Source organism: Aeromonas sp. 102P (genome assembly GCF_051920345.1).
In the GTDB taxonomy this organism is placed as follows: domain Bacteria; phylum Pseudomonadota; class Gammaproteobacteria; order Enterobacterales; family Aeromonadaceae; genus Aeromonas; species Aeromonas veronii.
The window spans coordinates 431,402-482,500 of record NZ_JBQBCZ010000001.1 but is presented as its reverse complement, the minus strand read 5'-3'; the positions used below and the strand labels follow the sequence as shown (position 1 = coordinate 482,500).

44 protein-coding genes, 2 rRNA genes and 3 pseudogenes (2 of these 49 only partly in view) are annotated in these 51,099 nt (G+C 54.4%); 33 read left to right on the top strand and 16 right to left on the bottom strand.

Annotation, left to right across the window (positions count from 1 at the left end; genetic code table 11):
• The 3 genes from ACTG1K_RS02355 to tcdA all read left to right on the top strand — a co-directional run.
• Window positions 1-1,266, top strand: a 23S ribosomal RNA gene (locus tag ACTG1K_RS02355); it begins 1,623 nt to the left of the window's first position.
• A 120-nt stretch (window positions 1,267-1,386) separates the two neighbouring features.
• A 5S ribosomal RNA gene (gene rrf / locus ACTG1K_RS02350) occupies window positions 1,387-1,501 on the top strand.
• Between the two features lie 193 nt (window positions 1,502-1,694).
• Entirely contained in the window at window positions 1,695-2,531 is an 837-nt protein-coding gene (gene tcdA, locus ACTG1K_RS02345) for a tRNA cyclic N6-threonylcarbamoyladenosine(37) synthase TcdA (RefSeq protein ID WP_043821393.1), read from the top strand.
• 21 nt (window positions 2,532-2,552) lie between these two features.
• Here the strand turns inward: tcdA and ACTG1K_RS02340 are convergent, their stop codons facing one another.
• Both ACTG1K_RS02340 and ACTG1K_RS02335 read right to left on the bottom strand, forming a co-directional pair.
• Entirely contained in the window at window positions 2,553-2,987 is a 435-nt protein-coding gene (locus tag ACTG1K_RS02340) for a SufE family protein (protein WP_041209816.1), read from the bottom strand.
• Window positions 2,988-3,000: 13 nt separating this feature from the next.
• Window positions 3,001-4,221, bottom strand: a complete 1,221-nt coding sequence (locus ACTG1K_RS02335; protein WP_440004767.1) for an aminotransferase class V-fold PLP-dependent enzyme — start codon at window positions 4,219-4,221, stop codon at window positions 3,001-3,003.
• A 181-nt stretch (window positions 4,222-4,402) separates the two neighbouring features.
• On the opposite strand from ACTG1K_RS02335, the gene rep reads away from it, so the two are divergent.
• Entirely contained in the window at window positions 4,403-6,415 is a 2,013-nt protein-coding gene (gene rep / locus ACTG1K_RS02330; RefSeq protein WP_202003547.1) for a DNA helicase Rep, read from the top strand.
• Between the two features lie 2 nt (window positions 6,416-6,417).
• Here rep and ACTG1K_RS02325 read toward each other — a convergent pair whose 3' ends face one another.
• The 5 genes from ACTG1K_RS02325 to ACTG1K_RS02305 all read right to left on the bottom strand — a co-directional run bounded on the left by ACTG1K_RS02325 (window position 6,418) and on the right by ACTG1K_RS02305 (window position 12,465).
• The gene (locus tag ACTG1K_RS02325; RefSeq protein WP_043821401.1) at window positions 6,418-8,694 is read right to left on the bottom strand and encodes a putative bifunctional diguanylate cyclase/phosphodiesterase; all 2,277 of its coding nucleotides are present in this window, start codon (window positions 8,692-8,694) and stop codon (window positions 6,418-6,420) included.
• 84 nt (window positions 8,695-8,778) lie between these two features.
• Entirely contained in the window at window positions 8,779-9,234 is a 456-nt protein-coding gene (locus tag ACTG1K_RS02320; RefSeq protein ID WP_041234042.1) for a c-type cytochrome, read from the bottom strand.
• Window positions 9,235-9,431: 197 nt separating this feature from the next.
• Complete coding sequence (gene tdh, locus ACTG1K_RS02315; RefSeq protein ID WP_005340852.1) at window positions 9,432-10,460, bottom strand: L-threonine 3-dehydrogenase; 1,029 nt, start codon at window positions 10,458-10,460, stop codon at window positions 9,432-9,434.
• 54 nt (window positions 10,461-10,514) lie between these two features.
• Window positions 10,515-11,705: a glycine C-acetyltransferase gene (locus tag ACTG1K_RS02310; RefSeq protein WP_047439535.1), complete on the bottom strand. Its 1,191-nt coding sequence runs from the start codon at window positions 11,703-11,705 to the stop codon at window positions 10,515-10,517.
• Between the two features lie 115 nt (window positions 11,706-11,820).
• Window positions 11,821-12,465 carry a TetR/AcrR family transcriptional regulator gene (locus tag ACTG1K_RS02305; protein ID WP_005340848.1) on the bottom strand — a complete coding sequence of 215 codons (645 nt, stop codon included), beginning with the start codon at window positions 12,463-12,465 and terminating at the stop codon, window positions 11,821-11,823.
• Between the two features lie 158 nt (window positions 12,466-12,623).
• On the opposite strand from ACTG1K_RS02305, the gene rfaD reads away from it, so the two are divergent.
• The 11 genes and pseudogenes from rfaD (at window position 12,624) to ACTG1K_RS02250 (ending at window position 24,233) form a co-directional block, all read left to right on the top strand.
• Window positions 12,624-13,580 (top strand): ADP-glyceromanno-heptose 6-epimerase, encoded by a 957-nt coding sequence (rfaD, locus tag ACTG1K_RS02300; RefSeq protein ID WP_040069912.1) that lies wholly within the window; start codon window positions 12,624-12,626, stop codon window positions 13,578-13,580.
• A 118-nt stretch (window positions 13,581-13,698) separates the two neighbouring features.
• Window positions 13,699-15,459 carry a polysaccharide deacetylase family protein gene (locus ACTG1K_RS02295; RefSeq protein WP_440004766.1) on the top strand — a complete coding sequence of 587 codons (1,761 nt, stop codon included), beginning with the start codon at window positions 13,699-13,701 and terminating at the stop codon, window positions 15,457-15,459.
• A 3-nt stretch (window positions 15,460-15,462) separates the two neighbouring features.
• Window positions 15,463-16,020, top strand: a complete 558-nt coding sequence (locus ACTG1K_RS02290) for an acyltransferase (protein ID WP_252656931.1) — start codon at window positions 15,463-15,465, stop codon at window positions 16,018-16,020.
• A 9-nt stretch (window positions 16,021-16,029) separates the two neighbouring features.
• Window positions 16,030-16,752, top strand: coding sequence for a glycosyltransferase family 25 protein (locus tag ACTG1K_RS02285; RefSeq protein WP_252656933.1), 723 nt, complete (start codon window positions 16,030-16,032; stop codon window positions 16,750-16,752).
• Window positions 16,749-17,957 carry an O-antigen ligase family protein gene (locus tag ACTG1K_RS02280; protein WP_440004765.1) on the top strand — a complete coding sequence of 403 codons (1,209 nt, stop codon included), beginning with the start codon at window positions 16,749-16,751 and terminating at the stop codon, window positions 17,955-17,957. The genes ACTG1K_RS02285 and ACTG1K_RS02280 overlap by 4 nt, the downstream gene beginning before the upstream one ends.
• Window positions 17,958-18,061: 104 nt before the next feature.
• Window positions 18,062-19,122 (top strand): annotated as a pseudogene (locus ACTG1K_RS02275) (acyltransferase family protein).
• Window positions 19,123-19,195: 73 nt separating this feature from the next.
• Entirely contained in the window at window positions 19,196-19,576 is a 381-nt protein-coding gene (locus ACTG1K_RS02270; protein WP_052200076.1) for an HAD hydrolase family protein, read from the top strand.
• Window positions 19,567-21,141 (top strand): hypothetical protein, encoded by a 1,575-nt coding sequence (locus tag ACTG1K_RS02265; RefSeq protein WP_047439539.1) that lies wholly within the window; start codon window positions 19,567-19,569, stop codon window positions 21,139-21,141. Before ACTG1K_RS02270 ends, ACTG1K_RS02265 begins: the two co-directional genes overlap by 10 nt.
• Entirely contained in the window at window positions 21,141-21,896 is a 756-nt protein-coding gene (locus ACTG1K_RS02260; RefSeq protein ID WP_047439541.1) for a glycosyltransferase family 2 protein, read from the top strand. The genes ACTG1K_RS02265 and ACTG1K_RS02260 overlap by 1 nt, the downstream gene beginning before the upstream one ends.
• Window positions 21,883-22,803, top strand: a complete 921-nt coding sequence (locus ACTG1K_RS02255; protein ID WP_047439543.1) for a WavE lipopolysaccharide synthesis family protein — start codon at window positions 21,883-21,885, stop codon at window positions 22,801-22,803. Before ACTG1K_RS02260 ends, ACTG1K_RS02255 begins: the two co-directional genes overlap by 14 nt.
• 230 nt (window positions 22,804-23,033) lie before the next feature.
• A complete protein-coding gene (locus ACTG1K_RS02250) occupies window positions 23,034-24,233 on the top strand; it encodes a 3-deoxy-D-manno-octulosonic acid transferase (protein WP_081990744.1) in 1,200 nt (399 codons plus the stop codon).
• Window positions 24,234-24,276: 43 nt separating this feature from the next.
• On the opposite strand, the gene ACTG1K_RS02245 is transcribed toward ACTG1K_RS02250, so the two are convergent.
• A complete protein-coding gene (locus ACTG1K_RS02245) occupies window positions 24,277-24,816 on the bottom strand; it encodes a hypothetical protein (protein ID WP_047439547.1) in 540 nt (179 codons plus the stop codon).
• 297 nt (window positions 24,817-25,113) lie between these two features.
• Here ACTG1K_RS02245 and ACTG1K_RS02240 point away from each other — a divergent pair, with 297 nt between their 5' ends.
• The 6 genes from ACTG1K_RS02240 to ACTG1K_RS02215 all read left to right on the top strand — a co-directional run bounded on the left by ACTG1K_RS02240 (window position 25,114) and on the right by ACTG1K_RS02215 (window position 30,415).
• The gene (locus ACTG1K_RS02240) at window positions 25,114-25,830 is read left to right on the top strand and encodes a substrate-binding periplasmic protein (RefSeq protein WP_252656938.1); all 717 of its coding nucleotides are present in this window, start codon (window positions 25,114-25,116) and stop codon (window positions 25,828-25,830) included.
• 60 nt (window positions 25,831-25,890) lie between these two features.
• Window positions 25,891-26,712, top strand: a complete 822-nt coding sequence (locus ACTG1K_RS02235; RefSeq protein WP_252656940.1) for a helix-turn-helix transcriptional regulator — start codon at window positions 25,891-25,893, stop codon at window positions 26,710-26,712.
• A 40-nt stretch (window positions 26,713-26,752) separates the two neighbouring features.
• Window positions 26,753-27,388 carry a LysE family translocator gene (locus tag ACTG1K_RS02230; protein ID WP_100652235.1) on the top strand — a complete coding sequence of 212 codons (636 nt, stop codon included), beginning with the start codon at window positions 26,753-26,755 and terminating at the stop codon, window positions 27,386-27,388.
• A gap of 57 nt (window positions 27,389-27,445) precedes the next feature.
• Window positions 27,446-28,576 carry an ABC transporter substrate-binding protein gene (locus ACTG1K_RS02225; RefSeq protein WP_440004764.1) on the top strand — a complete coding sequence of 377 codons (1,131 nt, stop codon included), beginning with the start codon at window positions 27,446-27,448 and terminating at the stop codon, window positions 28,574-28,576.
• A gap of 390 nt (window positions 28,577-28,966) precedes the next feature.
• Window positions 28,967-29,623, top strand: a complete 657-nt coding sequence (locus tag ACTG1K_RS02220; RefSeq protein ID WP_440004763.1) for a DUF3313 domain-containing protein — start codon at window positions 28,967-28,969, stop codon at window positions 29,621-29,623.
• 279 nt (window positions 29,624-29,902) lie between these two features.
• Window positions 29,903-30,415 carry a cupin domain-containing protein gene (locus ACTG1K_RS02215; protein ID WP_064339117.1) on the top strand — a complete coding sequence of 171 codons (513 nt, stop codon included), beginning with the start codon at window positions 29,903-29,905 and terminating at the stop codon, window positions 30,413-30,415.
• 101 nt (window positions 30,416-30,516) lie between these two features.
• Here ACTG1K_RS02215 and ACTG1K_RS02210 read toward each other — a convergent pair whose 3' ends face one another.
• Together ACTG1K_RS02210 and ACTG1K_RS02205 are read right to left on the bottom strand one after the other, a co-directional pair.
• The gene (locus tag ACTG1K_RS02210) at window positions 30,517-31,017 is read right to left on the bottom strand and encodes a DUF1993 domain-containing protein (protein ID WP_064339118.1); all 501 of its coding nucleotides are present in this window, start codon (window positions 31,015-31,017) and stop codon (window positions 30,517-30,519) included.
• Window positions 31,018-31,078: 61 nt separating this feature from the next.
• Window positions 31,079-31,237, bottom strand: a complete 159-nt coding sequence (locus ACTG1K_RS02205) for a hypothetical protein (protein WP_182963057.1) — start codon at window positions 31,235-31,237, stop codon at window positions 31,079-31,081.
• Between the two features lie 90 nt (window positions 31,238-31,327).
• On the opposite strand from ACTG1K_RS02205, the gene ydfZ reads away from it, so the two are divergent.
• Window positions 31,328-31,525 carry a putative selenium delivery protein YdfZ gene (ydfZ, locus tag ACTG1K_RS02200; protein ID WP_064339119.1) on the top strand — a complete coding sequence of 66 codons (198 nt, stop codon included), beginning with the start codon at window positions 31,328-31,330 and terminating at the stop codon, window positions 31,523-31,525.
• Between the two features lie 174 nt (window positions 31,526-31,699).
• On the opposite strand, the gene ACTG1K_RS02195 is transcribed toward ydfZ, so the two are convergent.
• Both ACTG1K_RS02195 and ACTG1K_RS02190 read right to left on the bottom strand, forming a co-directional pair.
• Window positions 31,700-32,182, bottom strand: coding sequence for a hypothetical protein (locus tag ACTG1K_RS02195; protein WP_440006791.1), 483 nt, complete (start codon window positions 32,180-32,182; stop codon window positions 31,700-31,702).
• 162 nt (window positions 32,183-32,344) lie between these two features.
• Window positions 32,345-33,688, bottom strand: coding sequence for an MATE family Na+-driven efflux transporter (locus ACTG1K_RS02190; protein WP_440004762.1), 1,344 nt, complete (start codon window positions 33,686-33,688; stop codon window positions 32,345-32,347).
• 360 nt (window positions 33,689-34,048) lie between these two features.
• Here ACTG1K_RS02190 and ACTG1K_RS02185 point away from each other — a divergent pair.
• The 3 genes and pseudogenes from ACTG1K_RS02185 to ACTG1K_RS02175 form a co-directional block, all read left to right on the top strand.
• Window positions 34,049-34,414 (top strand): annotated as a pseudogene (locus tag ACTG1K_RS02185) (DUF2846 domain-containing protein); the annotation flags it as partial.
• Between the two features lie 91 nt (window positions 34,415-34,505).
• Window positions 34,506-35,710, top strand: a protein-coding gene (locus ACTG1K_RS02180; RefSeq protein ID WP_139731354.1) for an IS3 family transposase whose coding sequence is annotated in 2 segments (ribosomal slippage) — window positions 34,506-34,824 and window positions 34,824-35,710 — 1,206 coding nt in all. Because the reading frame shifts where the segments join, the coding sequence is not laid out codon by codon here.
• Window positions 35,711-35,824: pseudogene (locus tag ACTG1K_RS02175) on the top strand (DUF2846 domain-containing protein); the annotation flags it as partial. It abuts the gene before it with no gap.
• Window positions 35,825-35,922: 98 nt separating this feature from the next.
• Here the strand turns inward: ACTG1K_RS02175 and ACTG1K_RS02170 are convergent.
• Window positions 35,923-37,065 (bottom strand): IS4-like element ISAs18 family transposase, encoded by a 1,143-nt coding sequence (locus tag ACTG1K_RS02170; protein ID WP_440004761.1) that lies wholly within the window; start codon window positions 37,063-37,065, stop codon window positions 35,923-35,925.
• A gap of 175 nt (window positions 37,066-37,240) precedes the next feature.
• Between ACTG1K_RS02170 and ACTG1K_RS02165 the strand changes: the two genes are divergently transcribed.
• From ACTG1K_RS02165 to ACTG1K_RS02150, 4 genes are read left to right on the top strand one after another with little or no spacing between them, the layout of a single operon-like run.
• Complete coding sequence (locus tag ACTG1K_RS02165; RefSeq protein WP_376889653.1) at window positions 37,241-38,035, top strand: AAC(3) family N-acetyltransferase; 795 nt, start codon at window positions 37,241-37,243, stop codon at window positions 38,033-38,035.
• Between the two features lie 2 nt (window positions 38,036-38,037).
• Window positions 38,038-38,229, top strand: a complete 192-nt coding sequence (locus ACTG1K_RS02160; RefSeq protein WP_440004760.1) for a DUF4910 domain-containing protein — start codon at window positions 38,038-38,040, stop codon at window positions 38,227-38,229.
• Between the two features lie 43 nt (window positions 38,230-38,272).
• A complete protein-coding gene (locus ACTG1K_RS02155; RefSeq protein WP_019706001.1) occupies window positions 38,273-39,220 on the top strand; it encodes an IS30-like element ISAs2 family transposase in 948 nt (315 codons plus the stop codon).
• A 33-nt stretch (window positions 39,221-39,253) separates the two neighbouring features.
• The gene (locus tag ACTG1K_RS02150) at window positions 39,254-40,492 is read left to right on the top strand and encodes a DUF4910 domain-containing protein (protein WP_440004759.1); all 1,239 of its coding nucleotides are present in this window, start codon (window positions 39,254-39,256) and stop codon (window positions 40,490-40,492) included.
• Between the two features lie 341 nt (window positions 40,493-40,833).
• Here ACTG1K_RS02150 and uvrD read toward each other — a convergent pair whose 3' ends face one another.
• Window positions 40,834-43,005 carry a DNA helicase II gene (gene uvrD, locus ACTG1K_RS02145; RefSeq protein WP_425856664.1) on the bottom strand — a complete coding sequence of 724 codons (2,172 nt, stop codon included), beginning with the start codon at window positions 43,003-43,005 and terminating at the stop codon, window positions 40,834-40,836.
• Window positions 43,006-43,511: 506 nt separating this feature from the next.
• Here uvrD and ACTG1K_RS02140 point away from each other — a divergent pair.
• The 4 genes from ACTG1K_RS02140 (at window position 43,512) to ACTG1K_RS02125 (ending at window position 48,247) form a co-directional block, all read left to right on the top strand.
• Window positions 43,512-44,510 carry a BMP family lipoprotein gene (locus ACTG1K_RS02140; RefSeq protein ID WP_005340803.1) on the top strand — a complete coding sequence of 333 codons (999 nt, stop codon included), beginning with the start codon at window positions 43,512-43,514 and terminating at the stop codon, window positions 44,508-44,510.
• Between the two features lie 85 nt (window positions 44,511-44,595).
• A complete protein-coding gene (locus tag ACTG1K_RS02135; RefSeq protein WP_069555542.1) occupies window positions 44,596-46,161 on the top strand; it encodes an ABC transporter ATP-binding protein in 1,566 nt (521 codons plus the stop codon).
• Complete coding sequence (locus tag ACTG1K_RS02130; RefSeq protein WP_201944166.1) at window positions 46,161-47,279, top strand: ABC transporter permease; 1,119 nt, start codon at window positions 46,161-46,163, stop codon at window positions 47,277-47,279. Before ACTG1K_RS02135 ends, ACTG1K_RS02130 begins: the two co-directional genes overlap by 1 nt.
• Before the next feature lie 2 nt (window positions 47,280-47,281).
• The gene (locus tag ACTG1K_RS02125; protein ID WP_005342529.1) at window positions 47,282-48,247 is read left to right on the top strand and encodes an ABC transporter permease; all 966 of its coding nucleotides are present in this window, start codon (window positions 47,282-47,284) and stop codon (window positions 48,245-48,247) included.
• 84 nt (window positions 48,248-48,331) lie between these two features.
• Here ACTG1K_RS02125 and mgtE read toward each other — a convergent pair whose 3' ends face one another.
• Entirely contained in the window at window positions 48,332-49,756 is a 1,425-nt protein-coding gene (gene mgtE / locus ACTG1K_RS02120; RefSeq protein WP_440004758.1) for a magnesium transporter, read from the bottom strand.
• 146 nt (window positions 49,757-49,902) lie between these two features.
• A protein-coding gene (gene cysG, locus ACTG1K_RS02115) for a siroheme synthase CysG (RefSeq protein WP_440004757.1) crosses the window boundary here: on the bottom strand, window positions 49,903-51,099 show its 3' portion. Its footprint extends 204 nt past the window's final position; the window shows 1,197 of its 1,401 coding nt (coding positions 205-1,401); its start codon lies off the right edge, out of view — the gene reads right to left on this strand; the stop codon is at window positions 49,903-49,905.

Here is a 51,099-nt window from a genome sequence, read left to right as displayed (position 1 = left end):
CCAAGGCGCTTGAGAGAACTCGGGTGAAGGAACTAGGCAAAATAGAACCGTAACTTCGGGAGAAGGTTCGCTCTTGACAGTGAAGTCCCTTGCGGATGGAGCAGTTGGGAGTCGCAGTGACCAGATGGCTGGGACTGTTTATCAAAAACACAGCACTCTGCAAACACGAAAGTGGACGTATAGGGTGTGACACCTGCCCGGTGCCGGAAGGTTAATTGATGGGGTTAGCGCAAGCGAAGCTCTTGATCGAAGCCCCGGTAAACGGCGGCCGTAACTATAACGGTCCTAAGGTAGCGAAATTCCTTGTCGGGTAAGTTCCGACCTGCACGAATGGTGTAACCATGGCCATGCTGTCTCCACCCGAGACTCAGTGAAATCGAATTCGCCGTGAAGATGCGGTGTACCCGCGGCTAGACGGAAAGACCCCGTGAACCTTTACTACAGCTTGGCACTGAACATTGAACCTACATGTGTAGGATAGGTGGGAGGCTTTGAAGGCGTGACGCCAGTTGCGCTGGAGCCGTCCTTGAAATACCACCCTTGTATGTTTGATGTTCTAACGCAGGGCCCTGAATCGGGCTCGCGGACAGTGCCTGGTGGGTAGTTTGACTGGGGCGGTCTCCTCCCAAAGAGTAACGGAGGAGCACGAAGGTTGGCTAATCCTGGTCGGACATCAGGAGGTTAGTGCAATGGCATAAGCCAGCTTAACTGCGAGACGGACAGGTCGAGCAGGTACGAAAGTAGGTCATAGTGATCCGGTGGTTCTGAATGGAAGGGCCATCGCTCAACGGATAAAAGGTACTCCGGGGATAACAGGCTGATACCGCCCAAGAGTTCATATCGACGGCGGTGTTTGGCACCTCGATGTCGGCTCATCACATCCTGGGGCTGAAGTCGGTCCCAAGGGTATGGCTGTTCGCCATTTAAAGTGGTACGCGAGCTGGGTTCAGAACGTCGTGAGACAGTTCGGTCCCTATCTGCCGTGGGCGTTGGATGATTGAAGGGAGTTGCTCCTAGTACGAGAGGACCGGAGTGAACGAACCTCTGGTGTTCGGGTTGTCACGCCAGTGGCACTGCCCGGTAGCTAAGTTCGGAATCGATAACCGCTGAAAGCATCTAAGCGGGAAGCGAGCCCTGAGATGAGTCATCCCTGACCCCTTGAGGGTCCTAAAGGGCCGTTGGAGACCACAACGTTGATAGGCGGGGTGTGTAAGTGCAGCGATGCATTGAGCTAACCCGTACTAATTACCCGTGAGGCTTAACCATACAACACCCAAGAAGTGTTCTAAGGCTTGTAGCAAACCTAAGCGAACTACGAATTCAGTGATAACGACAAGCCACAAGCAACATCGTTACTCACGTCAGCTTTCTGGATTGAAGAATTTGCCTGGCGGCCATAGCGCCGTGGAACCACCTGATCCCATGCCGAACTCAGAAGTGAAACGCGGTAGCGCCGATGGTAGTGTGGCATTCGCCATGCGAGAGTAGGACACTGCCAGGCACCCAATTTAAGAACCCCGCTCATCGAGCGGGGTTTTTTATTACCTGCGATTCATAAAATCGTCTAATAACTGACCTTTTATTCCCTCTTCTCTGCCGTTTTCCCTGTTTTTCCTTCCCGATTTTCTCCGGTTCTGCCATCGCGGCTGGCGGTGGTTGCCGTTATAATGGCCGCACTCAAGCAAGGTGGTGGTATGAAAGCAGAATATCTACAGCGATTCGGGGGCATTGCCCGTCTTTATGGTCAGAATGCCCTGCGTTCCTTTAGCCAGGCGAAAGTCTGTGTGGTGGGGATCGGTGGCGTGGGCTCCTGGGCGGCAGAGGCGCTGGCCCGCGCTGGTATCAACCAGATCACCCTGATCGACATGGACGATATCTGCATCACCAACACCAATCGCCAGATCCACGCCATGCAGGGCACGGTTGGTCGCCTCAAAACCGAGGTGATGGCCGAGCGTATTCGCGCCATCAATCCTGATTGCGAAGTGATCGAGGTGGACGATTTTGTCACCGCTGATAACCTGGCCGAGCATATCAAGCGGGAGTTTGACTATGTGGTGGATGCCATCGATTCGGTCAAGGCCAAGGTGGCGCTGATTGCCTTCTGCAAGCGCAACAAAATCCCGGTGATTGTGGCGGGTGGTGCCGGAGGGCAGATGGATCCGACCCAGATCACTGTGGCCGATCTGGCTAAGACTATTCAAGACCCGTTGGCGGCCAAGGTCCGTTCCGATCTGCGCCGATTGCACAACTTCAGCAAGAATCCGGCGCGCAAATTCGGGGTGGAGTGTGTCTTCTCAACCGAGCAGCTGAGCTATCCGGATGGCAATGGTGGCACTTGCCAGGCCAAGGCAGCCAGCGATGGCACTATGAAGATGGATTGCGCCTCCGGTTTTGGCGCCGTGACGCCGGTGACGGCAACCTTTGGGCTGGTTGCCGCGTCCCGGGTATTGAAGAAGATTGCCGAGCGGGGCGCCCGCGCCGAGAAAGAGGCAGGGAATGAAAACGCCGGGTCGATTGGCGAAGCTTAATCGACCACTGAACAGAGCGGGTTAGACAGCCTGTTCCCGGATCGCCAGTACGATCGCTCTGAGCCCGTTACCTCGTGACGGGCTCAAGTGTTTCTCAAGTCCCAGTTCGGTGAAATACCCTTCCATATCAAATGCCTGGATCGCCGCAGACGATTGGTGGTTGAGTGCCGCCAGCACGATGACGATGAGGCCACGCACGATGCGAGCATCGGAATCACAGGCAAAGTGCCAGCAGCCATCCTCGCTTTGTTCTCCCTTCAGCCAAGCCAGGCTTTCACACCCCTTGAGGCGGAACTCCTCCTGCTGCCATTCGGCGGGTAGCGCTGGCAGCTGCTTGCCGAGCTGGATGATGAGCCGATACTGGTTCTCCCAGCCGTGGGCGGCGGCAAACTGCTGGCGGATGGTGTCGGCGTTGGGCTCAAGGCCAATCTGGGTATAGCTTGCGAGGTCACTCATTCGGTTGTCTGCCTTAGAAGAAGTCACTGAGTTTGTGCAGGGCGGCCAGCAGGGCGTCGACATCGTCCCGATTGTTGTAGCAAGCCAGCGAGGCGCGCATGGTGCCGCCGATCCCGAGCGATTCCATCAATGGCATGGCGCAGTGATGGCCGACTCGCAGGGCGATCCCCTGCATATCGAGCAGGGTGGCGGCATCTTGCGGGTGGATGTCGTCGAGCAAGAAAGAGACCGCACCGGCGCGTTGGCCGGGTTCGCCGACCAGACGTAGCCCCGGCACCTGTTGCAGGCCTGCGACCAGATAGTCTGTCAGCGCTTGCTCATGTTTGGCGAGCCATTGCCGATCTTGCCCCATCACAAAGTCGATGGCGGCGGCGAGGCCGATAGCGCCAGCAATATGGGGGGTGCCCGCCTCGAATTTGAAGGGCAGGGTATTGAAGGTGGTGCCGCTGAAACTGACCCGATCGATCATCTCGCCACCGGCTTGCCAGGGCGGCATCCGCTCCAATAGCTCGGTGCGGCCCCACAACACACCGATGCCGGTCGGGCCATAGAGCTTGTGGCCGGAGAAGGCGTAGAAGTCGCAACCGATGGCTTGCACATCCACCTCGAGATGAGCCACCGCCTGGGCGCCGTCGATCAGCGTCACGGCGCCAACCGCTTTGGCGGCCTCTACTATCTGGGCGACCGGATTGACGGTACCGAGGGCATTGGATACGTGGGCCACGCTCACCAGTCGGGTGCGTGGCCCCAGCATGGCGTGATAGGCGGCCAGATCGAGATCGCCCCGCTTATCGAGTGGGATAACCCGGATGACTGCGCCGGTACGCTGGGCGACCAGTTGCCACGGGACTATGTTGGCGTGGTGCTCCAGCGTGCTGAGGATGATTTCGTCCCCTGTCTTGAGTTCGTTCATCCCCCAGCTCTGGGCTACCAGATTGATCGCTTCTGTGGTACCACGGGTCCAGATAACTTCGTGGCTGCGGGGCGCATTGATAAAGCGGGCGACCGTTTCGCGGGCGGCCTCGAAGGCGCGGGTCGCGCGGCCACTCAGGGCGTGGGCGGCACGGTGCACGTTGGCGTTGTCGACCCGATAGTAGTGAGCGATGGCATCCAGTACCGCTTGTGGTTTCTGGGTGGTGGCGGCGTTGTCCAGATAGACCAGAGGATGGCCGTTTACCTCCTGCGCCAAGGCCGGAAACTGGCTGCGCAGTTGGTCGTGCTGTTGCTGATTCATGCTCCCCTCACTATCCGGAAAAAGTCATCATCTCGAAAGGTCGGCCATGATCCTGAAAATAGCGCCCGAACACAAGGCGCGATAAGCCGGAATGGCGGTTGTCTGCCTTGCATCAGGTACGGCTCGTCGGGTGATTTCTGGTACAATGCCGCCCCTCATCATAAGCCAAGAGATCCGGCCCATGAAGCTCAACCCCAATCAGAACGAAGCGGTCAAGTATGTTTCCGGCCCTTGCCTGGTGCTGGCGGGTGCCGGATCGGGCAAGACCCGCGTCATCACCAACAAGATTGCCTATCTGGTGCAGCAGTGCGGCTACAGTGCGCGCAACATCGCAGCGGTCACCTTTACCAACAAGGCGGCGCGGGAGATGAAAGAGCGGGTCGGCCAGACTTTGGGGCGTAAGGAGGCGCGGGGGCTGATGGTCTCCACCTTCCATACCCTGGGGCTCGATATCATTCGTCGTGAGCACAAGAGCCTGAATCTCAAGGCCAACTTCTCCCTGTTCGATGACACCGACCAGCTGGCGCTGTTGAAAGAATTGACTGAAGACGAGCTCGACAACGACAAGGACAAGCTCTCGGCCCTTATCAGCCAGATCTCCAACTGGAAGAACGACCTCATCCTGCCTGCTCGTGCCATGCGTATCGCCCGTGGGCCGGAAGAGGTGCTGATGGCCCAGCTCTACGAGCGCTATCACCGCCAGATGGTGGCCTATAACGCGCTGGATTTTGACGACCTCATCGTGATGCCGACCCTGTTGCTCAAGAGCAATCAGGAGGTGCGCGAGCGTTGGCAGAACAAGATCCGCTATCTGCTGGTCGATGAGTACCAAGACACCAACACCAGCCAATACGAGCTGGTGAAGCAGATCGTCGGCGAGCGGGCACGTTTTACCGTGGTAGGGGATGATGACCAGTCCATCTACTCCTGGCGCGGTGCCAAGCCGCAGAATCTGGTGCTGCTAAGCGAAGATTTCCCCAGCCTCAAGCTGATCAAGCTGGAGCAGAACTACCGCTCCAAGCGGCGGATCCTCAAGTGCGCCAACATCCTGATCGCCAATAACCCGCACGTCTATGATAAGGCGCTCTTCTCCGAGTTGGATGAAGGGGTGAAGCTCAAGGTGCTGTTCGCCAAGAACGAGGAGCACGAAGCGGAGCGGATCGCCGCCGAGATGATGGGACACAAGTTTATGAACCGCACCCGGTTCAAGGATTACGCCATCCTCTATCGGGGCAACCATCAGTCGCGCATCTTCGAGAAGGCGTTGATGACCAACCGGATTCCTTATCGCATCTCCGGCGGCACCTCGTTTTTCTCCCGCACCGAGATCAAGGACATCATGGCCTACCTCAAGCTGCTGGTGAATCCGGATGAGGACACCGCCTTTCTGCGGGTGGTCAACCTGCCGCGCCGCGAGATTGGCCCCACCACCCTCGAAAAGCTTGGCCAATACGCCAACCAACGTGGCAAGAGTCTGTTTGCCGCCAGCTTCGAGCTGGGGCTCGAGCAGCACCTCTCCGGCCGTGGCCTCGTGGCCCTGCAGGCCTTCACCAACTGGCTGGTTCGCCTTGGCGATCAGGCGCAGCGTGGCAATCCGGTGGAGGCGGTGCGGGACATGATCAAGGAGATCCACTACGAAGAGTGGCTCTACGAGACCTCCCCCAGCCCGAAAGCGGCCGAGATGCGGATGCAGAACGTCTCCACCCTCTATCGCTGGATCACCGAGATGCTGGAAGGGGATGAGCTGGAGGAGTCGATGACGCTGGCCCAGGTGGTCACTCGCCTCACCCTGCGCGACATGATGGAGCGCAACGAGGGGGAAGATGATGCAGATCAGGTACAGTTGATGACCCTGCACGCCTCAAAGGGGCTGGAGTTCCCCTATGTCTACATGGTGGGGATGGAGGAAGGCTTGCTGCCTCACCAGACCAGCATAGATGAAGACAACGTGGAGGAAGAGCGGCGTCTCGCCTACGTGGGCATCACCCGGGCCCAGACCGAGCTGACCTTTACCCTCTGCAAGGAGCGGCGCCAGTTTGGCGAATCAGTACGTCCGGAGCCGAGCCGCTTCCTGCTGGAGCTGCCGCAGGATGACCTTGAATGGGAAAACCAGAAGAAGGTGACTGCCGAGGAGCGCCAGCAGAAGGGGCAGGTCGGTGTTGCCAACCTGCGGGCGTTGTTCAAGAAGGATTAACCCTAAGGATTGGCCGGGGTCAGTAGCGGCACTATATCTGCTCCCGGCATGGGCGGAGAGATATAGCGCCCTTGCCCCATCCGGCAGCCAATATCGATGAGCTTCTGCAACTGCTGCTGGTTCTCGATCCCCTCGACGACCAGGGTGTAATCGAGATCCTGACAGATATCCCGCATGGCGCGGATCAGCGCCAAATCTTTGGGCGATTGCAGCATCCTCTGGGTAAAGCTGTCATCCACTTTGATGTAATCCACCGGGAAGTGGAACAGGGCGTTGAGGGAGGAGAAGCCGGTACCGAAATCATCGAGACTGATCTGGATACCCTTGGCGCGCAGCTCGTGCAGGGATGCCAGCGCATCGGAATCTTGCCGCGACAGCTCCCGCTCGTTGAATTCAAAAATCAGATAGCCGGGGGCGACCCCTTCCTCTTCGATAATTCCCATTAGGCGCATGATGTGGTCATGGTTGACCAGATGCTTGCCCGACAGATTGATGGCGACCTTGAACTTGCTCTGCCCGGAGATTGGCAGCCAGTTCTTCAGTTGCTGACAGGTGTGACGCAGGATCTGGTAATCCAGCTCCAGTATCAGACCGCACTGCTCTGCCAGCGGAATAAAGTCGAACGCATCCTTCAGAATCCCCTCCTCGGTCAGCCAGCGCGCCATCACCTCCAGTCCGGTCAGGCGGCTATCCTGCAGCCGGATCACCGGCTGGAAATAGGGGACGATACGCCCCTCCCGCAGGGCTCTGGCCAGCATCTCTTCCGGCGAATTCCAGTTCTGGTTGATGCAATCATCGGAGTAGCTGACGATGCGACTGCGACCATTGCGTTTGGCCTGATACATGGCCAGATCGGCCTGATGGAGCAGCTGGCTGATATCTGAGGTTTGCTCGGAGACGCTCGATACCCCAAGGCTGACGGTAATGCTCAACTCGTTGCCGAGTAGCCGGAACGGGTAGGAGAGACGGCTGATAATGCGGTTGAGTACCGGGCTGATGTCATCGTCGCTCTTGCTGCTGTCCAGATAGATGACAAATTCGTCGCCCCCCAGTCTGGCCACCAGATCGTTTTGCCGGATGCAGGTCTGCAGGCGGCGGCTCACCTCCTTGAGCAGCTGATCGCCAGCGCTGTGGCCGAGGGTGTCATTGATCTGCTTGAAGTGATCCACATCGATAAAAATCACCGCGAATCCCGGCGATTTGTAGCGGTTGTAGTGGGTCATGGCGTGGTTGAGGTGGTTCATCAACAGCGCGCGGTTGGGCAGCTGGGTCAGCGGGTCGTGAAGCGCATCGAATTGCAGCCGCCGTTCCAGCTCCTGATGCTGCTTGAGCTGCTTTTGCAGCCTGAGGTTGGTCTGACGCAGCTGTTGCAGCCGCTGGTTGATGGAGTCTTCGGTATTGATGTCGTTGAGCTGCTGGCGGATCCGTCTCAGCTCCAGCAGCAGGGTGAGCTGGCCACGCAGGAAGTCTAGAAACAGCTTGTCGTCGGTCTCCAGCGGTTGAGCCGTGCTGATGATGAAGTGGGCGAAGTACTGTTGTTGCAGCCGCAGCGGCATGCTGTGCCAGTAGCGTGACTCCCTGCTCACCTCGATATTGCTGGTGCTGTGGCATAAGCCACTGATGAACTCGTCTCCCTGATGGGGATGGGCGGGGTAGATCTTTTCCAGCTTCTGACTGGTTAACCTGACCAGCAGCATGTCCTCGATGGTGAGCATCTGGCGCAGTACCGCTTCCAGCTGGGAGAAGAGCGCCTGAGCCGGCAGGGTATTGGCGAGCCGCATGATGCGGCTGATGCTCTCGATTTTCTTTTTCCAGTTCGGGTCTTTGCGAATCAGCGGCGAAGGGAGCTCGGTGAGATGGGAGCCCGCCTGGGTTTCAGTCAGCCGTTTGGCCAGACACTCCAGCAGCAGACGCAGTGTCGGCAGGTCGGCTGGTGTGCCACGCGCCAGCAACCACTGTATCTGGCCATGCTCGATGGGGAAGACGCACCACCCTTCGGCCTCATCCAGCTGGGTGAGTTGATCGGTGATGCGGGACTGCTCACGGCCCAGCTGTTGCTTGAAGATGTCGCTGACCTTGTAGGCGTAAAGCCAGTTCAGACCGGTATCGGAGAGGCCCAGCATGCCGAAATGTTGCAGCGGGCAGAGTTGGTCAATCTGCTGGATCAGGGCATCGTAATCGTCAGACGTGGCGGTTTGTGGCGCCGGGAAGTCCATAATGGCAGAGACCAACGCCAACAGAGGAGTTGAGTAGTGGGGTTCGATGGATTGGGCCGACATGTGCAACTCCCGATATGTCTACCTTACAAGAGTAGTCGGAAGCCGATAGATTGAAAGGGCCGCAATTGCGGCCCTTTCAAATACTTACAGCTTGTCGATCATGTAGTGGATGGCGTTTTCAATCTCTTCATCACTACAGTTCGCACAGGTGCCGCGCGGAGGCATCATGCCGGACTTGCCGGTAAAGCCTTCAATGGCATGTTTCTTGAGAGTATCAATACCCTGGGCGATGCGAGGATCCCAGGCTGCCTTGTCACCCCGTTTGGGGGCACCGGCGGCGCCGGTGTCGTGACAGGCAAAGCAGGCGCCCTTGTATACCGTTTCGCCATCGCGGGGACCGGAAGAGGCGGCCGCCGTCGGTGCAGCACTCGCGCCGGCAATACCTTCCAGATCCTTGGCGGTATAGACCTGACCGATTGGTTTGATCCGCTCGGCAATGGCTTCCGGTGACATCTCATCGGCAGCAAGCACTGCCCCAGACAAGCTGGCGGCCGTCATCCCGACAGCCAGCAAATAGCTCAGTTTTTTCAACACGCTCATATACTCCCAGCAGTCTTTTATTATCCATGTAAACGACGGGATTATAACCGAATAGTTACAGCCATTTAAACGCTTGTGTGTGAAGTGTTAAACACTCTGCGTACAAAGTTTTGGGCGATATCACGGCAATTCGGGTGGTGGAGATAAAAAGAAACCCGGCATTCGCCGGGTTTCGGGTACCCAATGGGTGAAATGGGTTATTTGTCCCAGCTCAGGATCACCTTGCCGGAGTGGCCGGAGCGCATCGCATCGAACCCCTGCTGGAATTCGTCGATGTGGAATCTGTGGGTGATGATGGGGGAGAGATCCAGCCCGGACTGGATCAGGCTGGCCATTTTGTACCAGGTCTCGAACATCTCGCGGCCATAGATCCCTTTGATAAACAGCCCCTTGAAGATCACCTTGTTCCAATCGATGGCCATGGTGGAGGGGGGGATGCCGAGCATGGCGATCTTGCCGCCGTGGTTCATCTTGTCGAGCATCTCCTGGAAGGCGCTCGGGACGCCGGACATCTCCAGCCCCACATCGAAGCCTTCGGTCATGCCCAGCTCGCTCATCACGTCGGCCAGCTTCTCCTTGGCCACGTTGACCGCGCGGGTGGCGCCCATCTTGCGGGCTAGCTCCAGCCGGTATTCGTTGACATCGGTGATCACCACGTGGCGCGCACCCACATGGCGGCAGACGGCGGCAGCCATGATGCCGATGGGGCCCGCACCAGTGATGAGCACATCTTCACCCACCAGATCGAAGGAGAGGGCGGTGTGCACCGCATTGCCGAACGGGTCGAAGATGGCGGCCAGCTCGTCCGGGATGTTGTCCGGCAGCTTGAAGGCGTTGAATGCGGGGATCACCAGATACTCGGCAAAGGCGCCCGGGCGGTTGACGCCAACGCCAATGGTGTTGCGGCAGAGGTGAGTGCGCCCGGCGCGGCAGTTGCGACAATGACCGCAGGTGATGTGCCCTTCGCCGGAGACCCGATCGCCGATGGCGAAGCCGCGCACCTCCTGACCGATGGCGACCACTTCCCCAACATATTCGTGGCCGACCACCATGGGTACCGGAATGGTCTTCTGGGACCACTCGTCCCAGTTGTAGATGTGGATATCGGTGCCGCAGATGGCGGTTTTGCGGATCTTGATCAGCAGGTCGTTGTGGCCGAGCTCGGGGGCCGGCACATCCGTCATCCAGATGCCGACCTCTTTGTGCAGTTTGGAGAGTGCTTTCATGGCTGTTCCTTCAATATGAATGCAGAAAAAAGGGGCTGAGCCCCTTGATTCAAATCAGATAACGCCGAGTTCACGGCCGATGCGGATAAAGGCGTCGATCGCCTTGTCCAGCTGCTCGCGGGTGTGGGCGGCAGACATCTGGGTGCGAATGCGCGCCTGACCCTTGGGCACGACCGGGAAGGAGAAACCCACCACATAGATGCCGGCAGCCAGCATGCGGCTCGCCATTTCGGAGGCTAGCTTGGCATCCCCCAGCATCACCGGAATGATGGCGTGGTCGGCGCCAGCCAGAGTGAAGCCAGCGGCGCTCATCCGCTCGCGGAAGTAACGGCTGTTCTCTTTCAGACGGGCGCGCAGGTCGTGACCTTCCGCCAGCATGTCGATCACCTTGATGGTGGCGGCGACAATAGAGGGGGCCAGCGAGTTGGAGAAGAGGTACGGGCGGGAGCGCTGACGCAGCCAGTCGATCACCTCTTTCTTGCCGGAGGTATAGCCGCCGGATGCGCCGCCGAGCGCCTTGCCCAGAGTGCCGGTGATGATGTCGACCCGATCCATCACGCCGCAATATTCGTGGGTGCCGCGACCGTTTTCGCCGATAAAGCCGACCGCGTGGGAGTCATCCACCATCACCAGCGCATCGTATTTGTCCGCCAGATCGCAGATGGATTTGAGGTCGGCGATGACCCCATCCATGGAGAAGACGCCGTCGGTGGCGATCAGCTTGAAGCGGGCTCCATCGGCGTCAGCCTGCTTGAGCTGGGCTTCCAGCTCGGCCATGTCGTTGTTGGCGTAGCGATAGCGCTTGGCCTTGCACAGCCGCACGCCGTCGATGATGGAGGCGTGGTTGAGGGCATCGGAGATGATGGCATCTTCGGCGCCGAAAAGGGTCTCGAACAGGCCGCCGTTGGCATCGAAACAGGAGGAGTAGAGGATGGTGTCTTCAGTGCCGAGGAAGGCAGACATCTTCTGCTCCAGCGCTTTGTGCTGATCCTGGGTGCCACAGATGAAGCGCACCGAGGCCATGCCGAAGCCGTGGCTGTCGAGTCCCAGATGGGCGGCAGCGATCAGATCCGGGTGGTTGGCCAATCCCAGATAGTTGTTGGCACAGAAGTTCAGTACCTGCTCACCGCCGACGGCGATGCTGGCCTGCTGGGCGGAGGTGATGATGCGCTCCTGCTTGTACAACCCTTCAGCTTGCACCTGGTTCAGTTGCTCAGTCAGGTGACGATAGAATCCGTTAGACATCCTCGATCCTTATTGGCTATTTCAGCTGCGTATCAACAGAGGGCGACATTTTACTGCAATCTGTTGCGGCTAATTCAAATGATTGTGCTGATATTCAACAAATGTGAAACAGATCTCACCCAGCTGGTTGGGCCAGTTGACGGTAATGCTGTTCCAGCTGCTGGATTTGTCCGGCCACCTGAGGTTGCACATAGGGGCGCAGCAGGAATAGCACCTTCAACACCCCCTGATAGAGCAGGGGTTTGGTGATGCGGGTGTTGGGCGCCTGGGCAATCTGGAACGGGATCCAGCAGGTCACCACCATCTTGATGGTCTGGCCCAGATCCGGCAGGTCTTCATCGCTGACATCGATAATGCCGCCTTCGCGCAGGCTCCTGAGCAGGGCGACCACGGAGGAGCGCATCTGCTCCTGAGCCTTGAGGTACTTCTGTTGCAGCGGTTCGTCACGGCTCAGGATGTCCGGCAGGTTGGCGTAGAAGAAGCGGAACTGCCACATCAGATAGAAGATGGCATCCAGATAGCCCATCAGATCCTGCAGGGTGATCTCACGGTTGCGGGTCGGCACGAAGCTCTCGCTCAGGTGTCGGGCATACTGGTCGAAGATGGAGTGGATGATGTCTTCTTTATTGCGGAAGTGGTAGTAGAGGTTGCCCGGGCTGATACCCATGTGCGCCGCAATATGGTTGGTGGTGATGTTGCGTTCACCCTGATCGTTGAACAGCTCGGTCGCGCTGTGAATGATCCTGTCTCTGGTTTTCATCACTCATTCCTCCAACAGGCTCCGCTCGGGGCAGTTTTGAACAAGGTCGAATCCCCGGACGGCCCGTGATAAACTTTTCGGCAATTTCAAATTGGCTCACTATACACAGCTTTAACAAGCAGTCACATGTAGCCATCAACGTACGAGAGGCAAACTCCATGATCGTAGTAACTGGCGGTGCTGGCTTTATCGGCAGCAATCTGGTCAAGCAGCTGAACGCTCAAGGACGGACCGATATCGTGGTCATTGATGACCTGACCGACGGCACCAAGTTCGTCAACCTGGTCGATCTGACCATCGCTGATTACATGGACAAGGACGAGTTTCAGGCTCGCATCGTCTCCGGCGACGAGTTTGAAGAGTGGGACAACGGCATCGAGGTGATCTTCCACGAAGGTGCCTGCTCTGCCACCACCGAGTGGAACGGCAAGTTCATCATGGAGGTCAACTACGAGTACTCCAAGGATCTGTTCCACTACTGCATCGAGCGCGAAATTCCGTTTATCTACGCCTCTTCTGCCGCGACCTACGGTGGCCGCAACGACAATTTCATCGAAGATCCCAAGTTCGAACAGCCGCTCAACGTCTACGGCTACTCCAAGCAGCTGTTTGACCAGTACGTGCGCCGCTGGATGCCGGAGATCAACTCTCAGGTTGTTGGCCTCAAGTACTTCAACGTCTACGGCCCGCGCGAACAGCACAAAGGCTCCATGGCTTCCGTCGCCTTCCACCTCAATACCCAGGTGAAGAAGGGCGAGAATCCCAAGCTGTTCGAAGGTTGCGATGGCTTCCCGAACGGTGGCCAGATGCGTGACTTCATCTATATTGACGATGTCTGCAAGGTAAACCTCTGGTTCTGGCAGAACCCGCAGCACTCCGGCATCTTCAACTGTGGTACCGGCCGTGCCGAGCCGTTCCAGAACGTGGCCGAAGCGGTGATCAAGCATCATCAGAAGGGTTCCATCGAGTACATTCCCTTCCCGGATCACCTCAAGGGTCGCTACCAGAGCTTCACCCAGGCTGACATGACCAAGCTGCGCAGCGTGGGTTATGACGCCGAGTTCAAAACCGTTGCCGAAGGGGTAGCGGATTACATGGCTTGGCTCAACCGCTAACGGGTGAGCACAACGCGGCAGTTTGAGCGCAAAACCGGAAGTGGGCACTCGCCTGCTTCCGGTTTCTGGTCTCTGTAGCTGCTTGCCGTTCCTCTCTTCTCTACCGGGTAACCGCGCGATGAATATATTGATGGCACTCTCCCAGCTCGAGGTAACGGGAGCTGAGGTCTATGCCACCACGGTCGGTAACGAACTGACCCGGCGTGGTCACAACGTCTTTTATGTGTCAGATACCCTGACCAAGCCGACCCTTGGCCCCGTCTTCAAGCTTCGATTCAACAAGCGCAGCATCTTGCGCCGTTTCTGGCACGTCTTTTACCTTATCTATTTCATCAAAAAGCACCATATCCAGTTGGTGCATGCTCACTCCCGCGCTTCCGGCTGGAGCAGCTATGTGGCTTGCAAGCTGACTGGCACCCCGATGATCACCACGGTGCATGGTCGCCAGCCGGTGCACGCTTCGCGCAAGGCGTTCCATGCACTCGGCTATCGGGCGGTTGCCGTTTGTGAAGATATTGCCCATCAGATAGTCGACAATCTGGGAGTGGATCCCGCGATTGTGCAGGTGCTGCGCAACGGTATCGAAACCGACAAATTCCAGCCTGTGCCTGCGCCGGATAATCCAAAGCCGGTGATTGCCATCATTGGCCGTTTGAGCGGCCCCAAAGGGGAGCTTTGCTACCGCCTGCTCGACGAAGTACTCGATCTGGATGCCTGCAAGGTGCGGATTGTCAGCGGTACCAAGGTACCGGAGCGCTTTGCCCGTTTCGAAGGCCGTGCCGAGTTTGTTGGGTACGTCGATGATGTTCCCGCTCTGCTGGCTGGCAGCGATTTGGTGATAGGTGCCGGTCGGGTGGCGATGGAAGCACTGCTCTGTGGTCGGCCCGCCTTTGCCATTGGTGAAGCCAGGGCCATTGGTCTGGTGACCGAACAGAATCTGGACGAGGCGCTGGCGAGTAATTTTGGCGATATCGGCCCCAAGGATCTGGCTATCGATTTTGCTGCCCTGAAGGGAGAAATCGAGACCGCCTTGGCCAGCAAGACGGTGCCGGAAGTCATTCGCCAACGCATTCAGGATGAGTATGGCTTGCAGGGGGTAGTATCTGGTCTCGAAACCATCTATCAGGATGCCGTAGTCGAAACCCTGCGCCGCGAGATGCCCGTCATCATGTACCACCGTTTTATCGAGCAGGATAGCGAGAAAGGAGTGCATGGCACCTGGATGCCGATCACCATGTTCGAGAAGCATCTGCGACTGATGAAGTGGCTCGGATATGAGACCCTGACTTTCCGCGATTTGGCGGACAAAGGTTTTATCCACCGTCTGCAATACGGCAAGAAGTACCTGATGATCACTGCCGATGACGGCTATCAGGACAACCTGACCCGCATGCTGCCGCTGCTGGAAAAATATGGTTATAAAGCCGTGGTGTACGTGGTCACCGGTGAAGGCTATAACCGTTGGGATGTGGAGCATCCGACCAATCCTGACACCAAGGTTTCATTGATGAGTGGTGAGCAGGTCAAGGCGTTGGCCGCCAGCGGTCATGTGGAAATTGGTGGTCATACCCTGACCCATCCCCGCTTGAGTCAACTTACTGCCGAACAACAAGTCCATGAAATTCAGGAGAATAAACGCCAACTGGAGGCCCTGCTTGGCCATCCGTTGCTCTCGTTTGCCTATCCTTACGGAGACATCAACGACAGTGCTAAAGAGCAGGCCATAGCCGCAGGGTATCGTTTTGCCGTTGCCACCAACAGCGGCCCCAAAGCGATGCACCAGGACCCTTTCCAGATCCGCCGGATTGCTATCTTCCCCCGAACCGATGTGTTTGGGCTGTGGCGCAAAATCCGTGGGAATTATGTGTTTAGGAAGTAAGGTATGATAAATTTTCTTAAGCTATATGCACGTAATAAGGTGAGATGCCAATCTGGAAATACCATAGAGATTCTTGGTTCTGTCAGGGTCAGAAAGTGTCAAATAAAAATAAAAGGTTCTGGGAATAAATTAATACTACATTCCGGTGCCAATGTAAAAAATACCATTATTGAGATTGATGGTAATGATTGCGAGCTATCAATAGGTCGTGACTGTGTTATTGGTGAGGGATGCTATCTCTCATGCCGGGAGAGAAATATAGTATTAAACATAGGTGATCACTGCATGTTCTCTCGCAATGTTAGGGTTATGACATCTGATGGTCATGATATTTTGAAAAATCATATACGTATCAATCCCGCGAAAAATATAAAAATTGGATCACATGTTTGGTTAGCTGATGGAGTTACAGTCTTAAAGGGTGCCACCATTGGTAATGGTTCCATAGTTGGAGTGGGTGCATTGTTAACATCATCTATGCCAGCAAATTCTATGTCTGTGGGTATCCCAGCGAAAATAGTAAAAGAGAATATCACTTGGCAGGAAGATATTACTTTTTAGGAAACGTTCATGAAAATCTACGTAATTAGCCTCGTTAGGTCTAAATATCGTCGCCAACGAATCATGGAGCAAATGGCATCTTATGGTATTAAATTCGAATTTTTTGATGCAATAGATGGGAAACTTGAAAATCCACTTTTTACTGATTATGACTATAAAAAATGCCTTTGGCTCACTAGTGGGAAAATGCCAACGCGTGGTGAAATAGGGTGTTATGGTAGTCACTATTTATTATGGCTGAGGTGTGTCTCGCTCAATCAACCCATTGTGGTTCTTGAAGATGACGTTATTTTAAATGAGTCATTCAAAGATATTATTAAAAGAATAAGAGAGGATGTGGAACAATGTGGTTTTGTTCGTTTGGAGCCAGTGGTGAGAGGTAGGCTGCATACTGTTATTGACAAGGATGAATATAAAATATCCCTAATGGAGGATAACTTTGGTGGCACTAGAGGATACGCTATATCGCCAAGTTCTGCATCAAAGCTCATTAAGCATAGGTGGTCTGTGCCAGTAGATTGTTTTATCGGCTTACAATATTTACATGGAATGAAATCATTCGTTATTTTCCCATCGCTTATAACTCATAACGAGAAAATGGAAACAACAGTACAAACCGGATTTTCCCTGACCCATTGGTATAGAAAACCGACCAAAGAATTTTATTCTCTTTATAAAAAAATAAGAATAAAGATAGCATTTATTATAGCAACATGGAGTCTTGGTAAGTGAAAATAAAACCCTCATTATATTGGTGTTTTGATTTTTATTATATGTTGCCAATGCTTATATTGTCCTGCTTTACATTCACCACCTTTGGTGGAAAACATTACATATCAAGGCTTGTGGTTGTTATGTTTGTTATTTCGTGTGTTTTTTGTAGAAATACGATAATAAATAATCTTAAGAGAGCTGAGGTCAGGATAATACTATTTTTTTGGCTTTCTGTTGTAGTGTTTTTTTCACTTTACTGTATCTTTAGAGGTGAGCAGTTTAGTATGCCACGTACCATACTAGTGTCTATCCTATATATAGTAATTGTCCCTTGGCAAATGATTTCACTCAATATAGTAAGGCTGTCTATTGTGTTGGGTGGTGTTGCTGCTGGTATTTTAGGTGCGTATGAGTATGCTATTCTTGATATTTCTAGAATTGGTGGCGTTGTCAACCAGATACCTTTTACATTGTATGTCGCAATTACATGTGTGATTTCAATAGCTACATACCTGCAGTGTGATAATAAGTATTTGAAAACATTATCTATTATTTCTATTTTTGGCTCGGTATTTGCCATTATAATGACTGAAGTGCGAGGTGTGTGGTTGTCAATAATTCTCACAATAATATCTCTTGTGCTATTTCAATTGCAAAGATTTGGGGCTCGTCGTATTGCGTTGATAACGGTTGCCACATTAATTTTCCTTTTTGCATTTTATTCAATCCCTGAGGTATCACAAAGAGTTAATGTTACAAAGCAGGAATTTGTAGAAATATCTAAAGGAAACATGGATACCTCAATAGGCATCCGCTTTCAACTATGGCGCTCGGCAGTAGAAATAATAAAAGACCATCCATTAATGGGCGTGGGCACCAAAAAATATCCTGATTTAATGGGGCTGCAATATCAGCAAGGTATGATCTCCGAACTTGCGCTTTCATTTAAGGATGCACATTTTCATAACCAATACCTAGATAGCTATGTTCGCTATGGACTAATTGGTGTGTTAGCCATTATTGCTATTTTTCTATCACCATTTTTTTTATATGGAAAATTAGATGCGGGTGTTAAATATACTTGTTTGGCCATAGCCCTTATTTGTGTTTTTGCTGCACTGACAGATGTTCCGTTGATTCATACAGGAATAATTTATATATTAATTATATATCCAGCGGCAATATTTTTATCTTGTTCAAACAATGCGTCAGGTGAGGTTTGAAGTTATACATGGAAAAATAATATTCGATTAGGTATTATTAGCGGATATGGTAGTGACCTTAGTTGCTACTTTTCATTTATCGAAGTGTTGGAATTATATTAATCATGAGTTTAAATAAAAAAAGAATATATGGAATTGATGGCCTTAGATTTATTGCTGCAATATCAGTTGTGCTTTTTCATTATCTCAGCTATTCCGTTGATAAAACATTTTTGGAGGTTTTGAAAAAGTCGGATTTTGGCTGGTTAATATCCATTTCTAATTATGGTTTTTTGGGGGTGGAGTTGTTTTTTATGATAAGTGGATTTGTTATTTTATATAGTGCCAAAGGAAAGTCATGGCAGAGTTTTGCTTATTCAAGATTTTAAGAATATATCCAATGTTATGGTTGGCTGCGTCAATAACTTTTGTCTGCCTTGTTTTTCTTGGTTCGACAAATAAAGAGCCATCATTGTGGCAATACCTAACAAATCTTACACTGATGCATCGATTTATATTTAATCAACCGCATTTGGATGGCGTATATTGGACGTTAACTGTTGAGCTTAGATTCTATCTGATAATTGGTATTTTGATAGCATATAATTTGCTGACAGAGAAGAACATAAAATTGATAATGTTTCTATGGGCCGTTACCGGATTGATATATCTTTCTTTAGGGAAGAATGGAAATTTTATTACAAGTGGTACCTATTTTGCTGCCGGGGTTGGTTTTTATTATATCTGGAGTGGCGGGAGAACAATATATAACATTGGGTATATGCTTCTGACATTTATTATTAGTTCAATTTCAGTAGTCTTATCTCATGCATCAGAAGGTTTGTCACATGGTGTTCTCGTGATATTGATGTGTTCATTTTTTTGTATTTTCTATTTATTGGTTAATGGTTGGACACCTCCAATATCTAAAAAAATTATGACATGGTTGGGGGGGCTAACATACCCGCTATATTTACTGCATCAAGAGATTGGTTATTCATTGCTTCAATATATCAATAATGGTACAGGGTATATATACTATGCATTATTTTTGGTACTATTAATGTCACTTTTATCATGGGGTATATATTATTTGGTAGAACCTAGGTTAAATAAATATATTGATTTTACTTTGGGTCTTTTAGTAAGGAAATTTCGTGCTTCTAGTTTAACGATGAAGTGTTGAGCATGATTTTTTGAATGGATTTGTATATATTTATGATGGCTGTTATTTTTGGGTGTAGGTGGGGCAGTTACATATGAAAAAAATAATAATCGATCTTGATGGTACGTTAACACTAGCAAATACATCTGACTATAAAGTAGTGTTGCCACGAATGGATGTCATTGAGGCACTAAAATTTTATAAAGAAAATGGATTTGAAATAGTTATTTTCACCGCAAGAAATATGAGAACATTTGAGGGTAATGTAGGGAAAATAAATGTCCATGCATTACCAATCATCACTGAGTGGCTCGATACTCATAAGGTTCCATATGATGAAATTATTGTAGGTAAGCCTTGGTGTGGTAAGTCAGGTTTTTATGTTGATGATCGTGCTATTAGACCATCTGAATTTGCCACGCTCTCGTTAGACGAGATCAACACATTGCTTGAAAAGGAAAAAAAATGTTCCTGATCATGTCTGCGGCGTATGTGAATCAAGACCTAGAGGCTGAATTCGGTAAAATCCCCCCCAGTTTTTTGCCACTGGGTAATCGTCGTTTATTCAAATACCAAGTAGAGCTGGCTCCGATTGGAGTCGATGTTTATTTGTCTGTTCCAGAAAGTTACAGATTATCAGATAGTGATCTTGCATGGTTGACTGAAATGGGAGTTAAGGTCATTTACATTCCTGTCGGACTTAGCCTTGGTGCTTCTCTTGTTGCTGCTGTTAATTTGAGTGAGTATCGCCAGGGCAGTTCTCTACATGTTCTTTATGGCGATACGTTATTTGGCCGACTCCCTACAGGGGAGAATATAGTTAGCGTTTCAAAGACTGAGTATTATTACAATTGGGCTACTCTAGGGCATGAGAATATTGATTGTATTGAAGATGAAAACCGCGATGTTGAAGGGCTGATAATAGATGGATATTTCAAGTTCCAGGACGCTAGGGAACTAATTCGATGTATTACTCAATGTAACTGGAGTTTTCTCGAAGGATTAAATCGGTATCATCATAAAGTTAGGTTAAATGTAGTTAAATCAGATGGGTGGTTGGATTTTGGGCATGTAAATACATACTACAGATCAAAGGCTGAATTTACCACGCAACGTGCATTCAATGAGATTGTGATTACGCCATATTTTATTGAAAAATCTAGCGTCCATAATGTAAAAATTATGGCCGAGGCGGAGTGGTTTGAAAAGCTTCCTTTTTCTTTACGTGGATACATCCCTCAGTTCTTGGGATCATCAAAAAATGATGGTAGCGCTACGTATCGACTAGAGTATTTGCACAATACAGCGCTAAATGAGGTTTATGTCTTCTCTGCGTTACCCAGCTTTTGCTGGAAACCAATAATTAATAATTGCCTAGATTTTCTATTGGATTGTCAACGTGTTAAAAATACTGAAAAACAGCCTACTAATCAAGTGAGCGAGTTATTTGGGGCGAAAACACTGAGTCGTATCAATGATTATTGCCAGTCAACAAATATATCACTTAATGAACATTGGAAATATAATGGTTTTCAGCCTGTATCCATTCAGGATTTATTAGATGCATGTAGTGTATATTTACCAAAAGATTGTGGGTTAGCGTCTGTACTGCACGGAGACTTCTGCTTCAGTAATATATTATATGATTTTCGTGCACAAAAAATAAAAGTGATTGATCCTAGAGGAATTACTGCCAACAGTGAAATGACGATATATGGAGATGTTTCATATGACATCGCCAAGCTTAGTCATTCTATTCTTGGTTTGTATGATTGGATTATCGCTGGTTATTATGATGTAAACATCTCTGCAAGGGAGATAGAATTTAAAATCAAAGTCAGTAATTATGTAGATGATATTCAATCTTATTATATATCTCGCGTCGGTTCGGTATTTGGTATGCGGCCTGAGACTCTTTATGCGATGCAAATACATCTGTTTTTGTCTATGTTACCACTTCATGCTGATTGTAAAAAACGGCAAAATGCACTATTCGCAAATGCATTCCGTTTATTCCACATATTAAAGGGACTTAATTGATGATTGTTATTCCAATGGCAGGAATGAGTTCTCGCTTTTTTAAAGCGGGTTATGATAAGCCTAAATACATGTTGTCTGCACATGGTGCTACGCTATTTGAACACTCAGTTAATAGCTTTCATATGTATTTTGAAGATACGCCGTTTTTGTTCATTGTTCGTGATGTTTACAATACTGAAAATTTTGTAAAAGAAATGGCCACCAAGATGGGGATCAAGAATTTTTTCATTTCTACACTTTCAAAAGAAACAAGAGGGCAAGCTGAAACGGTAGCGATTGGACTACTTGATTTTATCAAAAATCATGCTCCATACCTAGGTTCTATCACAATATTTAATATCGACTCTTTCCGTCACAATTTCACCTTTCCAGATATCATTGAGAATTGTGATGGATATTTAGAAGTTTTTAAAGGTGATGGTGATAATTGGTCTTTTGCAAAGCCATTAAAAGAAGGTAGTACAGAAGTTGTGCTGACGGCTGAAAAAAATAAAATATCAGATTTATGTAGTACCGGATTATATTTTTTTGCGAAATGCGATGACTATTTAGATGCGTATAAAAAATATGAGGCTTTGCCTGCAGCGCAATGGGATAGGGGGGAGTTATATATAGCCCCAATGTATAATATAATGATAAAAGAGGGTAAAAAGATCCATTATAATTTGATCGAACGAAAAGAAGTTATTTTCTGTGGCGTGCCCAGCGAATACCTTGATTTCCTTTCTCAGGATGTAGTAAATGAAGATAAATGATCAAGATATTACGTTCGTTGTACAAGGTCCAGTGCAGGCAAGTAAGGATCGTTCTCAAATTGATGGGGTCACATCGCAATGTCTGAAGTCTATTAGAACGTACTTTCCTACGTCCACAATCATTTTGTCTACATGGCAAGGCCAGAATATTGATGGTTTGGATTTTGATCAGGTTTTACTATTGGAAGATCCTGGTCAAAATATTATAATGAATGATGGTAATGTTGTAAAATTAAACAATAACAGACAATTATATGGTGTGCACATGGGACTTGCTATGGTAGCAACCCCTTATGCCGTAAAGATTCGTAGTGACAATATAGTGACTGGTCGCGGTTTTCTAGATCTCTATCAGAAGTATGTAAACGAAGAAAGAGTGAGTGATTTCTGCTATTTGGGTAGCCGAGTCATTACGAGTAGTGCTTTTTTTATTTCATCACATTACGGTAAGCCTGTATTTTTCCATAAGAGTGATCTATTTGACTTTGGTCTGACGACAGATCTACTAAAGATATGGCCAGAAAAAAAATTAGAACAGCTGCACTTCTACTTAAAGGCCGGATATAAAGAGCGTTATCCAGCAACGGAACAATACTTTTTACTACATTGGCTGTCCATATTGATGGGTAAGACGTTGAAGATCAATAATAAGGCTAATGATGATGCAGGATTGGGATCAGATTTCTGGCCTTGTTTTGTGGCTAACAATCTCATTGTGGCAACACCTGAAATGTTATCTCTAGATGTGACAGAAAAATTTTATAAACGAGGTAATCTCGCGTTAGAGTTAGACTTGAGTGACTGGTTATATTTCGTTGGCTTGAAAAAACGGCCATTTGATGTCAAGAGAGTGTATAGGAAATATAAAGAAATATCTGGACTCCTAGTCAGGAGAATCAGAGAATAAAACACAGGTTCATGACATCTGTCACACTTAAGTCTGATTGATGAATTGTCATATTTAATGCTGTTAAATATTATATTGCGGGGCATACCTTTTTCTTAAGGGAGCTATGATTTTAATGGTCATGTGAGAAATCAATGGTGAAAAATAGTTATGGACTGGCATTGTTACTCGGTATTGGGATATCCATATTATTTTCCTTATCGCAAGTAATCGGTGGCGATCAGACCCAGATGCTCTACAAGGGTTACCTTGGGGCCTATGAGGGGGTCTGGCTCAGCTATGGCAATGCGGCGAGTGCGGTGGGCAATGTGCCGGGCAGCTTGTCAGCCTGGCTGATCGGCGGGCCTCTGCTGCTGTGGGACTCTCCCTATGCCCCCATGGTGCTGCTGCTGGCGATGCGGCTGGTCGGGTTCCTGCTGTTTGATGCGGTGATCCGTCAGGTGTTTGATGACAGGGTGCGTCTGTTGTTTCTGGTGCTCTGCTGGCTCAACCCCTGGTTCCAGTACGAGAGTCTGCTCTACAACCCCTCCTATCTGTTCCTTTTCTCGGCCATGCACTGCTGGTCGGCCTGGCATATGCGCGAGCGGGCCTCCTTCTGGCACATGATCGTTCACCTGCTGGCCATCGGCATGGCGATGCAGCTGCACTACTCCTGGCCGCTGCTGGCGGTGATGTCTACCTACCTCTTCTGGCGCCGCATTCTCAAGGTGAGCTGGAGCGGGGTGGTGGTGGCTACCCTGCTGATCGGTGCCTCCCTGATCCCTTACGCCATGGAAGTGATGAGCAATAGCCACATCACCCAGAACGTCGATCCCGAGGCACGCCAGCGCTATATCGGCTGGGGGCTGGTGCATGTCTATCCGGTGCTGAAATCAGTGCTCTACTGGCTGCGTTACGGCTCCTGGCTGTTTGCCAGCAAACTGGTCAATGACACCCAGTTCATCTGGCTGGCGGGGCACGAATACCTGCAGATGGCGGCAGTCTGGCTGTGGCGGGTGGTGATTTACGGGGTAGGCTCGGCGACTGTGCTGCTGGCGGCCAAGGCCAACTGGCAGCTGTGGCGCGAACTCAAGCCACGTCTGCTGCGCAGTGATCGGGCCGAGGTGGATGGTGAAAGCTGGCTCGGCCTCTATGCGCTGGCGGCGGTGCTGGCGGTGCTGGTGAGTGCGGCGCTCTCGCCCATCATCTTCAACTACTGGCACCTGATGCTGATCTTCCCCTACGCCCTGTTCCCGATCCTGCTTTTGTTGGTGCGCTGGAGTCGTCGTTATCCGCAGTGGGTTGGCAAGGGGCTGCTGGCAGCCACCCTGTTCTGCACCGCGGTGAACCTGATCGCGGCGTGCGACAGCACCAAGTTCTCCTATCAGGCGGACTACAAAACCCAGGTGCTGGAGTATCTGCAAGAGATGAAGCTGCAACCCAAGCAGTGAGTCATCCACGGCCAGCTCCCCGATCTCGGGGAGCTGGCTGTCACTATTCTAAACGGTCCATATGGGCGAAGTTTTTGGCTTCGGCAACCCAACCCTCACGCCCCTGCTTGTCCCGGATTTTTACCCACCACTGGTTCTGCGGTGACCGGCCGTATCTGATCTCTTTGCGCGCATAGTCAAAATCGAGAATGAAGGTTTTGCCCTTGTACCAGAACAGGCTATTGCCTTCGCCCAGTCCGCCGAGGATATAAAGCGTTTCCCCTGCCTTCATATTCAACAGCGGCCCTTTGCCCTCCTTGCTGTAGCCCAGCTTGACCGATCTGAGTATCTCGACGATCCCCGGTTGTTCGGTAATGACGACCCCGGTCAGCCCTTCCACCTGCTGGCCGCGGGGTAGCCGGAACAGCGCTTTGGCCGTCAGGGATGGCTCGGCTCTGACGATCACCTCTTGCTTGGTGGTCCACGATTGATAGGTACAACCTTCAAACGGGCAGCGACCCCAGTCGTAATAGGGCAGGCGCGGCTTTTCATCAGAACTTACAGTCGTAGCAAACAACGACAACAACAGCAAAAACAGTCTCATGAATCTACCTGTCCGGCGGGGCGCTCATCCGCCGGTTTAATAAATGGGGCCGCACTATATCTCAAGAGACCAAAATCCATCAAAGCCGCGGAAGTATTGATTTTCACCGCAATAAAACGGGGCCATTGGTCATGGGAGTAGGGGGCACAAGAGGTCGAAGCGCGGCAGGGGCGGATAGCCCGCCCCTTTGCCTTGTGCCATGCTGATGGCTATCAGGGCATCGGGTCGTCACCTATGGGCATCTCTCGTTCGGGTATGCGTTTGTTATTACTGCTATCGGCACTTCTTCTCCCTCTTATGACCATCAGCCACGCCGTGGCGATCACCGCGCCCCTGCGGGGATGTGTCTTCCAGCTGGCACCGCTGGTCACCATCGATCAGCAGGGCGAGGTCTCCGGGCCGGTGATCGACTACTTTCGCCGTCATATCGAACCCGCGATCGGGCGTACCATCGAGTGGCAGGGGGTCAATGTGGCGCGGCTGCTCAGCAACCTCGAGAGCGGCGAGTGCGATCTGACCCCGCTGCTGAGTTACAGTCCCGAGCGTGCTCGTCACTTTCGCTATATCGACCCCCACCTGTTGCTGCTGCGGCCAGTGCTGGTGGTACTGGTGCCATCGCGACTTCATTCGGTCGAGCGGCAGGAAGATCTCTTCGGCACGACTATCGGCTGGTCGAGTCAGGCGATCGTGCCGCTGCTGTTGCAGCATCCACAGATCCATATCGACACCCTCTCCCAGCTTAGCTGGGAGCATGGCAACATGCAGAAGTTGCTGCGCGGGCGGATTGATGCCGCGCTCTTTTCCAACGATATTTCCGCCAACCATTTTCGCGCCAAGCTCCCTGCGGCGACCCGCCTCATCTACCTACCGGTCACCCCGCTGCAGGTGCATATCGTGCTGAACAAGTCGTTGGGGGATGGCAATCCCGAACTGGTGCAACATATGCGTCAGATGGTGGAGCGGGTGCCGCTCGCCTCGCTGGTGGAACCAACCCCTCGGCTGTGGGGGCGTTGAGAGGGGGTTGCGTGCAATAATCTACAAGTCCAAGGCCCGCTGCTGGTGTATCTATAACCCATGAATACCACCGATTCCCTTATCCGCTACTGGCAATCCCCGCACCTGCCGGGGGTCGAGCTGTCACACTCCCACCACAGGGCGTTCAGCTACGGCCGCCATGTCCATCTCGACTACCATATCGGGCTGGTGCAGCGGGGTGGCCAGAAGTTTATCCACAAGGGGAACAGCCACCATCTGGTGCGCGGGGTGCTCTCTACAGTCAACCCGGATGAGGTGCACGACGGCCTCAGCCTGCTGCCGGAAGGGTACGAGGTGCGGGTCTTCGCCGTCGATCCGCAGCAGCTGGCGCTCTGGCTGCCGGAGCAGCCGGAACCCTTCTTCGACAAGGGATTGCAGAGCCGCCCCGACCTCTATCAGGGCTTTGCCCAACTGCATGGCTATCTCGACAACCCCAAGGCCGATGGCCTGCTGATCGAGAGCCAGCTGCTTGCCCTGCTGGGGGAACTGCTGCATCTGGCCCCCGAGGTACACCAGCTGGCCGATCCCCAGTTGCGATTCCTGCGCGACTACCTGATGGCGGCCCTCGACGAGCCCCACTCGCTGGAAGAGCTGGCGGGGCTGCTCGGGCTCGACCGTTTTGCCTTCCTGCGCCAGTTCAAGAAGCGCAGTGGCATGACCCCCTACGCCTGGCTGAAACGGCTGCGGCTGGAGCAGGGCAAACGGTTGCTGGCGAGCGGGATGGCGGTGAGCGAGGTGGCGTTGGCGGTCGGCTTCTTCGATCAGAGTCACTTCCACCACGGCTTTCGCCAGGCATTCGGTCTGACGCCCGCCGAATTTCGTGCCCAGATGCAATCTTTTACAAGCCGCGCCCCCCGCTGATCCGCCATGCTGGCTCTCCGTCGTTAAAGCGAGAGTTGTTATGCTGACCAGTCTGTTCGTTACCCTCGGCCTGATGCACCTGATTGCACTGGCCAGCCCCGGCCCCGATTTCGCCCTGATCCTGCGCACCAGCCTGCACCGGCCGACCGCCCTTGGCGCGGCGCTGGGCATCTCGCTGGCGATCATGGTGCACGCCACCCTGAGCCTGACCGGGATCAGCATGCTGATCGCCAGTCACCCGCTGCTGTTTATGGTGATCAAGTGCTGCGGCGCCCTCTATCTGGGCTGGTTGGGGTGGGGCGCCCTGATGGCGGCTCGGCAGCAGAGCAGCACCCTGATGGCCAGCGCCGCCAACGAGCTGCGCGGCTGGGGCAGGGGCGTGCGCACTGGCCTTGCCACCAACCTTCTTAACCCCAAGGCGCTGGTCTTCTTTATCGGTCTGCTGGCCGCCATGGTGACGCCAGAGGTGGACGGAATGACCCGCAGCCTGCTGGTGGGCGAGCTCTTCATCATCTCCCTCTGCTGGTTCGGGCTGCTGGCGTGGAGCCTCTCCACCGATCGTGCCCAGCGCCTGCTGCTGCGGGTACAGCGACCACTCAATCTGGTGACAGGCGTGCTGTTTGCGGTGGTCAGCCTCTCCATTCTGGCGAGCATGGGAGCCGAGCTGGTGGCCTGACGAGTCGGCGCATGGGCCTATACTCCAGCAAGGTTTACCTGTCAGGAGTGCCCGGCCATGCGTCTACTGCCTCTTTGCTGGTTGCTGGGGATGACCCCGGCGCTGGCGGCCCCGGTTCAGCTCAAATTGCTGGAGTGGGGCTATCTGCCCGCAGGCTACGAACAGCAGTTTGCCGACTACGCCAAAGCCCATGGGGTGGAAGCGACGGTCAGCCGGATCGAGCCGCTGCTGACCGATTTCGACAGCGTCTACCGCGCCCTGCGCACCCGCAGCGCCGATGTGGTGCTGCCGACCAGCTACTTCTACAAGGCCCATCACCAGCCGCTGTTCAAGCTGCTGCTCCCCATCGATTTCAGTCGCCTGCAGCACTACGCCGAGGTGAAGCCCGCACTCAAGAACACCGAGTATGACAAGCAGGGGGAGCGCAACTACTCGGTGCCCTTCTCCTACGCCATGTTCAGCCTCGCCTATGACAGCAAGCAGGTGCCGCAAGCGCCGACCAGTTGGCAGGTGCTCGCCAACAGCTCGCCGTCGGGCCAGTTTGCCGAGTTCTGCGACCAGTTCGAGCCACTGCTCTTTTCGGTACTGCTCTCGCTGGGCAAGTCGCCCGCCCTGTTTGCCAGCGGCGAGATGCTGGCCGACAAGACCTTGCAGCAAGAGGTGGAGCAGCAGCTCTCGCAGCGGCTGCAGGCCAGTCGCGGCTTCTGGTTCAATCAGGCCAACCGCTGCGAGGATCTGCGTCAGCAGACCTTTGCCACCACCTGGGGGCTGGAGCTGGTGGAGTGCAACAAGCAGAACGATCAGCAGTGGCGGATCGCCATGGTGCAGGAGGGGGCCATCTATGCCCTCGATGCGATCTCCATCGCCCGTCATGTCGGGGATGATCCCGCACGGCTTAAGGCTGCCTACCTGCTGGTGGATTTTCTGCTGAGCGCGCCGCTGCAACGCCAGATGCTGGTGGGCACGCCAACCATCTCGGCCAGCAATATTGCCTCCCGACCGCCCCTCAGCCCGCAGGAGCAGGCGGTGCTGCCAGATCGCCCGCTGCCGGAGTTTGACGAACGGCTGCTGGTGCCCGCGTTGCCCGCCCATATCAAGAATCGCTACAAACGGATGGTGCAGCAGGCGATCGTTGCCAGCGGCAAAGAGGGGCTGGTCAAGCTGTGCCCCTGGGATCTCGATAACTGATGAATGAGCCTGCTGCTTCTTCGGCGGCAGGCAAGTTTGCGCAAGATGGCTGATGATCGGTCATCGCCCGTTCCAGGGCATTTCCCCGTTCAACTCACGCTGCTCGCTGGCCCCCATCGTTTGAAAAAACCGAGCGCTTACCGTAGCCCCATTTAGCCGGATTAAACAACCGAACCCTCGCCAGATCGCCGTTCGTACCCTAGCTGACCCTGTACAAAAGTGCCTCAATTGTGACAACTTGGATGTGAGCTGAACAATCCTGATCTGTCCCTTGTGGGAAGGTGATGAATAGGTTATTTCTCTGTGACATTGGCGGCATCCGGCACGGGTTATCCAGCCATGTGGTGCGAAATCCACCGCAAAAACAAACAGTAAAATGCAGGAGCAAATATGAAAAAGGTCGTGATGGTTGCCGTGGCTGCGGCCCTGCTGGGTGGCTGCGCCGTCAAGAATCAGGTATCCCACAGCTTGCAGGCGATCCCGCTGACTGCCTTCCAGCAGAGCGAGAGCAACCCCAATCAGCGCGTCTACAAGGAGCCGGGCTTTGACCTGCGCCAATACAATGAAGTGCTGCTCGATCCGCTGCAGTTTATCCGGCAGGAGAATGGTCAGTGGTATCTGCTGACCGCCAACGAACAGAACCAGATTGGCCGCTACTACCACGACAAGTTCCAGAGCGAGCTGATCAAGCAGGGCGTCAAGATCGCCACCGCCCCCGGCCCGAAAGTGATGCGGATCCAGGCCGCCGTCACCAACTTCGACCTGACCCGTCCTGACCCCAAGCTGCGTGACCTGCTGCCGGCCAAGATCGCCATCAACGTCACCCGCGAAGTGATCGGCAAGGAGCCTTACCTGCTCAAGGTAGGCAGCATGGCCCAGCTGCTCGACTCCCGGAGCGGCAAGCTGCTGGTGCGGGTGATGGATGCCCGCGAGAGTACGGATACTACCCACAAGGATGAGCCCATCACCGCCGGGGAGATGGAAAAGATGATCGACCAGTGGGCGGCCAGCCGCGCCAAACAGCTGGCGGACAATCTGGGGAAATAAGAGCGGGAAATAAGAGCGGAATGTCAGCCTCAGAAAACGGGGGCAGACAGATCGAGAGAGGGAGCCAGCGGCTCCCTCTTTTTGTCTCTATTTTTGTCCGCACCACATGCCGCTGGCATGGCCGTTCAGCCCTTACGGAATAGGCGATCGACCCATCGCCGAGTCCGCCGTTTCGCTGTCAGCGGTGAAATCGGCGACCGATTTCTGCTTTTCTCAGCCGCATTCAGGCAGTTAGGATGCTCCTTTCCGTGACTGCATCCTCATAGAAAAGGAACCGCTATGAATCGCCACCCCTGCATCAAACACTGGAGCGAGCTGCAAGAGCAGACGCCGCGCTACTACTCCGGCAGCCAGGAGCCCCTATCGCGCGGTTGCGCCCTCGGCAAGCACTTCGGCTTTAGCCGCATCGGCATTCACCACGAGATTGTCGAGCCCGGCCATCGCACCAGCTGGCCCCATGCCGAGAAGACCGAAGACGAGTTTGTCCACGTGCTGGAAGGGACGCCGGATGTCTGGCTCGACGGCGTGCTCTATCGGCTGCAACCGGGGGATTCGGTCGGTTTCAAGGCCGGTGACGGGCTGGCCCACGCCTTTATCAACAACACCGAGGAGATCGTCCGCCTGCTCTGCATCGGCGACACGGATCGGGAGGACAACCGCATCCACTACGCCGTGCATCCCGAGCGCAATATCACCCTTGGCAAGCTGCACTGGGATGACGTACCCGCGCGCGAGCTGGGTGATCACGACGGCCTGCCCGACAAGCTGCGCGAGCGCAACGGCCCCTTCTAGGGTGCAGCCCTTCTGCACACCAGCCCAGTACCACCCGATATAAAAAAGCCTGCCGCGTGGCAGGCTTTTGCTATCTGTTTGCCGCCTGTGGCGCGCAGCGCTTATTGCAGGTTGAGCCCGCCCAGATAGTCGCGCTTGCCGAGATCGACCCCGGCGCGGCGCAGCAGGGCGTAGGCCATGGTGAGGTGGAAGTAGAAGTTGGGAATGCCGTACTCATGGACGCAGGTATGGCCATCCATCCCCTTGCCGCCCGCCCAGTGGGGCACGTAGCGGGCGCTGGCATACTCGCTGTAGTCCGCCTCCAGCTTGCCTTGCAGATAGGTGATGGTCTTGCCGATATGGGCGCGCAGATCCGCCATGGTCTTGGGGTCATCGCCCATGGCCGGCAGCTCGCTGTGGCTGGCGGTGGCGACCACGGCGCGGGCCGAATCGCAGCAGATCAGCACCTGCTTGGACAGCGGCAGCATATCGACGATCAGCCGCTCGCCGAAGAAGTTCTCCACGTTGAACTGCTTCGCCGCGGCGTGGGCCTCGGCCTTGGCCAGACAGTGATCCAGATTGGTCAGCATCTTGATGAACTGGGCGGTAATGTCGCGATTCATGAGCACTCTCCATCTTGTTGAAACAGCGGCCCGCGTGTGCGGCCACAGTGAATGAGACTGGCTAATCGGCCACCAATATACCCCAACCGCTGCCGGGTTCGAGCCTGCCGCGACGAAAAGGGCAGGGTAGCGCTACTTCGCGCGACAACCGCTGGCCAAGGGGGATGCTCGCTTTGTGAGCCAGCGAGTCCCTTATCGCCCCTTTTTTGATCTGTGACATAAATCACCTTTTTTCAGGGGCGTAGGCTGAATGCCGTTGTCCTGGACAGACGCCTGCGCATCCGCCAGGACACAAGAAAAGGAGAATGAAATGAAGATCTATGACCGTAACCGCAATGTGCTGAACCTGGGTCAGCGCGTGATGATTACCGCCACTGGCGCAGTCGATTTTCTGAAAGAGGCCCATACCGACAACATGACCCCCTATCAGGCGGAGCATGAGAAGTGCGTGCTGCTGGCAAACTCCGGAGAGCGTTACGCCCCCATCGAGTTGATTAGACTAGGCTGATCCCTTTCCCTGTCACCCTACTCTTTACAATTCACCCGGCCACCGCGCCCCGTCTGGCGGCCGGGTTTCTGATCTCCCCTCTCTGTTTACCTGCCCTTCAATTGCACCGCTTCAAGCCGCTTTGAGTCGTCGTGTAGGTTCGATTAGCGAAGCGTAATCGGACGATTCCCTCGATTACGGTTTGTCTGCAAGAGGGCTCATCTCCGAGTGTGCTGTTGGCGTTGTGGCAAATAGTTGGTTGTCCAGATGGCGGATCAGCAGCAGAGGCGGCAGCAGGGTTAGCAGCAACCAGTGGGTATGGGGCAGGATAAAAGTCCAGATGATCTCGTGAGGCTGCCAGGTCGAGGCGGTCGCCGTCATAAAGGCGAGGTCATAGGTTTGCCACAGCCAGAGTCCGGCAAAGAGCGGCAACAACAGCGGGCGGGCTATCAGCAAAAACAGGGGTAAGTAAACACAGGCGAGCACGGCGCTGAATTCTAGCATGGCCGGGATCAGCTCAGCCAAGGTATGACTGGAGGAGAAGCCGCCCCATTGGAGGGAAGTATCCTCGGTCAGTGCGGGCCACCACGATACGTATTGAAACAGGGTGAACGAAATCATAAACAGCAGGCTGGTCAGCAGCGCCAGCGCCGTTTTTCGTAACAACCACAACCCCATCCGGCGCAGTGTCGGTATTAACTTAGACATTAATGACTCTCATCTGTGGTGGGGCAACATGACGCCTTGGCTGGCGGTACTTTCATTGGGATACCCATCTTTTTGTTTCAAGCCGGTTTGAGTCGTCAGGGAGATGTCATCTGCTTTAGCAACATACATGACCTAGACTGCGTAATTTTCTTGTCGGAGGTGCCGGCTGTAGAGCCATCCGGTCACCAGCGTGTCCACCGCAATACCACACCCAAAGAGAATCGCTATGCCATCGAGTGATGGCGTCAACCAGCCTTGCAGGTAGCACACATAGGCGGTGCCATAGACGGTGACGTTGGTGATCACCGATTGAATGGCCAAATAACGGGTTTGTCCCCGGCCATACAGGACGCTATCCATGCAGGTGTTGAACATGAACAGCATGTAAAACGGTAGTGAAAGCAGGATCAGGTGAAGATGCTGGGTGATCGCTGTGTTGAGGATGTTTCTGATGAACCATTCATAACCCGGTGAGAGGAGTATCCATGCAATTGCAATGAGGACGCAGGTGGTGAAATAGCCAAGCATTTTGTCCCAATGCGGGAGCTTGTCTCCTTGTGACACATCTTGCTTTATGAGATCTGCCATCGGTAAAAACGGAAGCAGTAACCATCCCCATATAAAGCTGTTGGCAACCCAGAATGTCCCTTGTTCTTCGACAACATTGATCATTCTGATGATGAAAATGAGGAAGAAAGCATTCCGTATCAATGAGTCCACGCCGCTCCATTTGCCAACTCGGAACCACTCCCGCATCCATCCGAATTCGGCTTGCACATACAGGTCAGCAGAGGTGAGCCGGTATCTCTGCCTGACAACCCCGAGTGCATAAACGAGGGTGCAGATGCTTGCCACTATGTTGCTATACGCGATGCCGTTGACCCCTAGCCGGAAGCTAAATTCAAACTGGCTGAGCAGGAGTGTATCAAGGGTGACACTGACCAGAAGCTGGATGGCAAGAACGGTATATATGGCGCGGCGCCAATCTTGCAGGACGAAGAATATGGTCAGGAAGCGAACCGCATTGAAGAGAGTCGTGCCAATCATTTCGAGACGTATATAGTCCACGGTGGCCGCAACTTGCTCCGGGCTTTGAGCCATAGCCTGCACCAGTGGCATAGCGAAGAGAGCAATGAGACCCGTAAAGAGGGAATAGATCCCGACGGTGACAATGAGACCTGTTTTGAGCTTGTTCAGTGTGGCGTCACGCTCATGGAGTGTTTTTCCCAAGAGATAGAACAACGGCAGAATCAGCGCCTCCTGCACAACCTCCAGCCCCAGATTGACCCAGGCCAGCTGGCTTGCAATGTTGACTCCCCACTCTGTCGGGAGATCGCCGAGGTAGAAGATTCGCGTGGTGGTATAGATGGTCGGCAAAGCGGCTGTGATCAAAAGCGCCAAGTAGAGCGGCCAATTGATCCTGCTTAGTGATGCACGGGTTCTTATCGCCAGTCGGCTTGCTTGGGTGTGATTCATAAATCCAGTAGGCACTGATAATCCTTGGCGATGTCGTCGATGTGCAGATATTGCTCTGCTTACAGAGAGGTGTTGGGGTGAACATCGAAACATATTCGGATGAGCGCGTCATTAAAAACCAGTCCAACCCGCCAGATGAATACGGCTGAAAGACAAGATAAATCAATGTCTTCTGCTTGTGCTGCCAGTCAGGTTTGAGGGCAGTAGCCGATTTGGCGATAGAGATGGCTGTGGCAGGAAGAGGCAGTAAAATGCTGGAAAATTGAACCGGGTCACACCCCGACCGATTTGAGCGATTGTCAGCCAGCGCAGGCTCATGCGAACCTTTAAATCCCGTTAACCCACTAAAAAATAACGACTATGTTCAGGCAAATAATGATGGGTGCCGCCTTGCTATCGGCGGCGCTGCTTTCCGGTTGTGCTTCCGTACCCATGGCCGATGCCACCGCAGATGCGCAGGCCAAGCAGTTTGTGGCGCCCAAGGATGCGGCCAACCTCTATATCTATCGCAATGAGACCTTCGGTGCGGCCGTCAAAATGCCGCTGCTGGTGGATGGCGTGGCTGTCGGCGATACCGTGGCCCACACCTACATCCTCAAGCAGGTGACACCGGGCAGCCACACCATCACCTCCAAGTCGGAGAACGATGCCACCCTGACCCTCAGCACCGAGGCGGGTAAAAACTACTATGTCTGGCAGGAGGTCAAGATGGGCCTGCTGATGGCCTAGATTGGCCCCTTGAAGATCCAGACACTTCGCCCCTCTTAACTTAAGAGGTAGTCTTGGAACTATGTTCAGTACTAGTCGCAACGAGAAGATGGTCGAAGTGTTAACAGGGGCTGAGCGCCGTCGACGCCGGACTCCGCAGGAAAAGATCTCCATCGTGCAGCAGACCTTTGAGCCCGGAATGACCGTCTCTCATGTCGCTCGCTTGCACGACGTCAACGCCAACCAGCTTTTCAAATGGCGTAAGCAATTCCAGGAAGGGTCTCTCACGGCGATCACCGCCGGTGAGGATGTTGTTCCAGCCTCCGAGTTGGCTGCTGCCATCAAGCAGATCCGAGAGCTCCAGCGTCTGCTCGGGAAGAAGACCATGGAGAACGAGATCCTCAAAGAAGCCGTGGAGTATGGTCGAGCAAAAAAATGGATTGCGCATGCGCCCTTGTTGCCGGGGGACGACGATTAAGTGCTGTGAGCCAGGCCCTTAATGTATCGCGTGCGCAGCTATCCGTTCGTGTTCATCGAAAACCAGGTTGGCAAGATGGTCGTCATCATCGCCAGCATGATGATGCTGCCTTACTTGGCCGGATCATGGAAGCGATGGCTGAGCTTCCCTCCTATGGGTATCGCCGAGTCTGGGCGCTGTTACGGCGTCAGTCAGAGGCAACACGACAGCCTGTGGTAAACGCCAAACGGGTATATCGCGTTATGCGCGATCATGGCCTGCTGCTGGAAAGAAAACCGGCGGCACCATTGGCCCAGCAGGCACATAAGGGGCGTGTTGCCGTCAAAGAGAGCAATCGACGTTGGTGCTCAGATGGCTTCGAGTTTCGCTGCGATAACGGTGAAAAACTACGAGTCACGTTCGCCATGGACTGCTGTGACAGGGAAACCTTGGACTGGGCTGCCAGTACCGGGGGTTACGACAGTGACACAGTGCAAGATGTCATGCTGAGGTCTGTCGAACGACGCTTCGGGGATGCGTTGCCGGCATCACCGGTGGAGTGGCTGACTGATAATGGCTCGGCGTATCGCGCCCATGAGACCCGCGCGTTTGCACGAGAAATCGGGTTGGAGCCCAGAACGACTGCGGTGAGAAGCCCACAGAGCAACGGTATAGCGGAGAGCTTCGTCAAGACGATGAAGCGAGACTATATCGAGATGATGCCGAAACCAGATAGCCGAACAGCGGTAGGCAACTTGGCCATCGCGTTTGAGCATTATAACGAACACCACCCGCACAGCGCCTTGGGATACCGTTCACCTCGGGAATTTCTGCGCAGTCGGGTATCACAACCCTAAGCGGGAAAAAGTGTCTGGATCTATGGGGTCAAATCCATGGCCCGCTCCAAGCTGAGTCAGGTCAGCGAAGAGGAGGGCAAGCAAGGGGTGATGGAGAGCAAGTTGGTTAAGTAATCAGGTACCTGCGCCGAATAAACAGGGCGTAGCGTTATCAGCTACGCCTCAGTCAGAAAGGTGGGTGTCCCCTCAGAGATCCCCTCATTTTTAGAGACTCAAATAATTCCAAGTGTGCGGGTATATAAGCGGTGTTGCTTCAGGTAGTAGATAAATTTATCCATCAACAAGACCGCATTGGCTTCTTTCATTTTAGGTAGCAACTGGTAATAGATGACCCCTTGCCGAAAGAACGAATAGGTTCGGCTCTTGCTGGTATTGACCTTGATCGTTCTCTCTAGACCGACACTGTCTCCAGCCTTACCCAGCAGCGTCAGCAAGACGATGGCCAGGGCACTGAATAAAAACAGTCGGTCGCGCCGGACCGGATTACTGATGTGCACATCTCCCATACCCATGCCGAATTTGTAATCTTTGATATCACGAAAACTGGTCTCGATACCCCAGCGCTGGCCGTATAGTTGCAACGCCTTGGCGGCGCTCAGGTCGGTCCGGTTACTGGCCAGAAACCACGCGTCTTTCATGCCACTCTTATGACAACAATAGACCCGTTCGACAGGCTGTCGCTGCCCAGTTAGCTCCACCGCTTTGAGGGTTCGGGTGCGCCCGGTCGGCGTTAGCCAGTCCCGAGCTGGAACCTGCTCTACACCAGGGTAACCAACCAAAACATTTCCTTTAAATCTAATGAGATAAGCAAAGCCTAGCTCTTGCTCCAGGCGTTCGAACAGCTCCATGTAACCAAAGCCGCGGTCAGCTACTACCGTCACGAAGATACCCTCTGGCAACGTCTGCTTGAGCTTGGTGAGCAGCTCTTTCTCATGGGCATTGCGTTGCCCTTTGAGCAACGATTTCCGATGGGTTTTCCACAGCAGCGGAGTACTGCGACCGTGGTTGGTTTGCAGGCTGATAACCAAGGTACTGTGATCATCGGCATCGAATTCGGTCCAGTCCATGGAGACTACGATCTCGGTACGTTCACCGACCATATAGGGCACCCAATCGTCAAAGAGGCTCCAGACATTGAGCTTGGTGTTAGTGAGCAGGCGATCCACCTGTTTAACCGCATGTTTACGTTCGAGACCGTTGGCCAAGGAGAGGCCACTACCGATGGCGTGGATGGCCAGTGAACCTGACTCGATAACCCCGAGGGTAGCATTGGCGAGGGAAAGAACACGCTTAGCATGCATGTCCTGTCCAAATATATCGTCGATGTGGTTGAGGATTAGTTCGTGGTTAAACATGGGGATAGTCTGTTGGGTATTAGCTGGTCAAGGATGGCGATCATACCTCAGAAGCCGCGCCACGCCTCGCTCATATGAGGGGATGGTTAAGGGGTGTCCCAGCTTTGCTGGTCTTAAAAAATAAATATCTGATGGGGTTTTGGGATGAATTTTTGTCAGAATAAAGGAAATGTAGATGAGTAATAATATATTTCATGTCAGCTCTCTCAAACAGAGGTGGCTTCAATCTGGAATCGTACCAGGAGATACAGTTCTTATTCATAGCAATATTAAAAGAACACTTCTTGAATACAAAAGAAATGGTTCATCAATTTCTCCTAGCGATATTTTAGATAGTCTATTGGATGTGCTGGGACAGCAAGGGACATTGCTGCTGCCATTATTTAACTTTGATTTTACAAAAGGCATGCCATTTGATATTAGGACTACCCCATCGCAAATGGGAGCATTGACTGAGGTTGCTCGAAAGCATAAAGATGCCATAAGAACAGGACATCCAATTTATTCATTTGCAGTTATTGGTAAGTATCAAAAATTGTTTTATAACGTTGATAATGAAAGTGGTTATGCTGAAGACTCTCCATTTGGAATTTTAAAGCATATGGGTGGTAAAATAGCATCTTTAGATTTGGAAGATCAGTACAGTATGACGTTTTATCATCATATTGAAGAAGTGAAAATGGTTAGTTATCGATATTTCAAAGAATTTTCTGGAGACTACACGAACATTCAAGGTGAAACAACAAGAAAAAAATATAAATTATATGTGCGAGATATCGAGCGTGGGGTTGTAACAAATGTGAATCCAGCTGGGGAGTTGCTATGGTCTGTAGGGCTTTATAAGGGATTCAGGCCCAGGCATGGTAGTGGCTTAAGAACAATAAATGCTGCGGATATGTTTAACTATATAAGTAAGCTCATAGACGATGGTAAAGCTCGTGGCCACTTATTCTCTATAGAGGAGCGGTAGTAATGATAGGTAATTGTATTCATGCTCTTGCCAAGTCGCTGTGGCATTTTAATAGGAGTATTACTGGTGATGGTGTGAGGGACACTCTTAAAGAATTAACTAATATAATCCCCGATCTTAGGATACATGAAGCGGGAATTCAGATAATAAGTGCGACACTCATGGATGAATGGCGAGAGGTGGCCAACTGCTGATTGGTGGTACCCTTCTGCTCGCCAAAGTAAAAGCAGTATCACCATGAGCTATCAGCAGTTGACCGAGGGGCAACGATACCAGTTATCGGTGCTTCGCGCACAGGGGATGTCCATCCTTGCCACCGCACGCGCCATTGGCGTTCATCGCTCCACCCTCTACCGGGAGCTGCGTCGTAACGCCGGGCCGCAGGGCTACCAGCCAGACAATGCGCATCAGCACGCCACCCACCGACGGGCCAGTGCGGCCAAATCTCGGCTATCTGCCGATGTCATCCAGTTTGTCGAGCTGACACTCGCCTGGTGGTGGAGCCCGGAGCAGATAAGCGCGGTGGGCAAGCAGATAGGCCTCATGGTGAGTCACGAGTGGATATACCGCCATGTGGCCGCCGACAAAGCCCGGGGTGGCCAGTTGTACCGCCATCTGCGCCAGGGCCACAAGCGCTACCGCAAGGGGGCGAGCAGCCTGCGTTCTCCCATCAAGGAAGCCCGCTCTATTGATGAACGGCCGGCTATCGTCGATAGCCGGGAGCGGCTCGGTGATTGGGAGGCGGACACGGTGCTGGGCAAGCAAGGCACAGGTGCACTGGTCACCCTGGTGGAGCGCAAGAGCCGGCTCTATCTGGTCAAGCGGGTCGCGAGCAAACAGGCTGGGGTGGTGCGGGATGCGATAATCGAGATGTTAACGCCCTACATCGAGCAGGTGCATACCATCACCTTTGACAACGGCGGCGAGTTTGCCGAACACAAGGCGATAGAGGAAGCGCTGGGTGCCGAGACTTACTTTGCGCACCCTTACTCTTCGTGGGAGCGCGGTCTGAACGAGAACAGCAATGGGCTGTTGAGGCAGTTTATCCCAAAGGGAACAGACCTGAGAGAGGTCACGGACGAGGATGTCAGGAGAGCGGAGCAGTGGCTCAACCTACGACCTCGGAAATGTCTCGGATTCAGGCAGCCTGTCAAGGTATTCGAAGAGTACCGTCAGGCGGCATAGGCGAGTGTCGCACTTCGAAGTTGAATTCGCGAAGTGGCATCGGGGGAGCGAGTCTTCGATTGGACGATCCCCGAAGAATGGCATGTCCGTGAGGCTTATATCATTACACCAAGTGGTAAGAAAATATGTGATTTTCGTGAAAATAATCTCCATTTAGTGGGGTATAGTATTCCGGTTAATAAACGAATGGATTTATCGGAGTTAAATAAATTCCTATATTCTCTCCCTGATCAGCCTAATGCAATACCATATATCACATCATATTACAAAAAGAGGTGGGGTTTCTGTATTTCACAAAATGACAGAATGCAGTTAGAGGAAGGAGAGTACCATGTTGTTATAGACTCTGAGCTATTTAATGGTTGGTTGACTTATGGTGAGCTATTAATTAGAGGGCAGTCAGATAAAGAGGTTTTTATTTCAACCTACATTTGTCACCCATCTATGGCAAATAATGAACTGTCTGGGATTTCTGTCACGGCATATCTGGCCAAGTGGTTGAGTGAAAGGAAAAACAACAAGTATACATATAGATTTGTTTTTATACCAGAAACCATTGGGTCAATAACATATTTAAGCAAAAATATCATAACTTTAAAATCTAACGTTTTTGCTGGATTTAACATCTCCTGTGTCGGAGATAATAGATGCTATTCTTATCTTCCCTCAAGAAATGGAAAAACAATTAGTGATATTATTGCATTACATGTCTTAAAGAATATAGATGAAAATTTCAAGCGTTATAATTGGGCCGATAGAGGTAGTGATGAACGTCAATATTGTGCGCCAGGTGTTGATTTACCGATAGCATCAATTATGAGAACAAAATATGGTGAGTATGCTGAATACCACACCTCTCTTGATGATCTTGAACATGTGGTTACACCCGAAGGATTGGCTGGTGGCTATAATGCGTTAATGAAAGCTATTGAAGCTATTGAAAATTTCACCTACCCAAAGGTTAACGTTTATTGTGAACCACAGTTAGGAAGGCGAGGACTTTATCCAACGTTATCAACCAAATCAAGTGGTCAGGAAGTAAAGGTAATGATGGATTTGCTTACTTGGTCGGATGGGATGCGATCATTAATTGATATAGCAGACCTTTGTGGTGTTCCGGTATGGGAGTTATATCCGATAGTCACTAACTTAGTAGAACATAATCTACTTACATTATTAGACTCACCTATATATATTGGCATCGATGGCTTAATAAATAGCTCACGATATTCACCTAAGATAAATAGTATGGAGGAAGTAAGTGAAATATAATTTTAATGTGGCAATCGAACCAAATGGTGAATTAGTGTAGGCCATTTCTGATATATATTAAATTGATGTTTAAGTTTATCATTGATATTCTGTGGAAGGGGTATGGTTATTGCTTTGATCTCCTTTTGGTCTGCCTCTTTGTATTGTACTGCCTTATTCAGTTCAGCACCGTTGTGAACGTATCTTAGGATGGGGTCCCAGTCATTATCTTACTCTGATGTGGGCATTGGGTTGGGTAAATCGCGAAGCGTATTCGAATGAGCGAGTTATGAAGCCATCTCAATAAATGATACAACCAACCCGGCCTAAGCCGGGTTGGTTGTATCAAAAGACGGGAAAAATCAGAGCGCTTCCAATCTGGCATAGGCCGTCACCAGCCACTTGGCGCCAACGTCGTCGAACTGGATCTGCACCCGGCTCTGCTGGCCGACCCCTTCGAAGTTGAGTACCACCCCTTCGCCGAATTTTGGATGGAGCACCCGCTGGCCGAGCTTGATGCCGCTGGCGTCAAAGCTTTGCTGCGCCTCGTTCTGGCTAAAGCGGCCGTACTGGGTGGGGCGGCTGACCTGAGTGCGCAGCCGGATCTCTTCCAGACATTCGGCGGGCATCTCGCGGATAAAGCGGCTCGGCTTGTGGAACATCTCGCGGCCATAGATGCGGCGGCTCTCGGCATAACAGATGTAGAGCTTCTCCATGGCGCGGGTCATGCCGACATAACAGAGGCGGCGCTCCTCTTCCAGCCGGCCCGACTCCTCGGTGGATTGCTGGCTGGGGAACATGCCTTCTTCGACGCCGACCAGCAGCACCAGCGGGAACTCCAAGCCCTTGGCGCTATGCAAGGTCATCAGTTGCACCGCATCGGCATATTCATCCGCCTGATTCTCGCCGGATTCCAGCGCCGCGTGGGCGAGGAAGGCGGAGAGATCGCTCATATCTTCCAGCTCGTCCGGGCGCTGGTACTGGCGGCAGGCGGTGACCAGTTCGTCCAGGTTCTCTACCCGCGCCTGGGATTTCTCGCCTTTTTCCGCCAGATACATCGCCTTGAGGCCGGAGTTCTGGATGGCGATATCCGCCTGCTGGTGCAGCGGCAGCATGGACACCTGCTCCTCCAGCGCGTCGATCAGTTCGACAAAGCCGCGCACCGCGTTGCCGGCGCGACCGGTCAGCACCTTGTCGTTGAGCAGCGCCTTGGCCGATTGCCACAGGTTGAGCCCCTGATCGCGGGCGTTGCCGCGCAGGATCTCGAGGGTGCGATCGCCGATGCCGCGGGTCGGGGTGTTGACCACCCGCTCGAAGCTGGCGTCGTCGCCGCGGTTGTTGATAAGCCGCAGGTAGGCCATGGCGTCTTTGATTTCCTGCCGTTCGAAGAAGCGCAGGCCGCCGTAGATGCGGTAGGGCATGGCGTCCTGCATCAGCGCCTCTTCCAGTACCCGGGACTGGGCGTTGGAGCGATAGAGGATGGCACAGTCGGCCAAGAGGCCGCCCTTTTCCTTCCAATCCTTGAGACGGCCGACCACGAAGCGCGCTTCGTCCACCTCGTTGAAGGCGGCGTAGAGCGAGATCGGCTCGCCCTCGGCACCTTCGGTCCACAGCTCCTTGCCAAGGCGCTCGGCGTTGTTGGCGATGACGCTGTTGGCCGCTTTGAGGATATTGGCGGTGGAGCGGTAGTTCTGCTCGAGACGGATGGTCTCGGCCCCCTGATAGTCGGTCAGGAAGCGCTGGATGTTCTCGATTTTGGCACCGCGCCAGCCGTAGATGGACTGGTCATCATCGCCGACGATCATCACCTTGCCGCTGTTGCCCGCCAGCATCCGCAGCCAGGCGTACTGGATGCCGTTGGTATCCTGAAACTCGTCCACCAGGATGTTCTGGAAGCGGTCGCGGTAGTGCTCGAGGATGTGCGGCTTGTTGAGCCACAGCTCGTGGGCGCGCAGCAGCAGCTCGGCAAAATCCACCAGTCCGGAGCGATCGCAGGTCTCCTGATAGGTCTTGTAGATCTGCTGATAGGTGCGGGTGACGGGGTCGCCGTAAAGATCGATGTCGCCGGGGCGCAAGCCCTCATCCTTCTTGCCGTTGATGTAGCCCATCACGGCGCGCGGGGCCCAGTGCTTCTCGTCGAGGTTGAGCGCCTTGAGCACCCGGCGGATCAGCCGGTACTGGTCGTCGGAGTCGAGGATCTGGAAATCCTGCGGCAAGCCCGCATCCAGATGGTGGGCCCGCAGCAGGCGGTGGGCGATACCGTGGAAGGTGCCGATCCACATGCCGCGCACGCCGTCGCCGATCACCTTCTCGACCCGGCCACGCATCTCGGCCGCCGCCTTGTTGGTAAAGGTGACCGCGATGATGGAGAAGGGTGAACAGCGTTCCACCTGCATCAGCCAGGCGATACGGTGCACCAGCACCCGGGTCTTGCCCGAACCGGCACCGGCCAGCACCAGCAGGTTGCTGCGGGGCGCCGCAACGGCATCTCTTTGCTTGTCGTTGAGCCCGTCGAGCAGGGTTGAAACGTCCATCACCACTCCTGTTTATTTATACAGGCGAGGATTATACGGCCATCCCCCCGTCAGACCAAATCCAAACTCGGGGGGAGGGGCGAGATGGGCGCTTGCAGGGGCGCCGATGTGGCCATTTTTGGCTGGCGCAGAGAGAACGGGACGGGGAGGTCTCCAGCTGTAGCCAATCCTTGCTCGCGCGGTTTGTGGGGATTTTGCGAGCCGGATCACGGGCTTGCCGGGGGGCTGGATGAATAACAGGGGAAAACGGTTTACAGTAACTTGCTGAACAATAAGAGAAATGTCGTTTGGGTCTTTTGGTTGTTAGCATAAAAAACTGAAAAGTAGCTAAAAAACAACTGCTTATAAGGTTATTTGCTTAGAATTCAAACCGTTAACGCAAACGTTTTTCCCTTATCATTTGCTTGACCCGCATCGGGGCTGACTTAGAGTAAGCCTGCGTGCTAGATAGCCTGCTCTGACAGGCAAGCAAGTTCCCTCACTTAATAACAATCAAGGATACGATCGTGACTAAAGTGCTCAAGCTGGCCACCGTGGCCTCCCTCACTCTCGCTGCTCTCTCTGCTCAGGCTGCTTCCGAGCCAGCCGTCATTTATGACACCGCGGGCAAGTATGACAAATCATTCAACGAAGCCGTGTTCCGTAACGGCGTCGAGCTCTACAACAAGGACAAGGGCGTCAAGGTCAAAGAGTTTGAACCCCAGAACGAAGCCCAGCGCGAGCAGGGTCTGCGTCGTCTGGCCAGCCGTGGCAACGGCCCGATCGTGGCGGTCGGTTTCAACATGGGCTCTGCCGTAGAAAAAGTGGCGACCGAGTTCCCGAAAACCCAGTTCACCATCATCGACATGGTGGTCGACAAGCCGAACGTCCAGTCCGTCATCTTCAAGGAGCATGAAGGTTCCTTCCTGGTGGGCGCGCTGGCTGCCATCGCTTCCAAGAGCGGCAAGGTCGGCTTCGTGGGCGGCATGGATATCCCGCTGATCCGCAAATTCCAGTGCGGTTACGAGCAGGGTGCCAAGTTCGTCAATCCGAAGATCGAAGTGTTCCAGAACATGGCGGGCTCTACCCCGGCCGCGTTTGCTGACCCGGCCAAAGGTGCCGAGCTGGCCAAGTCCCAGTTCGCCAAGGGCGCTGACGTGGTTTACGCCGCAGCTGGCGGTACCGGTATCGGTGTCTATCAGGCAGCCAAGGACAGCGGCAAGTTCGCCATCGGTGTGGACTCCAACCAGAACCACCTGCAACCGGGCACTATGCTGACCTCCATGGTCAAGTCTGTGGGTCTGGCAGCTTACCAGACCTGGGATGACGCGGCCAAAGGCGAGTGGAAGCCGGGTATCAAGAACCTGGGTCTGGCCGAAGGTGGTGTGGATTGGGCACTCGACAAGGACAACGAGAAGCTGATCACCCCGGAAATGAAAGCCAAGGTGGATGCCATCAAGGCTGAAATCATCGCTGGCAAGGTCAAGGTTCATGACTACATGAGCGATAACACCTGCAAATACTAATTAGATAGCTGCTACGACTCTCAACGCACCACCGGCCCGCACGGGCCGGTTTTTAGTCTTATTTCATGAAACGCAGGGCTGCATCATGGACCAGACAGATCGCTATGCCATCGAATTAAGAGGTATCGATAAGCGGTTCGGCGAAGTGTACGCCAACAAGCTGATCGACCTTAAGGTTCGCAAAGGCAGTATCCACGGCATTGTCGGCGAAAATGGCGCCGGTAAGTCCACCCTGATGAGCATCATTTATGGTTTCTACCATGCCGACAAAGGCGAGATGCTGATCGACGGGAATCCTTTCAAACCCCATGGCTCACAAGATGCGATTGCCGCAGGGGTGGGCATGGTTCACCAGCACTTCATGCTGGTCAATAACTTCACCGTATTGGAAAACGTCATCCTCGGCGCTGAGAACGGCTGGCACCTTCAGCAGAGCGTGGCGTCAGCCGAAAAGCTGCTGGGCGAACTGGCGCGGGATTATGGCCTCGACGTGCCGCTGCACGAAAAGGTCGAAGATCTGCCGGTTGGCTTGCAACAGCGGGTCGAAATTCTCAAGGCGCTCTATCGCGGCGCCCGCATCCTGATCCTCGACGAGCCGACCGGGGTACTGACCCCGCAAGAGGCGGATCACCTGTTCGAGGTGCTGAAAAAGCTGCGGGATCAGGGGGCAACCATCATCCTTATCACCCACAAGCTGCGGGAGATCCTGGCTATTACCGATCAGGTCTCCATCATGCGCCGTGGCGAGATGGTGGCACATGTCGCCACCAAGGATACCGACAAGGAGCAGCTGGCCGAACTGATGGTGGGCCGCAAGGTGCGCCTCAAAGTCGACAAGGGGCCAACCCAGCCCGGTGAAGCCAAGCTGAAGATCGAAGGGCTCAGCTACGTCGACGCCAGCAAGGTGGAGCGGGTCAAATCGGTCAGCTTCGAGGTGCGGGCCGGTGAGGTGGTCGGCATCGCCGGGGTCTCCGGCAACGGTCAGTCCGAACTGCTCAGCCTGCTTGGCGGTATTCTCAAGCCGAGCAAGGGCAGCTTCACCATCAGCAGCCGCAGCGGCGTGCACAAGGTGAGCGCGGAGCACCCGGCTGATCCCGAGCTGGTGCGCAACTACGGCCTCGGCCATGTGCCGGAAGATCGCCACAAGATGGGGCTGATCAACCGCTTCGAGGCGAAAGAGGCCTTCATTCTCGGTTATCACCGTCGCCCGCAATACAACAAGGGGTGGCTGCAGAACAAGGAGGCGATCCAGCAGGATTGCCAGGCCAAGATGGAGAAGTGGGACGTGCGCCCGCCCCATCCCGATCACAAGACCGCCAACTTCTCCGGTGGCAACCAGCAGAAGCTGGTGATCGCCCGTGAAGTTGAGCAGGACCCGGATGTGCTGTTGATCGGCCAGCCGACCCGCGGGGTCGACATCGGCGCCATCGAATATATCCACCAGCAGATCATCGCCATGCGCGACAAGGGCAAGGCGGTGCTGCTGGTCTCGGTGGAGCTGGACGAGATCATGAGCCTCGCAGATCGCATTCTGGTCATTGCCGATGGTCGCATCGTCGGCGAGCTGGATGGTGCCAAGGCGGATGAGCGCACCATTGGTCTGATGATGGCGAATATCGTTCCCGATGAAGTAGCCAAGGAGGCCCACTGATGAGCCAAGTACGTATTCCTGCCTGGGTCTCCGTAGGCGTCTTGTCTGCGGTCAACATCCTGCTGGCCTTCCTGGTGTCGGCCATCCTGTTCTACTACCTCGACATCAACCCGGTCGATGCCGCCAAGATCATGTGGTACGGCGCGTTCGGCACCGGTGAAGGGGTCGGTTTCACCCTCTACTACGCAACCGGCTTTATCTTTACCGGTCTGTCGGTGGCGGTCGCCTTCCACGCCGGTCTGTTCAATATCGGTGGTGAAGGTCAGGCCTATATCGGCGGTCTCGGTGTCGGCCTGGTCTGTCTGATGCTCGGCGATGTGCTGCCGTTTGCCCTGCTGTTGCCGCTATCCATCATTGCCGGTGGTCTGTTCGGTGCGGCCTGGGCCTTTATTCCGGCCTGGCTGCAAGCCAAGCGCGGCAGCCATATCGTCATCACCACCATCATGTTCAACTTCATTGCCGCCTCGCTGATGGCCTACCTGCTGGTGGAGGTGTTCAAGCCACCCGGCTCGATGGCGACCGAGAGCAAGGTGTTTGCCGAAGCAAGCTGGCTGCCCAAGATGAGCGGGATGGCGAGCCTGTTCGGGATGGATATCCCCAACAGCCCGCTCAACATCAGCTTCTTCTGGGCGCTGATCTGTGCGGCGCTGGTGTGGGTCTTTATCTGGCACACCCGCTGGGGTTACGAGATCCGCTCGGTCGGGGCCAGCCAAAGCGCCTCCGCCTACGCCGGTATCTCCTATCCCAAGGTGGTGATCCTGGCGATGGTCATCTCCGGCATGCTGTCGGGTTTCTTCGCCCTCAACGTGCTGCAGGGTGAACTGCACCAGATCAAGCTCAACTTCGTGGAAGGGTTCGGCTTCACCGGTATCGCGGTGGCGCTGATGGGGCGCAACCATCCGGTCGGCGTCATCATCGCCAGCCTGCTGTTCGGTTTCCTCTATCAGGGGGGCGCCGAGCTCAGCTTCGAGTTCGGTGTCGACCGCAACATCGTAGTGGTGTTGCAGGGTCTGGTGATCCTGTTCTGTGGCGCCCTTGAGCACATGATGCGTCCGCGCATCGAGCAGCTCTATCTGGCGTTTGCCAACCGCTCAGCCGCGCAAGCTAAAGGAGTCTGATCATGTTTGAAATTCTGATCCTGATGCTGGATGCGACCATCCGTACCGCGCCGCCGCTCATTCTGGCGGCCATGGCTGGCATGTTCTGCGAGCGCTCCGGGGTGGTCAACATCGCGCTGGAAGGCAAACTGCTGGCGGCGGCGTTCGCCAGTGGTGCGGCGGCGGCGGTCTCCGGTTCTGCCTGGGTAGGTCTGGGTGCCGGGGTGGGTGTCTCCATCCTGTTCGCCCTGATGCACGGCTTTGCCACCATCACCCACCGCGGTGATCAGGTGGTGAGCGGCATGGCCATCAACATTCTGGCGGCCGGTCTGACCGTGACCCTGGGCCGTTACTGGTTCGATCAGGGGGGCCAGACCCCGGCACTGTCCGGTGATGCCCGTTTCGCCCCCATCGATCTGCCCTATGCCAAGGAGCTGTGGGATGTGCCGGTGATCGGCCAGCTCTACAGCGAGCTGTTGAGCGGCCACTCCCTGCTGGAGTACGTGGCGTTTGCCTGCGTACCGCTGGCCTGGTGGGTGATGTTCCGTACCCGCTTCGGCCTGCGTCTGCGAGCGGTGGGCGAGGCGCCCGCAGCGGTCGATACCGCCGGTATCTCTGTGGTGCGGATGCGCTACACCGCGCTCATCATCGGCGGCCTGCTGGCCGGTATCGGTGGCACCTATCTGGCGGTGGCCCAGACGGCCCAGTTCATCCCCAACATGAGTGCGGGCAAGGGCTTTATGGCGCTGGCGGCGCTGGTGTTCGGCAAGTGGCGCCCCTGGAATGCCATGGCCGCCTGTCTGCTGTTCGGCTTCCTCGATGCGGTTGCCATCCGGCTGCAAGGGGTCAGCATCGGTGGCTTCGCCATTCCGGTGCAGGCCATCGAGGCACTGCCCTACATCCTGACCGTGTTCCTGCTGGCCGGCTTTATCGGCCGTGCGGTGGCCCCCAAGGCACTTGGTACACCTTATGTGAAGGAGCGGGAGTAGCGCCCTTTATCGCGATATTCCCGATCACACAGATAACAGCAGGCCCACTTCGGTGGGCCTGTTTTTTATGGATTGAGTGGCTGGTTACAGCAGGAAAATGGTCGCCAGCCCGAGGAAGATAAAGAAGCCGCCGGTGTCGGTGATGGCGGTGATCATCACGCTGGCCCCCACTGCCGGGTCGCGGCCGAGGCGGGTCATGGTCATGGGGATGATGACCCCCATCAGTGCGGCCACCAGCAGGTTGAGCATCATGGCCAGGGTCATCACCGCGCCGAGCGCCGCATCCTGATAGAGCAGATAGGTGGCAAGCCCCATGGTGCCACCCCACACCAGCCCGTTGATAAAGGCGACCCCGAGTTCCCGCAGCAGCAGGAAGGAGAGGTTGCCCGCCTGAATGTGCTGCAGCGCCAGCGCCCGCACTATCATGGTGATGGTCTGGTTGCCGGTGTTGCCGCCGATCCCGGCGACGATAGGCATCAGGGCCGCCAGCGCCACCAGCTGGGAGATGGTGTGCTCGAACATGCCGATCACCCGCGAGGCGACAAAGGCGGTGCAGAGGTTCAGCGCCAGCCAGGCCCAGCGGGTCTTGACCGCCTTGGAGACAGGGGCGAACACGTCTTCATCCTCGCTGATACCCCCCATCCGGCGCAGGTCGGTGTCACTCTCCTCATAAACCAGATCCACCACCTCTTCGACGGTGAGGCGGCCCATCAGCTTGCCCTTGCCATCCACTACGGCGGCGGAGAGCAGGTCATCCCGCTCGAAGGTACGGGCGGCTGCTTCGTCGTTATCCTCCGGATCGAAGGTGACCGGATCCCGCTCCATCACGTCGCTCACCAAGGTGGCGGGCTTGTGCAGCAGCACTGTGGTGAGGGCCAGCTCCCCCAGCAGGTGGTTGCGCCGGTCGATGACGAACAGCTTGTCGGTGTTGGCGGGGATCTTGCCGCGCAGCCGCAGATAGCGCTGCACAGTGGCGAGCGTCACCTCGGGGCGGATGGTGATGATCTCGAAGTCCATCATGGCGCCGACGGTGTGCTTGCCGTAGCGGATCACCTCCCGCACCCGATCCCGCTCGGCAGGGGCCATATAGGTGAGCAGCCGCCCCATCAGGTTGCGCGGCAGGTACTGGCCCAGATAGATCTGGTCGTCGATATCCAGGGTGTGCAGGGCGTGCAGCAGCTCCTTGTCGCTCATCCCGCTGATGAGGCTGTCCCACACCGTCTCCGACGCTTCGACCAGGATCTGGCCGCGCTTCTCCTCCTCCACCAGCGCCCACAGGGCATGACGCTCATCGGGCGGCAGCGACTCCAGCGCATCGGCGACGTCGGCGGCGGGCAACCCGTTGACCAGCGCGGTGAGTTCGCTGGTCTGATCGCGCTGCTCGGCATCCTGCACCACCTGCGGATCGAGCAGGCTGTCGGTGAGGGCATCATCGCGTAGCAGCAGGGTGAGAATGCGGGATCTGTCATCCGCGCGCTGCCGGGCGCTGTTCTTGATGGGAAGAGACATGGGATGAATTCCTGAGATGGTAGCCAAGGGCTCAATGCCCATAGGATACCAGACTTAAAACAACAGGTTACGACCGCGATGGGAGAAGAGGGGGGTAAAAGTGAGGCCACCTGCTGGTGGCCTCATGATCGTTTGCCGAGGATCCCTCAGGCGAGGGCGCGCTGAGCCTGTGGTGCCTCGCCAAACCAGGCGAGCCGGTCGGCCAGGGTCACCACCGAGCCCACCATGATCAGCGCCGGACTCTCGACCCCCATCGCCAGTGCGGGTAGCTCATCGAGGGTGCCGCGAATGACCCGCTGGCAGGGCTGGGTGCCGCGCTCGATCAGCGCTACCGGGGTGCTGCTCGCCTTGCCGTGGGCCAGCAGCTGTTCACGGATGGTGGCGCAGGAGGATAGCCCCATGTAGAACACTAGCGTTTGCTTGTCCTTGGCCAGCAGCGGCCAGTCGAGATCCCGGGCGCCCCCCTTGCCGTGGGCGGTGACGAAGCGCACGCTCTGGGCGTGATCGCGGTGGGTGAGCGGAATGCCGGCGTAGGCGGCGCAGCCGCTGGCTGCGGTGATGCCGGGCACCACCTGAAAACCGATGCCGCTGCCGACCAGCGTCTCCAGCTCCTCGCCGCCACGGCCGAAGATAAAGGGGTCGCCCCCCTTCAGCCGCACCACCCGTTGCCCCTTTGTCGCCTCCTCCAGCAAGAGCTGGTTGATCCCCTCCTGCGGCACGCAGTGGTTGCCCGCCTGCTTGCCGACGAAGATGCGCTTGGCATCCCGGCGCACCAGCGCCATCACCTCGTCGGAGACCAGTCGGTCGTAAACCACTACGTCCGCCTGCTGCATCTGGCGCAGGGCGTGCAGGGTGAGCAGACCCGGATCGCCGGGGCCGGCACCCACCAGCACCACCTCGCCAGCGCTCTGGCTTTCGTCGGCAAACAGGCTGTCGGCCAGCTGGTGGGCAGAGGCGCTATCCCCCCGCGCTAGCGCCTGACCGAGCCGATCCGCCCCGAGCAGCCGCTCCCAGAAGCGGCGCCGCTCTCCCATGCTGGCGAATCGCGCCTTGACCCGCTCCCGCAGGCTGCCGGCGAAGGCCGCCACGGCCCCCAGATGTTGCGGCAGCAGGGCTTCCAGTTTTTCCCGCAGCAGCCGGGCCAGCACAGGCGCCTTGCCGCCGGAGGAGATGGCCACCATCAGCGGCGAGCGATCGATGATCGACGGCATGATGAAGCTGGAGCGTTTCGGGTCGTCCACCACGTTGGCAAAGATCCGCGCCTGATTGGCGCTCTGGTAAACCAGTGCATTCACCTCGCGCCGATCGGTTGCGGCCACCACCAGCCACTTGCCCGCCAGTTG

What these genes read in the sequence shown, in the direction of transcription:
- ACTG1K_RS02285 (WP_252656933.1), top strand. Translation starts at nt 16,030, where the DNA reads ATGAAAATCTACGTAATTAGCCTCGTTAGGTCTAAATATCGTCGCCAA.
- ACTG1K_RS02295 (WP_440004766.1), top strand. Translation starts at nt 13,699, where the DNA reads ATGAATATATTGATGGCACTCTCCCAGCTCGAGGTAACGGGAGCTGAG.
- ACTG1K_RS02220 (WP_440004763.1), top strand. Translation starts at nt 28,967, where the DNA reads ATGAAAAAGGTCGTGATGGTTGCCGTGGCTGCGGCCCTGCTGGGTGGC.
- ACTG1K_RS02155 (WP_019706001.1), top strand. Translation starts at nt 38,273, where the DNA reads ATGAGCTATCAGCAGTTGACCGAGGGGCAACGATACCAGTTATCGGTG.
- ACTG1K_RS02195 (WP_440006791.1), bottom strand. Translation starts at nt 32,182, where the DNA reads ATGGGGTTGTGGTTGTTACGAAAAACGGCGCTGGCGCTGCTGACCAGC.
- ACTG1K_RS02230 (WP_100652235.1), top strand. Translation starts at nt 26,753, where the DNA reads ATGCTGACCAGTCTGTTCGTTACCCTCGGCCTGATGCACCTGATTGCA.
- ACTG1K_RS02290 (WP_252656931.1), top strand. Translation starts at nt 15,463, where the DNA reads ATGATAAATTTTCTTAAGCTATATGCACGTAATAAGGTGAGATGCCAA.
- tdh (WP_005340852.1), bottom strand. Translation starts at nt 10,460, where the DNA reads ATGAAAGCACTCTCCAAACTGCACAAAGAGGTCGGCATCTGGATGACG.
- ACTG1K_RS02170 (WP_440004761.1), bottom strand. Translation starts at nt 37,065, where the DNA reads ATGTTTAACCACGAACTAATCCTCAACCACATCGACGATATATTTGGA.
- ydfZ (WP_064339119.1), top strand. Translation starts at nt 31,328, where the DNA reads ATGAAGATCTATGACCGTAACCGCAATGTGCTGAACCTGGGTCAGCGC.
- ACTG1K_RS02205 (WP_182963057.1), bottom strand. Translation starts at nt 31,237, where the DNA reads ATGTCACAGATCAAAAAAGGGGCGATAAGGGACTCGCTGGCTCACAAA.
- ACTG1K_RS02165 (WP_376889653.1), top strand. Translation starts at nt 37,241, where the DNA reads ATGAGTAATAATATATTTCATGTCAGCTCTCTCAAACAGAGGTGGCTT.
- ACTG1K_RS02320 (WP_041234042.1), bottom strand. Translation starts at nt 9,234, where the DNA reads ATGAGCGTGTTGAAAAAACTGAGCTATTTGCTGGCTGTCGGGATGACG.
- rfaD (WP_040069912.1), top strand. Translation starts at nt 12,624, where the DNA reads ATGATCGTAGTAACTGGCGGTGCTGGCTTTATCGGCAGCAATCTGGTC.
- ACTG1K_RS02310 (WP_047439535.1), bottom strand. Translation starts at nt 11,705, where the DNA reads ATGTCTAACGGATTCTATCGTCACCTGACTGAGCAACTGAACCAGGTG.
- ACTG1K_RS02225 (WP_440004764.1), top strand. Translation starts at nt 27,446, where the DNA reads ATGCGTCTACTGCCTCTTTGCTGGTTGCTGGGGATGACCCCGGCGCTG.
- ACTG1K_RS02340 (WP_041209816.1), bottom strand. Translation starts at nt 2,987, where the DNA reads ATGAGTGACCTCGCAAGCTATACCCAGATTGGCCTTGAGCCCAACGCC.
- ACTG1K_RS02265 (WP_047439539.1), top strand. Translation starts at nt 19,567, where the DNA reads ATGTTCCTGATCATGTCTGCGGCGTATGTGAATCAAGACCTAGAGGCT.
- ACTG1K_RS02305 (WP_005340848.1), bottom strand. Translation starts at nt 12,465, where the DNA reads ATGAAAACCAGAGACAGGATCATTCACAGCGCGACCGAGCTGTTCAAC.
- ACTG1K_RS02160 (WP_440004760.1), top strand. Translation starts at nt 38,038, where the DNA reads ATGATAGGTAATTGTATTCATGCTCTTGCCAAGTCGCTGTGGCATTTT.
- ACTG1K_RS02130 (WP_201944166.1), top strand. Translation starts at nt 46,161, where the DNA reads ATGAGCCAAGTACGTATTCCTGCCTGGGTCTCCGTAGGCGTCTTGTCT.
- ACTG1K_RS02135 (WP_069555542.1), top strand. Translation starts at nt 44,596, where the DNA reads ATGGACCAGACAGATCGCTATGCCATCGAATTAAGAGGTATCGATAAG.
- ACTG1K_RS02245 (WP_047439547.1), bottom strand. Translation starts at nt 24,816, where the DNA reads ATGAGACTGTTTTTGCTGTTGTTGTCGTTGTTTGCTACGACTGTAAGT.
- ACTG1K_RS02235 (WP_252656940.1), top strand. Translation starts at nt 25,891, where the DNA reads ATGAATACCACCGATTCCCTTATCCGCTACTGGCAATCCCCGCACCTG.
- ACTG1K_RS02240 (WP_252656938.1), top strand. Translation starts at nt 25,114, where the DNA reads ATGACCATCAGCCACGCCGTGGCGATCACCGCGCCCCTGCGGGGATGT.
- ACTG1K_RS02190 (WP_440004762.1), bottom strand. Translation starts at nt 33,688, where the DNA reads ATGAATCACACCCAAGCAAGCCGACTGGCGATAAGAACCCGTGCATCA.
- ACTG1K_RS02335 (WP_440004767.1), bottom strand. Translation starts at nt 4,221, where the DNA reads ATGAATCAGCAACAGCACGACCAACTGCGCAGCCAGTTTCCGGCCTTG.
- ACTG1K_RS02215 (WP_064339117.1), top strand. Translation starts at nt 29,903, where the DNA reads ATGAATCGCCACCCCTGCATCAAACACTGGAGCGAGCTGCAAGAGCAG.
- tcdA (WP_043821393.1), top strand. Translation starts at nt 1,695, where the DNA reads ATGAAAGCAGAATATCTACAGCGATTCGGGGGCATTGCCCGTCTTTAT.
- ACTG1K_RS02250 (WP_081990744.1), top strand. Translation starts at nt 23,034, where the DNA reads ATGCTCTACAAGGGTTACCTTGGGGCCTATGAGGGGGTCTGGCTCAGC.
- uvrD (WP_425856664.1), bottom strand. Translation starts at nt 43,005, where the DNA reads ATGGACGTTTCAACCCTGCTCGACGGGCTCAACGACAAGCAAAGAGAT.
- mgtE (WP_440004758.1), bottom strand. Translation starts at nt 49,756, where the DNA reads ATGTCTCTTCCCATCAAGAACAGCGCCCGGCAGCGCGCGGATGACAGA.
- ACTG1K_RS02210 (WP_064339118.1), bottom strand. Translation starts at nt 31,017, where the DNA reads ATGAATCGCGACATTACCGCCCAGTTCATCAAGATGCTGACCAATCTG.
- ACTG1K_RS02270 (WP_052200076.1), top strand. Translation starts at nt 19,196, where the DNA reads ATGAAAAAAATAATAATCGATCTTGATGGTACGTTAACACTAGCAAAT.
- ACTG1K_RS02325 (WP_043821401.1), bottom strand. Translation starts at nt 8,694, where the DNA reads ATGTCGGCCCAATCCATCGAACCCCACTACTCAACTCCTCTGTTGGCG.
- ACTG1K_RS02125 (WP_005342529.1), top strand. Translation starts at nt 47,282, where the DNA reads ATGTTTGAAATTCTGATCCTGATGCTGGATGCGACCATCCGTACCGCG.
- ACTG1K_RS02255 (WP_047439543.1), top strand. Translation starts at nt 21,883, where the DNA reads ATGAAGATAAATGATCAAGATATTACGTTCGTTGTACAAGGTCCAGTG.
- rep (WP_202003547.1), top strand. Translation starts at nt 4,403, where the DNA reads ATGAAGCTCAACCCCAATCAGAACGAAGCGGTCAAGTATGTTTCCGGC.
- ACTG1K_RS02260 (WP_047439541.1), top strand. Translation starts at nt 21,141, where the DNA reads ATGATTGTTATTCCAATGGCAGGAATGAGTTCTCGCTTTTTTAAAGCG.